The following is a 57671-nucleotide window of genomic DNA, read 5'->3' as shown; positions in this document are numbered from 1 at the left end:
GTAGCACGGATCCATCACGGAGAACTTAGGCATTACAAGCGGAACTTCAAAGCCGAGCTTTTCCTTGGTTTTAAAGTTAGTAATAACGGCTCCGCAATTCATTTCGGAACCCGTCGCTGCAAGGGTTAAGACAGTACCGAGCGGGAGGACGTTCTCCGCTGATGCCTTCCGGGTAACAATGTCCCACGGGTCGCCGTTATAGTGCGCACCGGCAGCGATTGTCTTAGCACAATCGATGGAACTTCCGCCGCCGACAGGAAGGATAAAATCAAGCTTATGTTCCCGTACCAGCGCGATTCCTTTTTCAACTTCTTCTATCCGCGGGTTGGGAGAAATGCCGGATAGTTCCGCATAAAAAATACCTTTTGATTTTAACTGTGCGGTTATCGTATCGTAAAGGCCGATTTTCTTGATACTCCCGCCGCCGTAACAGAGCAGCACTCTATTGCCGTATTTTACTATCTCATCGGCAAGCCCTTCGACACTGCCTTTTCCGAACAGTATCTTTACCGGTACATCAAAAACAAAATTAAACATTATAGCCTCCCTCTGGCAATCTTTTAGTTAGTATAGTGAGATAAAGTTTATCATAGATTAGATGATTATGCTATCCTGCGGTATTTTCCGTGATTTTCTGCTGTTTTTAAAAGTTAATGCTGTTCTATCAGCTCCGTTATCACCTCACCGATATCTCCGTTGATGCAAATTGAACGCTGCTCGATTTCTTGCGGTGAAAACGCCTCTCCGTAATTGATGCACACGTAGACCGACTGCGGATTATGTGCCGCCATGTGTTGGAACGGATATTTGATAATCCCGGGTGTGTTTGCTCCAACGCCGAGTTCTAAAAAGAGGATGCGGCTGTTTTTGTATGCCGTAAGAAAATCGGCATAGCGTTGAGCAGCAACCTGCCAACCGGCATCTTCTACAAACGTGTCATCAGCCCGCAGATTCATACTCATCGGTTTGCCGCACACCGGACAGTACGGAATCAATTCTTTCGGAATCTTCATATCGTGCTGTTGCTCATACATTGTTCGCACCTGCGCTTCGTTGTCATACGTATTCTGATGACACGGCACGCTGCACTGAAACAAACCGTAATCACCCTGCGTATAAAACAGCCGCGCCTTATCAAAGCCCGCTTTCTGAAAGCAGTGATCGACATTCGTAGTCAGCACAAAATAATTCTTACCGTCTATCAACTTACGCAGGTTTTCGTAGACCGGTTTCGGTGCATCGGCATAGCGGTTTATCATAATATACCGGCTCCAGTACGCCCAGTGTTCCTCCAATGTCGTGTACGGATAAAACCCGCCCGTATACATATCCGAAAAACCGTACTTCGCGCGGAAATCCGCAAAATGTTTTTCAAAGCGTTCCCCTGAATAGGTAAAACCTGCCGAAGTCGAAAGCCCCGCGCCCGCTCCGATGAGTACCGTATCCGCTTCCGTAAGGGCTGCTTTCAGCCGCTCAAGGAGCGGCAAAAATTCATTTGCAAATTCCATAATCCTTTCCTGAATCTTTTTCTATAAAAATTTAACGAGCCGACCTGCTGTTTTTTTACCTTTTCTTTTTTTTATGTTGCCGTACCTATGTCTTTATACATATATACTATTCCGATGTTCCTGCCGAATTTCCGCCAACAGTTCTTCAATCTTCCGTATTCAATAAACTCATGCTTCTTATGAAATGCAATACTTTTTTCATTTTCATCGGATATATCAACGACAAGCTTTTTCATTCCGTGCAGTTTTGCGTCATTTTCCAGCAATGATACGATTTTCCGTCCCACGCCTTTTCCGGTCATTTCCGGTTTAATGAAATACATGCAATCGCCGAGTTCGTTAAATGTTCGAATGTTTTTATATTTTTCCAGCATACAAAATCCGATAACCTCGTTTGCATTATTCATTATCGCGTATGCGCTGACAACGTCGTCATCAACGAGGGTGTTAAAGAAGTCATACCCAACTTTTTCGGAACGGTATGCTGCTGTTGTATGTTCGATATAATAATTGAAAATATCAATTGTTTCTTTTTTATATTTTGCAGTCAGCCTGTTAAAATGAATATCCATCAGAACCTCTATACTTCTTATACAATCAATTATAAAATTGCACTTCTGTACTATTGGGCATCAAGCAGTCTCCAGTGCATCAAGATTACGGAATGCCGTGATAGACTGATAAATCTGCTTGAGATAATTTTTAAAATATTCATTTTTTTCTCTATCAAAATTAGAATGGATTATTTCTCCTCCGTTTGTAAGCAAGATAGCTTCGGCTGTTTTAGAGTCTTCAAAATATACATCGTTATCGGTATAGGTAATTACAACTCCATCTTTTTCACAAAAAACTTTACGACTCATAATAGGCTCCTATACCTAATTATACAATAAATAACTGACTGATACTATGCATGTGTGGTTTGTATCGTGTGTCTCATATTCTTTTTTGTGTTTTGCCGTCGGCCTGTTAAAATGAATATCCATCAGAACCTCGTATGTGAAAAGCTCGCCTTTCTAACGTTTGTTCTAAATCATATTTGTATTTTTGACAGGTTTTTTCATAATACTTGACATATAGTATATGCAATGTTAGCATTCAACCGTAGCGTCATTCGATGAATACACAGGAGGAAATAGTCATGAAATTAAAAAATTCATTTTGTTCTTTTACAAAGTTTGCAACGATGACTTATGTCGCAAAAAAGCGTGCAGCGCTTGCATTTTTATTATTTATTGGTATTTCCCTTTCTGCAGCAGAAATTACTTTCTCTCCCGGTGTAGGGGGTACCGTACATACGGTACGGAGTTTTTTTGAAGTAGAAAATATCGGAGAATCGGATGCGTTTTCTCAAAAAGCAGTTACGTACATTATACCGGTTCCGTCAACCGGCATCGATATGCACTTTACGCACGAAACAAGCGGCTTTACTTTTAGCATTATCAATAATATAGGGCGTCCTATTACCCTATTCAAACAGGGCGGTTTCGGTAACGAAAAACAGTACACCATAGGCTCTATTGTTGATGGGCAGATACTGTTCGGCTACACGTACGGAGTTAAACAGCCGTTTAGTATTCACTGCGGAATCGGGCCGGGAGTTGCCGCAGGATCTTTTAGACCATGGAAAAACAAAACAATTGGAACAACTTTTTATTATGCAGTGTCACCGGTTGCATTGCATATAGGACTGCAGTATTTGTTTACACAGCATATCGGTATTACAGCCAGCATACATGATATGCTCAGCTTTTCCGGCATTTTTATTACTCATAAAAGCTCAAATCCTAGTGAAAAAGATAAAATAACCGGAACATTCGGATTGGGAAACACCTTTACACTCCGGCTCGCTGTTTCTTTCAGACTTTAAGGAAATCACAGCCATTTCATCAATGCTATCCACGGATGAATCTCTGTCGGGGGTGTTGATTACGACACGGTATATGAGAATCTAAAACTTTCCACAGAATCTGCATACATAGCGGTTCCAAACAAGTATCAACTTATGTATCTACTAATGCAAGACACGTTTCATAGCGGTTTTTCTATGTTAAAAGGATGGGGCGGGCAATTCATGGGGATGTCCCAAAAGTTGGTTACTTTCGGGACATCCCCGTCGAGTTTAAAATTAAGTCTTTATAATGACTTAATTTTAAACGTCGCATCTAAATCTAAGGAAACTGTCCAAAAACTGAAGTTTTTGGACAGCCCCATGAATTGCTTATGCGGCAGGTCAATTATGTAATCGAAGCGTCGTAGATACTCTTAATCGCAGTGGAAAGGGTTTTATCAAATTCTTCTTGCGACTGCTGTGCGCGCAGATCCTCAGCAAGGGCGCGGGAGAAGCTTGCAATCATCCCGTGGTTCTTTGCCAGCAGGGCATTGGCTTCTTCTCTGCTGTAGCCGCCCGAAAGCGCAACGACACGCACAACCTGCGGATGGTCGATAAACTCTTTATACAGGTCTGCCTGCGTCGGGATACTCAGCTTGAGCATAATCAATACATCCTTCGGCAATTTTGCAATGTGGTCGTGAATTTCTTGTTTTAGAATATCTTCGCACTTTGCTTTATCAGAGCTGTGAATGTCTACTTCCGGCTCGATAATCGGTACTAATCCATGCTTTGCAATCTGTAGCCCGATTTCGAACTGCTGGTCGATAACTTTTTTGATACCGGCCGGATTTGCTTCCTTTATCACAGAGCGCATTTTTGTACCGAAGATATGCTTCTGTACAGCGCGCTGCAGCAATGCTTCCAAATCGGGCATCGGCTTCATCATCTGAACACCTTCAGCTAAGTCTGCAAGTCCCTTATCGACCTTTAGGAACGGAAGAACGCCGCGTTTATCCCACAGGTAATCTGCCGTAGGAATGCCTTCGATATCGCGATCCATCGTTTGTTCAAAAAGAATAGCGCCGAGAATGTGTTTTTTATCGAATTCTTTGCTGGTGATAATCCGCGTGCGCATGGCATGCACCATATCAAACATCTCTTTTTCATTGGAGTAGGCATCTTTCCCGACACCGTAGGCAGCTAAGGCCTTAGGCGTACTACCGCCGCTCTGATCAAGGGCTGCGATAAATCCTTTACCGGTGTGCATCCGTTCTATTTTTTGCTTGTCCATCATAAAACCTCCTGCAAAATAGCATTCTTTAAAATTGAGTATAATTTAGCATTTAAAACTAAACTCTATCTATTAGTATATCTTATGAATGTGAAAAACGCTAGCCTAGCTTCACATATTCGGATTTTCAGCATATAATTAGCACATACGAGGATAATATATGCAAAAAGTTTATGTGGATAGTTTTTTTCAAACTATGGAATTTCATATCCATCGTGATATACGTGAAAAATGCCGTTTTTCAAAAACGCTCTTTTCATCGACGGGGAATGTAATTATACGGAATATCAACGATGTTTATGCCTTTACTTTTCAGTATAACGAGGTTGTCGAGTCGGGCGCATTCGGGATGCCGGTGCATCCAGAACAGTATTTAAAAGCAGGACAACTGAATGCGATGGGACTCATCGACGAAATATTCCATTATATGTGCCGCCTCTACCGGCGGGATGTACGCGCCGATTTTTTTAGCAGCGGGTATGACTTTGTGCAAGCGGAACTTGCAAAGGAACAGTTGCCCGACCTCGACAATTTATTACTCGAATTTTGTACCGAATTTCCTCCTGCTGAGGTTTACGGCGGGACGATGACGGTTGAAGATTGGTTCTGTAATACCGATCCGGTATCGGGTATCGAAAATAAATACCGTGCGTTTGAAGAACTCATTTTGTGTAAACTGGCAAATGAAAATCCCGCATTTCAGCCCTTTTACCCTCTTTTTACTGATGAACAGCTTGCAGCGAATCCTTCGTATAATTGTTTTTGGGACAGCCTTTGTGAATGGGCGTCTCAAAACGAAGTATTCGGTCCTGAAAAAATCGATCTGATTTCGTTGCTTAAAGCCCCCGTTTCTTATGCACCGTTTAGCTTGAAGGGGCAGCTTGAATATATCAAAATGCACTGGCTTGATTTGCTCGGCGAATTTATCGGTAGGCTCTTAACAAGTCAGGATATCCTTTCAGAAGAGGAGAAAGCTGCTTGGCAGGGCGGTGGCGGCGCTGGCGGACACGATGCCTATCATTTTGAAGATCTGACGCAGGAATATGAACGGTTCAGTGCTGACCGGGAATGGATGCCGAATGTTGTGATGATTGCCAAAAGTACACTGGTATGGTTGGATCAACTCAGCAAAAAGTATCAGCGCTCTATCACTCGCCTCGATCAAATTCCCGATGAGGAGCTTGTATTCCTTGCAGAAGCAGGCTTTAATGCGCTGTGGCTTATCGGAGTGTGGGAACGTTCCCCTGCAAGTGCGCGGATTAAACAGATATGCGGAAATTTGGAAGCGGCAGCGAGTGCGTACAGTTTGACGGATTATGAGATAGCCGGAGATATCGGCGGATGGGAAGCGCTTGAAAATCTGCGCAGACGTGCGGGTGCGTGCGGTATTCGGCTTGCCGCGGATATGGTGCCGAATCATACCGGCATAGATTCAAAATGGGTCATTGAGCGGCCTGATCTTTTTATACAAACCCGCGAAAGTCCTTTCCCGGGCTATAATTTTGACGGAGAAAATCTTTCTCACGATTCCCGTGTCGGGATTTACCTCGAGAACCATTACTATTCAAAAACGGATTGTGCGGTGGTGTTTAAACGGGTCGATCACTATACCGGCGATACACGGTATATTTATCACGGGAACGACGGAACGGGTCTGCCGTGGAACGATACCGCTCAAATTGACTTTCTCAATCCTGAAGCCCGTGAAGAAGTTATCAGGAAGATTTTGCACGTTGCGCGGAATTTTCCGATTATCCGCTTCGATGCGGCAATGGTGCTGGCAAAAAAGCATATCCGGCGGCTGTGGTATCCTGAGCCGGGTCGGGGAGGAGATATCGCAAGCCGTTCCCGCTTTGCGCTTTCCACAGAGGAGTTCCAAAAGCGGCTGCCCGAAGAGTTTTGGCGTGAGGTAGTAGACCGCTGTGCAGTTGAAGCTCCCGATACCTTGCTGTTAGCCGAAGCCTTTTGGATGATGGAGGGGTATTTTGTCCGCACGCTTGGAATGCACCGTGTGTATAATTCTGCATTTATGAATATGCTGAAGAAAGAAGATAACGCAAAATACCGGATGACGATCAAAAATACCCTCGAGTTCGATCCGCAAATATTGAAGCGCTATGTCAATTTTATGAACAATCCCGATGAAGAAACCGCCGTGGCGCAGTTCGGGCGGGATGATAAATACTTCGGCGTCTGTACCATGCTGGTTGCGATGCCGGGGTTGCCGATGTTCGGGCACGGGCAAATTGAAGGCTTTGAAGAAAAATACGGTATGGAATACCGCCGTGCCTATTACGATGAACAGGTAAACATCGGTCTTGTGGAGCGGCACCGCAGGGAAATTTTCCCGCTGATGAAGCAGCGTCGTTTGTTCTCCGGCGTAGAGAATTTCCTACTCTATGATTTCTGGACGGATGGGCAGGTAAACGAGAATGTCTTTGCGTGGTCGAACGTGCACGGCGACTCTGGCTCTCTCATCCTCTATAACAACAAATATGAACGGGCTATAGGTTGGATCAATATGTCTGCCGCTTATGCCGTTAAAGGCGCGGATGACGAAAAACGGCTGGTACAGCGGACTCTTGCGCAAGGTTTACAGCTGACGGTTACCTCCAATCGGTTTGTGATTTTTCAAGAGCAGCATTCAAAATTGTGGTTTATCAGAAAAAGCACTGAAATTGCGGAGCGCGGTTTGTTTGCCGCTCTAAACGGCTTTGAAACGCAAGTATTTTTGAACATCCATGAGGTAACCGACACTCCGGATGAACTGTATCGAAAATTGTACGAAAAGCTCAATGGCAGCGGTGTTGCTGATGTTGCAATGGGTATCAACGAGATCAAGTTTAAGAAACTTTACGATTCGCTTGACGTGTGTGTGTCTAAGGAGATATTGCAGGATTGTATCCAACTGGTAAAGGATTGTAAGCATACTGAGAACCGACACGAAACGGAATTAAAGATACAGTCGTTTATCAACAAGCTTGAACCGTTAGCCGTTGTTTTCTTGACTGCTTTAGATGAAACATATCGCAGTAATCAGGTCGAGCATTTCCTTGAGGAAAAAGTTCCGTCGGTTAAAACATCCGTTAAACAGCTGTTGACACTGTATAAGGCGCGCATATACCGATTGCTCTTCTGCGCCTCCGGTTTGCTGGTACAGGAAATGCCGTTGACCGAGATGACTTCTGCCGTTACCGTATTTATCCATAAAATGTGCGGAACATATTCACAGCTTGCCGTATCGTTCGGTTCGTTATTCCTGATGGCTGTGGAAGATATTGCGGTCTATTATAAGATGGAAGAAAATATCAGCAGGCTCTTCGCCTTTCTGCATCTTGATGAAAAACTTACGGCGCTTATTCGTTCGACCGGTTTTGATATTGATCCTATTGAAAATAAAGCCGATACGGTGAAGTACCTCTATTATGTGCACAATGCGCGCGGAAAAAAATCTATCCGCAGAACCGGTATTGTTCATCGGATGGCGCAGGATCCTAATATCATTATTCGTATCGGCATTCATGAATGGGATGGAATTAAATGGTTTAACCGTGAAGCCGCAGAATTGCTTGCCGACGATATGGCTGCAATGCTCTTTCTTTCTGCTGCACGGCCGGTTAAACAGGCAGAGTGCGTTAAGAAAACTTCCGCTTCGGTAGAAAAGTACTGTCGAATTGATGAGGAATTTTCTGCGGCGATCCATAAGTCGGGATATCAAGTGGATCGGTACCTCAAGATCTTTGCCGGTACGTTAAAATAGTGCGGTTTATCCGTGCAAGGTTGTGAAATCGGAATGAAAAAGTATTGTTTTTTTCTCATGCTGGTGCTGACGCTCGCTTCTTGTAAGCCTGCTGTCAGAAAAGAGGGCCGCACCGTGTTTGCGCTCGGTACGGTGTGCAGTATCCAACTGTTTACGGAAAAACCGCAGGCGGAAGCAGACGCCGTACTCCAGACCTGTACTCGTCGGCTTGAAGAGCTGGAGCGGCATTTAAATGCAAATGCCGAATCCTCTACGCTTATCGATATCAATAAGGCATCCGGCGTATCCGCGGTTAATGTACCGGCAGATATATACCCACTGTTTAAACGGGCTGTATTTTTTGCTGAAAAAACGAATGGGGCGTTTAATCCCGTCATCGGCAGCGTGGTCAAGCTCTGGAACATCGGTTTTGAGAACGCGCGGAAGCCTGATGATCAGGATATTCAAACGGCGCTTTCGCACACCGATTATGGGGATGTGCAACTGACCGGTACGGCGGTCTTTCTTAAAAAAGAAAGGATGAAGCTTGATCTGGGGGCGATTGCAAAAGGGTTTGCTGCCGACGAGCTTACTCGTATCGTAAAGCAGGCAGGAATTGCGCATGCCGTAATCGACATCGGTGGTACGATTTCCACTGTGGGGAAACGCCCCGACGGTAACTTATGGAATATCGGTATCCGCGATCCGCGTGTTCAGCAGGGGCAGCCGATTATTTCCGCTCCGATTGAAGACTGCTGTATTTCCACATCCGGCAGCTATGAGCGCTATTTTGAGCAGGACGGTATCCGTTATCATCATATTATCGACCCTTCAACGGGGTATCCGGTACGGAACAATTTGATAGCGGTATCCGTTTTTTCTAACTCTGCAACCGATGCGGACGCTTTGTCAACGGCATCCTTTGTGCTTGGGTATGAGAAGGCCACCACAGCGCTTGCCGAACTCCCCGGTACGGAAGCGCTTTTTATCTTTGACGATAACAGTATTCGTGTTACAAGCGGCCTTCAACAGCATATTACGATGTTAAATCCTGCCTTCCGATTTGCAGATACGAATGAGGACGTTGCGGGTAAATAAGGTGTCGGTTAAGCGGATTACGAATCAATTTTTAGAGGTTCCCAAAAGATAGTTATGGAGCTGCTGTGAAAATTATAAAACAAAACACCCGCCTTCAAAATATGTTGCAGGCGGTAACCCTTTTCGGCTTTACGCTGTATTTTATCGGTGTAGTCGTTTCCGGTTCGGTATACCGCTATGTACATGAGCGGCACGTACCCATGCTGTTATTTTCTGCGGCAGTGTTTTTTATTATCGGTGTGCTCAAACTTAAAGGAATGATGCAGGAATCGCAGCGGCATACCTCATTATTTAATAATGGGTATTCCGCAGCTGTTTTTGACCGTCCTACAGGAGATAGCCGCAGCGGGCGCGTAGGCGTCTTCGGTATTGCTGTCTTTGCAGTTGCTTTGGTTGGTATGGTAACGGTATCAGGAACAGAGGTGCGCTTTTCGCAATTTGCATATACCGACTTACTCGGCGGGCAATCGCCAGTTTCGCCTGTTGCGGCTTCGCCTTCCGCAGCTGCCGACGCTCAGGAACCTTCCTCTTCCGGTTCTGTTGTATCCTCTGCAGCAGCTTCCCCTATGGAAAACACTTCCGTTGCTCCCGCCTTCGCGGAATCAAGAATACAGACTGCGGACGGCGGTATTGTTATGAATGACGATACGTTTGCGCAATGGCTTACCGAGCTGTATACAAAGCCTGATGCATGGATTGGAAAAAAAATTACTGCAACCGGCTCAGTTTGGAAAGATGGGGAATTGTTTGAAAAGGATGAATTCGCCTTAGCCCGTATGATGATGATATGTTGTGCCGCCGATATGCAGCCGGTTGGCGTCCTTGCACAGTGGAACGATATCCAAGCCATTATAGACGGCGAATGGATTGAAGTTACCGGTACACTGTCAAAAAAGCCGTATAAGGATAGTTTTGATCCGCTTATTATTGTAGAAACGATAAAAAAGATCGACCCGCCGCAGCGGGAGTATATTTACCCGTAGATCGAAGGGTATAGATTGATGGGCATCTCTAAAAAGCCAACCGAGTTTTTGTAGATGCCCTGATATTGAGCAGTGAGGTAAAGACTTTAAAGCTGTACGCGGGCAAGACCTTCCGACGCTTCTTTATAGTCTTTCCGTATATTCAGCGCCCGTTGGAAAGCGTCCCGTGCGCTTTGTTTATACCCTGCCTGTTCGCGGGCAAGACCGAGACGGTACCACCACAGTGAATTGGACGGTTCCAAATGCACTGCTGCGGAATAGGCAATATCAGCCTTTTGATAACGTTTTGTTAAACGGTAAATGTCGCCGACATAAAAGTAGGCGACGCTTGCCCGCTCTCCGGTAGGCGCCATATCGATATACCGTTCCATTTGGCGGAGCGACTCTTTATAATCATTGAGATAAAAGTAAGCTTCGCCTAATGTTTCGATAATTCGCACATCCGATGCGATTTTAAGCGCTTCGTTGCAGACGGTTACCGTTTCACGGTATTTGTGGAGCCGGAACAACGACCACGTATAGACGGTGTAGGAGTCCATATTGCGCGGGTTTTGGCGGAGTTCGGCAAGGCATACATCGACTGCTGCCGTATATGATGCTTTTGCTTCTTCTGCTCTCCCTGCGCTATCCAAACTGCGACCGATACGGTATAATTTCAGCGCATCAGCCTTTTCTTGCGCATAGATTACTCCCGATGCACACGCTAATACCGTAAAAATCAGCATAGCGCGTTTTATAAAACTATACGTTTTCTGTTGTACGTTCATTTTATCAACCTCTCTTTCGTAGGGAATTTCTAACGTCTCTGACGAGCTTTAGAAATTCCCCTGTCGTGAATCGTTGAACCACAGCGGTAACAGAAAGCCTCTAAGGAAAACCTCTGCAAACTTCAGCTTTCAGAGGTTTCCTCTAAAAATCGATCTTTTAATCGATCCTTTTTAGAGGCTTGTAATTATATTCCTAGAATGCCGCGACAACTTCTCCGTTAGGATATTTTTCCATAATATACTTACGTACTTTATCGCTTTGGAGCGCTTTTATCAATGCTTTGATGCGCGGATCGTCCTCATTTCCCTGTTTAACCGAAATAACGTTCGCATAGGGAGAATCTTTTCCTTCAACAAGCAAACCGTCTTTTGCAGCGGAAAGACCTGCCGGAATAGCATAGTTTCCGTTGATGACAGCACCTTCAACATCCGCAAGTACGCGCGGAAGTGTGGCAGCTTCAATTTCTTTAAATTTTAAGTTGTAGGGATTTTTGGTAATGTCTTGCGGAGTAGCTGCTAAGCCTGCGCCCTCGCGCAAAGTGATAATATGTGCGGACTCAAGCAATAACAGTGCACGCGCTTCGTTTGTCGGGTCATTCGGAATGGCAATGGTATCGCCGCTTTTAAATTCGGAGATGTTTCCGTATTTTTTTGAATACAGCGCAAGCGGCTCAATATGAACGGTTCCTACACTGACCAGATGGTAACCATGTTCCTTATTAAAAGTATCCATATAGGGAACGTGCTGGAAGAAGTTTGCGAATTGTTCGCCCGTTTCGACCGCATCGTTGGGGGTTACATAGTCGGTAAACTCGGTAACCTTGAGCGTAACATTTTCCTTTGCAAGATCTTCCGTTACAAGCTCCAAGAGGGCTTTATGGGGTTCCGGACTTGCAGCAACAGTCAAAATATTTTGACTGTTTTCTTTTTTCGCACAGGAAACCGATAAGCTTGCGCAAAGAACTGCGCCAAGCAGTAATGTGAGTAGTTTTTTCATAAACGAGTCTCCTTTCCATTGGAATGAACGCTAGATTACTATATATCTTTAAGTTCTGTCTAGGGCTGTTTATAGAAGGGAATATATTGGGTTAAACCGCCGTTGTTAAAAAGGGATGCACAAAGAGAGAAAAATGTTGCAGAAACCTGATATTTCGATTATCATCTATAATGTATACTAAATGTATACTATAAAATATAAACTATAAACAAATACGTTATATAACGTTATATATTGGAGGAAAAATAATGACGATAGATACGCTCAAACATACGAAGGCTCGTCAATGGGTTGATGAGGTAACGGCGCTGTGTACACCGGATAATGTCTATGTATGTGACGGTTCGACGGCAGAATATGACCGATTGATGAAAAAATTAGTTGATGTAAAACTGGCAACGCCCGTAAAAAAACGAAAGAACAGCTTTTTATTCCGTTCCGATCCTTCCGACGTTGCTCGTGTAGAAAGCCGGACATTTATCGCTTCAAAAAAAGAAGAGGATGCCGGCCCTACAAACCACTGGACAGATCCCGTTGAGCTCAAGCAGACGATGAGCGCTCTATATAAAGGATGCATGAAAGGGCGTACCCTCTATGTTATTCCCTTTTCGATGGGTCCCGTAGGTTCCGATATCGCAAAAATCGGTATCGAAATTACCGACTCCGAATACGTTGTCTGCAATATGCATATTATGACACGGGTGGGCACAAAGGTACTTGAGGCGCTCGGCGCCAACGGCGCATTTGTCCCCTGTCTGCACTCGGTCGGGAAGCCGCTTGAATCGGGTAAAACCGATGACGGCGTATGGCCCTGCGCTCCGCTGGAACATAAATATATCTCTCACTTCCCGGAAGAACGGTTGATATGGTCGTATGGCTCCGGTTATGGCGGAAATGCCTTGCTGGGTAAAAAGTGTTTTGCACTGCGTATCGCTTCCGTGCTTGCACGGGATGAAGGCTGGCTGGCCGAGCACATGCTCATCTTAAAAATTACCAATCCTGAAGGAAAATCAAAGTATATTACCGGAGCATTCCCCTCTGCATGCGGCAAAACGAACCTCGCGATGCTTATTCCCACCATCCCCGGATGGAAGGTTGAAACCGTTGGAGACGATATCGCATGGATGAAGTTCGGAAAGGACGGTCGCTTGTATGCCATTAATCCCGAATCGGGCTTCTTCGGCGTAGCGCCGGGAACTTCCGACCAATCTAACAAAAACGCAATGGAATCGATAAAAGAAAACACTATCTTTACCAACTGCGCTTTAACGGAAGACGGCGATATATGGTGGGAACAGATTGGTCATCCTGCAAAGGGTAAGCTGGTAGACTGGAAGGGTAATACCCGCGATGCGCTACCGACGGATAAAAGTCCGAAAGGCGAAGAATTTGCCCACCCGAACGCTCGCTTTACTGCGCCTGCCAAGCAGTGTCCTGCAATCGCAGATGAATGGGAAGACCCCAAAGGCGTACCGATTTCCGCATTCCTGTTCGGCGGCCGCCGTCCGAGTACCATTCCGCTGGTACATCAATCCCGCGACTGGAATCACGGCGTATTCCTCGGCTCGATTGTCGGCTCGGAGATTACCGCCGCAGCGCTTGACTTAAAAGTCGGCAGTATCCGCCGCGATCCGTTTGCGATGCTCCCCTTCTGCGGGTACAATATGGGTGATTATTTTCAGCATTGGATCAACATCGGTAAAAAATCGACGGCGGACAAATTGCCCAAGATTTTCTACGTCAACTGGTTCCGCAAGGATTCGGACGGTAACTTTATTTGGCCCGGTTACGGAGAAAACAGCCGCGTACTCGCATGGATATTCGACCGCTGCGACGGCAAAGACAACGCCGTAGAAACCGCTATCGGCTGGATGCCTAAAGACGGGGCTATCAATACCGAAGGACTCAATGTGTCGAAGGAACAAATGAAGGAGATCCTTTCGGTAGATGCTGAAGGCTGGAAGAAAGAAATTGCGGATATCCGCGAAAATCACTATCCAAAATTCGGTAACAAGCTGCCTAAAGAGCTTACCGAAGCCTTAAATACGCTGGAAAAACGTCTCGGCTAATCGTACCGAAACATCCGTCGGGCGTTTCTATTTCGAAGACTGCAAAGCAAATTTAAGCGAATTTTTTCAAACGCCCTGTATCTATTTTGTGAAACTGCTGCATAAAGGAGGAGCCGCGATGCAAATTTTTGATACCCATGCTCATATCGGATTGCTATATAACGATCCTCTTGCGCAGCTGCGCGCTATCCAAGAAGCTAAACGCGCTTCCGTAACCAGAATACTCAGTATTTGTAACAGCTTGCATGATTTTTATTCGGTATATGAAACGCTCAAAACCGAACAGTCGGTGTATTATGCTATCGGCGTTTCACCATCGGAGGTGACGGCGCCGGGAAAGGACTGGGCGCTTCAGGTTGAAAAAGGAGTGCAGCTGCCGGGGGTTATTGCCGTCGGGGAAACCGGCCTCGATTACTATAAAAAGTATGGAGATCAGCGCTCGCAGATAGAGTTATTTATCACACAGTTGGAAATAGCGGCAAAAGTGAAAAAGCCGGTCGTTATTCATAACCGGAATGCCGGAAAGGATGTGTTGAACATCCTTTCCGAGCGGATGCCCGAAGCAGGCGGTATTTTGCATTGCTATTCCGAAGATGCCGAATTTGCTCAGCTCGCGCTGAAACTGCCGCTCTATTTCTCGTTTGCGGGGAATCTTACATACCGGAATGCTCGTAATCTGCACGAAACAGTACGCGCGCTGCCGCTTGACCGCATATTGGTTGAGTCCGAAAGTCCGTTTATACCGCCTGCGCCGTACCGGAAAGAGCGTAATATGCCGGCAAATACCGTTGCTACGGTTGAGTTTATGGCGAAGCTTTTAAAGATGGATACGGAAGTATTAGCGGCTCAACTGTGGAAGAATAGCTGTAAAGCGTTTAATCTGCCGGAATGAATAGCGTGAACGCAGCGGAAACGGTCGGCGGATTTTACCGGCCGGTAACAATAGGAAGCTTGACACTTCCTGGAAATATTTTTTTAGCCCCTGTTGCAGGGTATTCCGACAGGAGTTTCCGATCTATCTGTGTTGATTGGGACGCGGATTTTACCTATACTGAAATGGTCTCGTCGGAAGCATATATCCGCAATTCGGCGAAAACGGAAAAACTTATTGCCCGTGCATATAACGAGCCTCGGTACGCAGTGCAGATATTTGGGGCAAATCCCGACTTTATGGCGGAGACGGCGGTGCGTATCATCGAACGGTATCACCCCGAATGTATCGACATTAATGCCGGATGCCCTATGCCGAAAATTACCAAAACGGGAGCTGGTTCCGCACTGATGCGGAAACCTGAAAAACTCTACGCGGTGGTTAAAGCGGTTACGGAAGCAGTCGGCAAAACGGAAGCCGCCGTTCCGGTAACGGTAAAGATACGTTCCGGCTGGTCGCAAAATGAGCTTACGTGGAAAGAAGCTGCCGCGGCAGCCGTTGATGCGGGAGCGGCGGCGTTGACTATTCACCCCCGTACCTGTGTGCAATGCTACAGCGGAACGGCGGATTGGGATATTTTGGCGCAACTTGTGCAGTTGATGCGGGGCAGGGTACCCGTATTTGGTTCGGGTGATTTATTCAGTCCGCAAGCAGCGTACGATATGCTTTCTTCGACTCAATGTGCGGGGGTTATGTTTGCGCGCGGAGCTATGGGCAATCCCTTTATCTTCCGGCAAACACGGGAATTGTTGCAAATCGGCGCCTATTCCGAAATAACGCCCGCGGATAAAATCGGGACGGCAAAAAAAGAACTCGTGCTGCTGTGTGAAGAAGCTGGCGAACAGGTAGCCTGCCGCGAAATGCGCAAACGGTTTGCAGCCTATACCAAGGGGATTGCAGGCGGGGCAAAGCTCCGTGAACAGTTAGTGCAGGCGAGTTCCATACAAGACTATGAAAGGATTTTAGAGAACTTCTCATTACAGGCGGTGTAGCCGCATATCGATAACAATAGGTGAGGATAACTATGTTTGATTTTATCAATACGATTATTACGTCAATAAGGGATTTTTTTGAAGGGCTCTTTTTTTCCTCATCGCCGGAGTATCAAAAGAAACGGCAGCTTAAAGGCTATGCAGCAGAACTCAAAAAACTAAATCCGCCGTTATACCATACCGGCAAAATACTGCTTCCGGCGTTTGGTTCGCTATTGTATCAGCTTTATCATTTTTTGCAGCCGGTTAAAGCTATTCTGGACAAGACGGTTAATTCCCCTGATATACGTGCGTCCGAAAAATATCAAGACCTTTTTTTTGAAGCGATTCTGTCGGAAGAGCAGGTAAAACAACATCGGAGTTTTACTTTTAAAGCGCGGAGCTTTCTCTTATCAAAGTGTAAAACCTATCAGGAAACGGAACATACACTGCAAGAACAAATACACAGCTTTAAAAACTTTATCCGTCTTTTTCATACGCCTGCGTTTAAAACCCGCGAACAGGAATTGATCAAACTCTTTTTTCTTTCTGATCTGTGCGATTTTGACTATGCATCGTTCCTCAGTCACTTTAACAACAACTTGCAGCTAAACACAGCTGCGCCGGCATTGATTTCTCAGGATAATTTTGAAGAAGTATTTGCCGGTGATGTAACAAAAAATTTGCTGGACTTTCAATTTATCGTACGGCATGTTGCTATTACACAGACGACGATCAACGATGTTATTTTTCTGGCACGGAGTTTGGGAAATTTTACCGACGAAACGGGAGCAAAGCTGGAAAAAACGTTGAATACGGTCGAAAACCTTCTTGCAAACCAACTGAAGCGAACAACAATACCGATAATGTTGAAATTGATTAAAGAAGATCCCAATTTTAAAGAAAAAATAACTGTTTCTGAATCAAAGCCTCTGCAGGAATATATTGATCGAAGTAGTGAGAGGTTTCAAGCAGATTCAAAACGCCTTTTAAAAATTACCAAAGAAACCAATATTACCGGCTTAATAGAAAAATGTTTTGGGAGCGGTCAGTTGAAACCGTTGGAAGGATATAATGATGTAGTCAATGATGCGATTCAAAATCTTTCACCTATTTCTTTTGATTGGGTTAAACCGATGCAATTATTAAAGGCGTTTACTGAAATGTATTTTGAAACGCACTACAAAACTTTTTTAAAATCTCTGCTGATTGAAGGTTTTTTTGTGAACAAACAGATTGAAGGGCAATACGCGGTAATCTACCGTTCCTGCGAAATGCTATTAGGTAAAATAAATAGTTTTGAACAGCTTTTTAAACCGAAAGGTCAATGCAATCTCCTTGAAATTCAAGGCTATATTGCAGAGATCGAGAAAGGTAAAGATATGAAAAAACAGCTGCAAAAAATTGTTGATATTGCAAATATGCAGGCAAAGGTGATCGTTCAAACCGGAAGCAAGGCTTATGCCGATCTGTATATTTTTACCGAGCACTTACTGGAGGATATAAAAGCTCCTACTTCCGAATTGATTACAAACATAAAAGCTCTTGTCGTTAGCTCTAAAAATAAAGAATCGTTTACCCGTTTGGAACAGGATCGGCATATCTTTGCTATGTTCCTCGAAATAATGAAAAACTATGCAGTATTCGGTTCTATAGAAAAAGGAAACCCCAGTGCACATATTCCTACTACTATACCAAACGCTGTCCCCACGACAAAATCGGTGTAGAAGTAGTGTTTAAATGCTTAGTACCGGGAAATTATGATATTCAAAACCATGCTATTTCGTAAGATATACTTCTTTTCCTTTTTGCTCTGCGCCGCTTCTTCCTTATATGCCGACAGCTATTCGGGTTCGGGAACAAACGACGCCCTCATTATCCGTGCACCGGTATGGGTTTTTCTTGAAGCTCAGCCGGGAGTTATGGATAACGACACACAGGGTACACGGCTACCTCCTCGGCAAGCGCTTATGGAATTATCAAAAACGATAATGGAAGGAATGGTCTACGGCTGGAAGTTCTCTTATACCCCGTTTGATAAACGGAGAGCGGTTGCGGAAGAGTTTGAACTGGAACCGCTTCAATCCATTCTCCCGAACGACAGCCGTTTATCCGTTACGGAGCTTCGTCCGCAATACCCATACCTGTATTGCTGGGTGGAATACCGCGTTACCGATGCCGTTGCTTTACATAGAACGGAATGGGTTCGCATCAATTATATTACCGGCAAAGGTTCCGGAAGCGCAGAACGCAAGCTTGAGATAGATGGGATACGGCAGGCTTATCGGAATGCGGCGCTTGCCGCCGTTCGCGGATATTTACGAAAAAACATTAAAAATAAGCCCAAGACCGTCAACGGAGAGATGCTGATCAAAAACAATCCGCGGCTCTATGTTTCGGGCGGAAAGTTTACTGCTGAGCTGACTGTTTATCTTCATATTAAGGAAGTTATTCCTTACGAGATCTTTTGAAAATACACGGCGGTTCTGCGTCGCCTTTTGAAAAAAGGCGACGCAGAACCGCAACGGAAGCTGGAGTATATATAAGCAGCGCGAGAGAGATTTTGAGAAAGCTCATCGGAAAGGATACCATCTCTCTTCTTTGTCCAACACGAAAATTATTACCGCTTGACCTTTCATTCTTTTACTTATATCATAAAAGAATACTATTTATAGAGGATTGTAAAACCGTCGATCCTTGAGTTTCAACAAGTAAGGTGATTCGAATGAAAAAGTTAAAGATACCTGCAGTACCGTCAATCAGAAGATTACCGTCCTATTTGCATATAGTAAAGCAAGCCCAAGCCGATGGATATCCGTATATTTCCGGTACCGTTATTGCTGAAGAGTTGCACCTTGAACCGATTCAAGTACGGAAAGATTTAGCTATTACGGGCATTATCGGTAAGCCGAAGAAAGGATATCCGGTTGAAGATCTCATTTCAGCTATCGAACATTTTCTTCGCTGGGATACCTTGCAAAAAGCGATTCTTATCGGAGCAGGCAATCTTGGAACCGCACTCACCGGATATCAGGGATTTAGAGACCACGGATTGGAAATCTGTGCGGCTTTTGACAGTGACAAAAATAAGATCGGAAAAAAAATTCACGGTATTCCGATTTTTGCAATGAATAAATTAACCGAAGAAATTAACACTTTGCATCCTGCCTTAGCGATTTTAACTGCGCCTTCACCCAGTGCACAGGCCATTGCCGATCAATTGGTTGAAGCCGGAATTGACGCAATCTGGAATTTTACGAATGTTAAAATCAAAGTACCCGATAATGTACTTGTCCAGCAGGAAGATCTTACCTCAGGTTATGCACTTTTAGGTGTTATGATGAATACTCGGATTCAGCAAGCAAGCGAATAGCAATCATTTTATTCGTGCGGAGGGTTTAATACCTGCCGTCCTCGGCAACGCTCTGCGTCGTAACAAAGGGTCTTAAAGCCGACTGCAACCACCTTATAGAACACACAGTGCGAAACGTTGAGCACTGTGCCCCGACGCTTGAGTCGGGGTTGTTGATTCTATTTTGTATAATGGAGCTTTAAAAAATGTATATGCTAAAGTTCTATAACCGTACTTTATGAATCTCTCCGAATCTTCGAACCAAACTCAGGCAGCTCTTTTTTATAACCGCCTCATAAAACGATATAAGCATTTAAAAAAATATGCGCGGCGATTAGGTATCTTTGCTTATCGACTTTATGATAAAGATATTCCTGAAATACCCGTTGCCGTTGATATTTATATTGAAGATACAACCGGTGTATTGTTTGCTGTGCTTACCGAATATGAACGGCCAACTTATAGGCAAGAAGATAAAAGTGCCGCTTCTCTCTCGGAGTTGACGGAAGCGTTGTGCGCTGCTTTACAGATTCCTGCGGCGCAGGTATACCAGAAATGCCGAAGACGGCAGCGCGGTGAAGCTCAATACGAAAAAATTGCCGACAGTGGAAAGCGGATTATCGTACGTGAGGGTAAGTGCCGATTTCTTGTCAATGTATCCGATTATCTCGATACCGGTTTGTTTCTTGATCACCGTCCGGCTCGGCTTGCCGTTGCCGAAAGCGCTGCCGGTAAGTCTGTGCTGAATCTTTTTTGCTATACCGCTTCTTTTTCTGTTCACGCGCTGGTAAACGGAGCACGGCGGGTTTGTTCGGTTGACTTATCAAAAAACTATTTACAATGGGCGGCTGAAAATGCTCAGCTGAACGGGGTTGCCGATTTCGAACGCTGTCGGTTTGTGCAAAGTGATGTCCGCCTTTTTTTAGAGCAGGCTGCAAAACGGAAGGAGCGCTGGGATATCATCATCTGCGACCCGCCGACATTTTCCAATTCAAAGCGTGCGCCTCAATTTTTCGATGTGAACCGTCATTGGCAGGATTTAATCCGCAGCTGCTGTCAGGTATTGTCAGCAGAAGGCGTTTTGTACTTTTCTACGAATTCACGGACACTCCGCTTTAGTACGGCGGAGCTTTCGGATAACCACTCCGGCAGCGCAGGAGCAGATAAGTTTGTTTATCACAATACGCTCTTTACCGTGCAGGATATCAGCGCACAGTCGATACCGGAAGATTTTCGGAATAAAAAAATTCACCGGTTGTGGAAGATAAGTCGTAGTGCGACCTTTTGAAAATATACGGTACATCTGCTGTATTACACGGCTAAACTGGTGTCCGTTAGTATAAGCACCGCCGATAATCAACAGTCTGACCGGAGAATGCAAGACGATATATCAAAAAAATTTTATCTTTTTTTGGTGAAACTGACAAGAATTTTTCTCGAACAGACAGGAACTTTCCATTCAGAAAGCAGATACAAGTGGAACCTCTAAAAAGTGAACTTTTTAGAGGTTCTTCAAAGTATTATATGATACTATTTGACTCTTTTCCCAGTTATTGATCCCACTGTCGCTCCCGAGACCTGTTCAACAGCGGAGTTATCGAACAGACCTATTATTAATTTTTAATGACTTACTCAATAAATTTCCCTGCCAACTTGTACACTTGCTTTATTTCTTTGCTTTCTAAGTTCCAATTATTGAGTTCAGCTTCAATTAATTCTGGAAATTTTTTGCTAATATCCCTTAAAGCGTTTCCTACTGATTTCCTAACATAGTCACTCGTATCTTCTTTTAAGGAAGTAATTCGTCTAATAGCTTCATTCGGATTATCTTTGAAATATGCTCTGCTCGTCCATATTCTTAATCTGGAGCGGTAGCGGAACAGCGGACGTAGCGGCCCGAACGCAGTGAGGGGAACCTCCATATAATTATTTATGTACCTTCCAGCTTGCAGCTTCGCGACGCTCGCCGATAAAGTTTCGGTATATGCCGTCCTGCTCCATCAGTTCGGCATGGGTGCCGTGCTGCACAATCTTGCCGTGGTCTACGACGATGATTTGATCGGCTCTCTCTACGGTTTTCAGCCGATGGGCAATCATGATAACGGTCTTTTCGGCGGTGAGTGCTTGGATGGCGTGCATCAGTTCGTTTTCATTTTCGGGATCGACGTTGGCGGTTGCCTCATCCAAAAAGATGACCGGTGCGTTTTTCATCATGGCGCGGGCAATGGAGATGCGCTGCTTTTCTCCGCCGGAAAGACTTGCGCCGCCTTCACCGACTACCGTGTCGTATCCGTGGGGAAGGCTTGAGATAAAGTCATGACAGCAGGCTTTTTTCGCCGCAGCGATCACATCTTCCATCGGAGCGCCGGGCTGACCAAAGCGGATATTGTTGGCGATGGTGTCGTGGAATAAATAAACCGATTGGAACACAAAACTGAAATTTGCCATCAAGGAATCCATATCGTAATCCTTCACATTCCGGCCGCCCAGCATAATGCTTCCCCCGTCTACATCCCAGAACCGTGCAAGCAGATTTACCAAGGTGGTTTTTCCTCCGCCGGAAGGGCCGACAATCGCCGTCGTGGTCTTTTCAGGAATCTTCAATGAAATGCCGTCGATGATCTTTCTTTTTTCATACGAAAATGCTATATCCTGCGCAGTAATATCGCGCACTGCCGGTGTAATATTTTCTCCGGATATATCCATCTGCGGCGTGTTCAGAATTTCCTGCGCCCGGTCAACGCTCATATCAACCACGCGCAGCAGTGATGAGTATTGTCCTGCCGTTTCCAGACTGGTATAGATGATAAAGGCGGAGATTACCATGACAACAGCGTTCAGCGCGTCCATACTTCCGGCACAATAAAATGCGCATGAAAAAGCTACCATTGCCACACCGGTAAGCTTGGCGATAAAACTCTGCAATGCTATGCGGGGCACCAGAGTCATTTCCATATCGGTATTGATCTTACTGTTTTCCGAGATTGCCTCATTTAATTCCTTGCTCTTAACTCCCGTCAACCGGTAAGCCTTAACCTCGGTCATCCCTTGCAGGTATTCCAAAACCTTTTCTACCAGCCTTTCATCTGCGCGTATCTTTTTTCCCGACACCTTTTCGGAAGCAATCCGGAGACGGCTGTTTGCAAAAAGAAACAACGAAAAACCGCAGAGCAGCACACAGGCGATTCTCCAATCGAAGAAAAACAACATGATGACAATAAGCGAGGTTGTAAGCAGGCCGTCGCAGACAAGCATTACCACACGAGCCGCGATATTTTCAAGACTTTCCATTATATTAGTTGTAATAGACGTAATCTGCCCGAGGCTGTTGGCGTTAAAGTATCCCATCTGAAGATACCGCAGATGCTCCGCAATCTCCACCCGTTTTTCCGCACAAGTGTCATAGCCTCCTTCGGTCTGCAACATAACAGCCTTTGATTTTAGCAATCCCGATCCGGCAATGCTGATCAGCATAATCCCTAACGAGAGCAGGATATCTTTTGTGTCTACCGTTCCGTTCATCAGCGCCCGAATCATCACCGCAATCGCCGGAATCTTTAGCGCCTCAAACAGAGCCTGAATAACATTGAGCCGAATGGAAGTGATAAATTTCCGGCGGTTTTCTTCACCGCAGAACGCAAAAAACTTTCTAATAACTTTAAGCATGATCTTTCACCTCAATATGTGCATTCCACATCGTTTCATATAACCCGTGATGAGAAAGAAGCTCATCATGGGTTCCGCTGTCTGCAACGGCACCGTCTTTAATGACATAAATACAATCGGCAGCAGTAATCGTAGAAAGCCGGTGCGCAATCACGATGAGCGTCTTCCCCTCCGTCAGCTTAGAGATAGAGCGCTGAATAACCGCCTCGTTTTCAGGATCGGTGTAGGCGGTTGCCTCATCCAAAATGATAATGGGCGCCGCTTTCAGCATTGCTCTGGCAATGGAGATACGCTGCCGCTCGCCGCCGGAAAGATGCCCGCCGGAAGTGCCTACCACGGTATCGTAACCATTCTCCAGCTCCAAAATGAATTCATGGCAACCGCTGTGTTTTGCCGCTTCCTCCACTTCCGCATCAGTTGCATCCGCCCGCCCGATGCGGATATTTTCCCTGACCGTCATATTGAATAGATAATTGTCCTGCGAGACAAAGGCAATCTTATCCGAATAGGCTTCTTGCGGAATTTCACGAATGTCCGTATCTCCCAGCAAAATTGAGCCGCTGCTCACATCCCAAAGCGAAGCGATGAGACGAGCAATGGTACTCTTTCCGCTGCCGGAAGGACCGACCAGCGCAATAAAGCTGCCCTCCGGGATTTCCATAGAAATGCCGTGAAGCACTTCCTGTTCTTTATACGAGAAATGAACATCCTGCAACTTCAACATGTTTTTCTTTGGAACGGTTCCGTCTAACGGGCGCTCCATTTCGGGAGCATACAAAATACTTTGAACTTCACCGAAAATGGTTCCCATCGTTCGAAAGTCGTCCGAATAACTCATCAAGGTTATAAGCGGTGTGATGATGCCGACAGACAAAATAATGATTGTTACCAGATTCTGCGGAGAAAGATATCCTCCCTTTACCAACAGACCGCCGATGGGGAGCACGGAAACCATTGTGGCGGGCATGATTACCGTGGCGAATGTAAAGGTGAGAATGCAGGAGCGCATCCAATCGATATAGCTGTGAGCGGCTTCATACGCGTCATGCACGAAGCGGTCGTAGGAACTTTTTGTATTTCCGAAAACCTTGATGACTTGAATACCGCCGATATATTCAACCGCCGTATCATTGAGTGCTTTTGTAGCAGTAACCGTGCGTTGGTAGAATTGAGGACTGCCCTTCATCATAAGACCGTAACAGAAAAAGCCCACCGGTATCGTTGCAAGCGAAGCCAGCCCCATACGCCAATCGATAGTAAAAATATAGATCAAAATGATGACGGGGATCAGTAAATTTGCGGTGAACTCCGGAACGATATGCGCCAGTGTTGTTTCAATGCTGTCGATACGTTCGATGAGCGTATTTTTGAGCGCCCCGGAACTTTGCTCCAGCACCGCCCCCAGCGGCATTCTTGTCAGTTTTTCCGTGCAGCGTTTTCGGAGTTCAGCGAGTACTGCAAATGTTGCCCTATGGCTCGTCGATGTGCTAAGCGCATGAAACAGTACACGGCAAAACCAGAACGCTGCGATAATCAGACAACGTATCATATAATATGATAGGTCTTTGTTTCCGCTCATCAAACCGTGTACGATGCCGGCAACAACAAAATACGGTGCGATGGAAAAGGCCACACCGATGACTGCAAGGATAACACTCAGCACATATTGTCCTTTGTGTTCCCCTGTTTGTCCCAACGCCCACGCGATAGGCGAAGGACTTTTTTCTTTTTCCTTCATAAGCAAACTTCCTTTTGTTAGCTAACAAACAATAGTTAGTTTTAGCCAACATTCACTTAAACTCATCACCTATTCTTATAAACAAAGACAGGCGGTGCGCCTTTATCCTAATTCAATTATGCAAGCTATCAGAACCCTAACAACTGCTTCCAGCCCGGAACAAAGAATGCCTCTACCGTTGTTAAGCAGCGGAGCGCTTCTTCCACGCTGTAATTATGGATAACCGGTTCAAAAAGAGCGGTCGTATATGCTGAAAGCAGGAGATGCAGCTCCTTTGGAGTAATATCCCTCACCGCGTAGCCTTGCGCTTTAAGCATCGGCATATATTGTAAAAGCTGCGCTTGCTGCCCCTCTGTAAGATCGTGGAGGAAATGCTCGTACTTACTCCCCCGCGATTTTGCCAGCAATAGGTGATATTCTTCCATGTTCGGATAGATTATCTCACGCATCATATCGATTTCAGAATCCCGCCACTGTATACGTTCTTCGTGATGGACTGCATCCACATAGCGCGCAACGTGCGCATCCAACCAAACATTTATACGATCCACTGCAGGAGCGACGATTTGATCAAAGAGATCTGCTTTATCTACACAATGCCGATATATTCCCGCAGCCGTCATACCGCAGCGCTTGCTGATACTCCGCATGGAAGACTTATCAAAGCCCATCGCCATAAATTCGGCTTTTGCTGCGGCTATAATTTTTATATGATTGGCAGTTTTGTCTCTCGGCATGGATTCCCTCTTTTGCGTACGGTGTTAGCTAACACGTATAAACATACAACCGATTGGGGTAGGTGTCAAGGGGATGAGGGCAGGGGGACAAAAATTTGCAGTTTTTAATGTAATAAGATACAATAGAGTCTATGCTTGAAAGTGTAAGTCCGATAATAATGCATCAGATAAACGGAGCGGCGTATTGCTGTCTTGCTTCGGGGATGGAGCCGCGTGCTTTTGCGCATTCGGCTGTTACCGATTATCTTCACGATGCCTGTTTGCGTATTGCGCCTGACGGGACGGTGCAGGAGTTTTATCTTAACGAAACCATTACGTTTTTTAATGCGGAAAAAGGACGGGAAGAGGTTGGGATTGTGCTGCCGCTGCGGGAAGCGCAACCGCTTATCGGTTTGGCTTGTCTCGATACAGGTGATGCTGCTGCCGGTGCATTCCGCGATTCGCAGGCGCTTCTCCGTGCAGAGGCTGTATTACGAAAGCTGTACCGGCTTTTTTCTTGCCTTATCGCAGCGTATAAACAAGGTACGATAAGTGAAGCTTTTTTCCGAGCAGCTATGTCTGCCCCCTTGTGTTTGCTGGCGGAGGGAGGAACAGACGGTGGCGCTCAAGACTTTATCGTGCTTCCGCCTCGATTAGTACTCCGCTGCGTTACTGCCGAAACCGCGGCGGCGCTCCGCTTCCATTATCCGTGGGTACATCCTGATGCGGAACGAGTACCGCTTGACGATGCTGCGTCCTTTTTCTTAGCAACGCTCAGCTATGCCTGTATAACCGGAGCGCCGCCTTTTAACAGCGCCGCCGTCCCATTCGCAGCGGTAGACGGGGATGCCTTTTGCGCCAACGGTGCGGTGGAACGGCTGGTGCAGAATATACGGGACGGCATTTATGTGCCGGTTGAATTCCGCTGTCAGGCGCTGCGTTCGCAGTTTGCGCGGCTTATCAATGGCGGGTTAGCCATAGCCGCGGGGCAGGGGAGTGCTAAAACTGCAGGACAGCACGGTAGTGTCAAAGCTGCCGGACATAAGAGCATCGGCCTTGAAAAAGCTGCGGGCGGCGATATAATGCCTAACTGCCGCGCCGCGCCGCTCCTGCCGCTTGTAGAACAGCTCTGCAGCTATTCGTGCGGAGGGTTTAATACCCCGACGCTCTGCGTCGTAACAAAGGGTATTAAAGCCGACTGCAACCACCTTATGAGAACAACATACCCCGACGCTCGCGTCGGGGTTGTTGATTGCGATGAATCGTTGTCGCTCTTCGCCGGTATGCAGGCAGCTGAGGATTCAGCGCAGCGGGCGGCGCTTGAGGCTTTTATTCAAACAGCGCGGAAGCGTATCACCCGCAAGCGTTTTTTTGTTCGGAACCGCGTAAAAATTGCGGCAGCGGCGGTAGTATGTGCCGCGCTTATTGCCGTAACGGCGGCTATTGTGCAATATATTCGAAAGCCGCCTGAAACGGCAGGTATGTCAGCGGAAGCGGTAATACGCGGTTTTTATACCGCCGTCGGAACACTCGATCAAACGATAACCGGCGCTTATACCAAAAATAAAGCCGCTGCCTTATACGACGGTCTGATGGTGCATTTGTACGTAACCGGCAAAACACGCGAGGCCTACGAGCGCAAAAAGATTTATTACACGCCTCAGGAGTTCTTCAACCTCTGTGAATCTGCGTGGAGTGTCGATGTCGTACCAGCTGCCGATGCAGCAACGGGGATGAATGCCGCCGGAAGTCAGGCTGCGAGTGCGCCGCAGGAGCAGGAACGGGAGCGCAATATGGAAGCGCGCCTCATTCGCTATAAAAAAGCGGTTATCAAATCGCTCAATGGAGGTTCCGTCTACGGTATTTCCGGCTTGGAGATTGTTCCCGCTGCACAGGCAGGGTGGTTTGACGTGACGTTTTATCACTGGATGCCGATTTTTTCATCGGAAGAGGCTGAAGCGGCGGCAAAGGCTATGGAAAAAGCGCTTGAAGCTTCTGGAAGCGCGTCCAATGCGGAGCTTTCGGAGCGGAGCGCCTTTCCCATACAGGTACTCTATAAGCATGACAGGGTACAGGTCATATCGATTAAGGGCAGCTTTTTTATCGGGGCAATCGAATCGGCGGAAAGTACGGTTGCCGCCGATTCAAGCAATGCACTGCTTGAAGATTGTGCGTTACCGCCTGCGGACAGACCGGCCTATTTAAAAGGATTGTAATATGAGAGAACGGAAAAATATCTATACGCTTTTACATCAGGATGCGGGGTCATCTGCCCGCACGGGAGTAATACGCCTGCCTCACGGTACGGTGCAAACCCCCGCTTTTATGCCGGTGGGAACGGCCGCGACGGTAAAAGGCATCACCAAGGATGATTTACATGAAATAGGTTTTGAAATCATCTTAGCGAATACCTACCACCTCTTTTTGCGTCCGGGTATGGACGTTATCAAGCAGGCGGGCGGGCTGCACGGGTTTTCCGGCTGGAATAAAAACTTTTTGACGGATTCGGGCGGATTTCAGGTATTTTCGCTGTCTCAGTTGCGAAAAATTAAGGAAGAAGGCGTAACATTTCAGAGCCATATCGACGGCAGCAGGCAGTTTTTAAGCCCCGAAATCGCGGTGCAGGTGCAGGCCGCCTTTAATAGCGACATTCAAATGCAGCTCGATATCTGTTCCCCCTACGGCATTTCCAAAAAGGAAACCGAAAAAGCGCTGACGCTCACAACCGCGTGGATGCATCGGGCGGTGCGGGAATGGGATCAAACGGAAGGGTACGAAGGAAGCCTTTTCCCGATTATACAAGGCGGCTTTTTTGAAGATCTCCGTATCAGAAGTATCGAATCGATTATGGAATGCGATCCGCACGGTATCGCAATCGGCGGTCTTTCCGTCGGCGAGCCTGAGGATGTATACAAGGAATTTTTAGCCTTTACCGCCGCGCATGTTCCCAAACAAAAACCGCTCTATGTGATGGGCATTGGCACCCCCGATTATATTTTAGAGGCGGTAAAGAACGGCGTCGATATTTTTGACTGCGTACTCCCGTCACGGAATGCGCGGAACGGAAACTTGTTTACCCGTATCGGTCCCATCTCAATTAAAAAGAAAGAATATGAATACGATTTCGGCCCAATCGATCCGAGCTGCTCCTGCAAGGTATGCCGGAATTACAGCCGTGCGTATCTGCGGCACTTGTTCCGCTGCAAGGAGATTCTGTATTCAATGCTTGCAACCTACCACAACTTAGCATTCCTCCATCGAATGGTTGCCGAAATCAGGGAGTCAATTACCGAAGATCGCTTTTCGGAATACTACCGCCGCTTCCTGAAAGATTATTATGGACGGGCTTAGAGCTTGTGAATAAGGCATTACGAAAGACTTGCGCACTCCATATAACCCGAAAGCACGCAGAGCTTGTTTCGCTTTACGAGGTTGTTGATTCAAGAATTGAGTTCGTCTTGTGATTTTAATAAGGGTATGGTATATTTAAAAGGGAATGAAATATGACAGCCTTTGAAAAACTTTCAAACAATGGCATCTATTTGACTCATAAAAATTTGGAATATATAATTTCTAAGTATAATATTAAAGAAATATCTGTATTTGGCTCTTCAATACGAAATGATTTTACAAATGAAAGCGATGTCGATTTCCTTATAGAGTTTAGAAATTCTGAGAAAATATCACTTTTTGATATACTGGATATACAAGACTATCTTCAAAATATTACAAAAAGGAATGTTGATATAGTGGAACCTGGCGCTTTAGTAAATCCATATAGAAGAGAAGCAATAATGAATTCTCGGGAGCCGCTCTATGTTTCATAATGAGCGTGATAAAAGTTACATTTACGATATATTAAAGTATTCACAAGAAGTGATTGATATTTTAAAAGACGAAACTCATAACAGTTTTGTAAATAATCGTATAAAAAGATTAGCAGTTGAAAGATTGATACAAATAATCGGAGAAGCCGCAAATCATCTTTCCAAAGATTTTATGAAAGAGAACCAAGATATTCCTTGGACAAAAATTATTGGATTAAGAAACAAAATTGTTCATGATTATGGGGAAATCTTAACAGATCGAATCTGGCTTATTGCGTCGGAATCAATTCCTGAGTTAATGTATCAAATAAAATCAAAAAATTTTATCTAACATCTGCTTTAATCTGATATTTGGGCACCTCTAAAAACGGAAGTTTTTAGAAGTTCCCATTTATTTTTTCATGAAAGTTGCTTATGATATAATAACATGGAAAGAAAACAACTTAATCACTTTAACTCCTCCGGTAAAGCCGTGATGGTGGATGTCGCCGGTAAGGATGAGACAAAAAGAATAGCGGTTACGCACGGCTTTATCAGTATGAATGCGGAGGCCTTTCTTGCGGTGCGCGAAGGCAGCGTCAAAAAAGGCGATGTGCTGGGAATTGCGCGGGTTGCCGGAATTATGGCGGTAAAAAAGACGCCGGAGCTTATCCCTCTCTGTCATACGCTGCAGGTTACGAGCGCCGGTATTGACTTTACCCTGTATGAAGCGGAATGTAAAATCGAGGTTGTATGTACGGTCGGGGCTACCGGACGGACGGGCGTTGAGATGGAAGCGCTGACGGGTGTTTCCGCCGCGTTGCTGACGATATACGATATGTGCAAGGCGCTTGATCGTTCGATGTGTATCTCGGGAATAGAGCTTTTGAAGAAAGACGGTGGAAAGAGCGGCCTCTATGAAAGATAGGTTCCTGCGGGAAATCGATTATATCAGAATATCCGTAACAGACCGGTGTAATTTCAGGTGCCGTTACTGTATGCCCGCTCAAGGAGTCGGATTTATTCCGCATGATCAAATTCTCAGGTTTGAGGAGATTATCAGGATAGGCCGGTTACTTCCTCGGATCGGTATCAAACATATCAAAATTACCGGCGGCGAACCGCTGGTTAGAAAGGGCGTGTGCTCTCTTATCAAGGATTTAAAAGCGCTTGAAGGTATTGAGCAGGTTACACTGACGACAAACGGGTACTTGCTTGAACAGGCGGCCGAGAAGCTAAAAGCAGCGGGCATAGACGCGGTCAATGTCAGTGTCGATACGGTCAATAGAGAAAACTTTACGAAGATATGCCGCAAAGACGGGCTTGCAGAGGTGCTACGCGGAATAGACACGGCGCAGGAACTGGGTATCGCCCTCAAGGTGAATACCGTCGTCAGCGGGAACAGCGCTCCGGCAGAATTGCTCGATGTGCTCGATTTTTTTTCAAGCAAAGATATCACGGTGCGGTTTATAGAGCTGATGCCCATCGGTATCGCGGAACGGACGAGGGTAACAAATGCGGACTTATTCAATTTGATTAAGCGGCATCATCCCGATATTACAAAGGACGATTTTAGAAGCAATGGCCCCGCGCGATATTATCAATTCGGAGACGGTAAACGGGTCGGTTTTATCTCGGCGATACACGATATGTTTTGTTCCTCGTGTAATCGGGTACGGCTGACTGCTGAGGGGGTCATCAAGCCCTGTCTTGCAAGTACAGTTTCATATAATATAAAGCGCTTACTCAGAAGCGGAGCCGGAGATGCCGAGCTGGAGAGGGCTTTAAAACAAGCGGTGTTCCATAAGCCGGTAAGTCATCATTTTAGCAACAAACAAAAAAAAGAAACGCGCGTGATGAACACGATAGGAGGGTGAGCCTGTGGGAACAGTGATGGGAATATGTATCAGCGAAAAAAAAGGAACTGCAAAACATGCGGTCGAGCAAGCTATTTTAATTGAAGATTTCGGACTGGAAAACGATGCCCATGCGGGTAAGTGGCACCGGCAAGTCAGCTTGCTCTCCTTTGAAACAAGAGAACGGTTTAAGGCGAAAGGCGCAGACGTGACAGACGGTGCGTTCGGTGAAAATCTCTTAGTGAGCGGTATCGACCTCGTACACCTTCCGGTCGGCGCCATTCTTAAATCGGGAAGTATCACGCTTGAAGTAACGCAGATCGGGAAGGAATGTCACAGCCATTGCGCAATCTATCACACCATGGGCGAATGTATTATGCCGACAAACGGAATATTCGCGAAGGTGCTTACCGGCGGGCTTTTAAAAAAAGGAGACGAGATAACGGTAGCGGATAAATGATGTCGGTTGCCGATTGTTATATTTTACCGCTTATGTTAAAATGCGCAGATTTATGAATACTTTCTTAAAATAAAATATCAAGGTGCTGTAATGAGGAAAGCTTTTCACGGTTTATTACAAAAAAATGCGTTTGTGTTGTTTATACTGTTAGCAGTGTTTTGCACAGGGTGTATGAATAATAAGACTACTGATGTCGCTGCGGAAATTGAATTTTGGTCGTTTCCTAATTTTACCTCCGATACCGGTGTCGAAGGCGATTTTGAAAAGAGTTTAATCGCGGCGTTTGAAAAAGAAAATCCTTCAATTAAAGTACATTTTACATTGATAAGTTTTACCGATGGAGCGGAAAAGATTGAAAAAGCCATAGCGGAAGGCAAGACTCCCGATATTATTTATGATGCCCCCGGTCGAATTATCGGATGGGCGGGAAAGGGCTTACTTGAACCGCTGGATGATGTTCTCGCAACCGAAAAGCCGTATATCACAACGGAGCTTTTGACTGTTTCCGCCGGTAAAGATAGACGCACCTATATGTACCCGATGCATGAAGGGGCTTTCTCAATGGCGTTTAATAAAGAAATGCTCGAAGACCTGCATCTGATTGATTTGCTGCCGTATAAGCGGAAAGATCGCCAGTGGACGGTTGAAGAGTATGAAGCGCTTTTAACTGCACTTAAAGAAAAGCTACCGGCAGGAACCGTCCCGGGCGTTTTCTATTATAAAAATATGGGCGGCGACCAAGGTACCAGAGCCTTTTTGGTGAATCTTTACGGGAACGCAAATCTTTTGAACGGGGATTATTCCAGTTATATCTATAATTCTACGCAAGCGGTACGGAATGTGGATTGGACGGTACGTGCAATGAAACGGGGCATTTTGCTCGACGGAAAGGATCTTACCTCAAATGATGCGATTGCAATGTTTGTTTCCGCTAAGGCCGCTCATACTATCTTGTATTCTCCTCAGCTCAATAAAATGAATGACGGTAAACGGCGATATAAAGGAAAAAATTTTACACCGATCTATATGCCGTTTCCCAATAATGCCGGCGCTCCGCTTCTTGAATTTTTGGCGGGCGGTGCTTGTGTCTTTAACAACGGCAATGCGAATAAAGTAAAGGCAGCCAAGAAATTTCTCCATTTTGCCGCAACCGACGAAGTGTGGGCTCCTAAGTTGATAAATGCAACCGGAGGCTTCCCTGCAAGCTCTAAGATTCAAATAGAAACTGAAGATGCCGAAATACTGTATAATTCGGTGCTTCAACGGTTCTTCGGTCAGTATTATAACAACATAACCGGTTTTGCACAGATGCGGGAATATTGGAATACACTTTTAAAAGAGGCAACATCGGGGAATGATATTCAAGCTGCACTCAACCGCTTTGTGCGGAATTCCAATGCGACACTGAAAGAATAGGGCAGTTCTAAAAACTTTACGGGAGAATATGATGGCACCAACAGGTTCAAATACACAAAGCGGAATTTCATTTTTTTCAATTCGGAATAAGATGATAACTGCTTTTGCATTTTTTTCGGTTTTTATTTTATTGATAGTCTATATTATCGCGGTATATCTTGCATCCGTTTCCCTCAGAAATAATACGGAATATTTTTTAAAAGAATTGGTTAAAAGTTCATCAAAGGTTTTAGACGAACGCTCTCAGTCGTTATTCGGAAAGCTGGAAGCTTTTTCGAACTTTCCTACTATTCAGGATGAGACGGTATCATATCAAGAAAAAATAGAATTATTTAAGAATGAGATACAAATGCAAAAACAGCGCGGCTGGCTCAGCTTCGGTATTAGCGGACTAGACGGTATGCTCTATCGGACGGATAACACGGTTGAAAAAGTTGCAGCTACTGACTGGTTCCAATCGGCACGTAAGGGAAAGTATGTTATTACCGAACCTGCGTTGTCTTCTGCCTCCCGGAAATATATTTTCATTGTTGCGATTCCCATGCGGGACTTACAAGGAAAGATTACCGGTGTGATTAATGCGACGATTCTGGGTGATGCACTTTCAAATTTGATAAGCGATATTATTGTCGGCGAAACAGGTACTGCATATTTGGTGAGTTCGTCCGGTACTATTTTGGGCAACCGCCGTCCCGAGATTCTTTATAAGAGTATTTACAGCGAAATAATCGGAAGTGAGACAAATGCCTATGCACAGTTTCTTAAACAATCGCTTGCTTCGCATAAGTCTTCGGTTAACGTATCCGAAATAAAAGGCGTTAAGTATATATCCGCCGTTGCTTCGATGCGGTATGCGGATTGGACGCTCCTCTTAACGGCTCCCGTGTCGGAGTTTATGGCGGAGAACGTGACAAATCTTATTAAAACATTTATCATCATTGCGTTAATTCAGTTGGCGGTTGCAATAGCGCTCGGATTCTATATTGCGCGGAATATTACCCATCCCATCAAACACGTTATTGCGGCGCTTCGGAATATTGCACAGGGTGAAGGAGACCTTACTATAGAGTTGCCGGCGAGCGGTAAAGATGAAACAAGTATACTGTCGGCATACTTTAATCAGACTATTGCGAAATTGAAAAACTCAATTCAAAAAATCGGTATGGATTCTCGTGAGATGGAATCGGTCGGTTCCGATCTCGAAAGTAATATGATGTCGGTCAGTGAAGTGGTCTCAAATATTACCGCCGGTATTGATGACTTAAAAAAACGGTTTGTCGAACAGGAAGAAAGCGTATCCGGCACGGCTGCCGCTATTGAGCACATCATAACAACGCTGAGGGATTTGAATGAAAGTATCGGACAGCAAGCCGCAATGATTACCGAATCCTCATCTTCATTTGATAAGATGTCTCACAGTATCGATACCGTAGGCGAAAACGTCGTGGAGACAAGAGAGGTTATCCGTAATCTTTCTACCGCTACCAACGACGGTCGCGAAACGCTGGTAAAAGCAAATGAGGTTTCACAGCGGATATCGGAAGCATCGGGCGATTTGATTGAGGCAGGTGCTGTAATAGAAAATATTGCAAGTCAAACAAACCTGCTCGCAATGAATGCTGCTATCGAGGCTGCCCATGCAGGAGAAGCCGGTAAGGGATTTGCTGTTGTTGCCTCCGAGATTAGAAAGCTTGCAGAAGAATCCAGTACGCAGGGTAAAAAAATTTCCATCACTTTGAAAAATCTTTCTGTTGAAATCGATACGCTTGCGAGTGCTGCTGCCGGCGCCGTTGAAAAGTTTAATATCATTTCCAGCTATTCTAAAGGATTAAGTACCTCTATTGAAGGAGTAGTGCAGGCAATGGATGAGCAGGAAGAAAATGGAAAAATTATCTGGGGCATCATCAACGATGTTACCGGCGTAACAAATGAAGTAAAGAGCGGTTCCGGCGATATGCTTGCCGATGGCGAAAAGGTTGTTTCGGCAACGAAACGGTTGGATGACTTAACACGCATTTTACGGGAAAATATAGAGGATATCGCCTCGCAGACTGAACTGATCAACGAGGCTGCCCAAGAGTCTCTTGAAATTGCTGTCAAAAATAAGCAAAGTATAGATGGTCTTGTCTTGGAAGTAGGTAAGTTTAAAACCGAGAAATAGTCAAAGAAGGTTTGCGTTGCAAACTCGATTATTTATGGGTGCGCCGTTCTGAACTTCGGAGTAAAGCTCCTTGTTCCGGAATGTAATGTGCACGAATATCAGGAGAAAGTATGAAAACAGTAAGAGTAACTTTCGGTTTGTTGTGTATGCTGGCATTGGTTGCAATGACGACAATCGGCTGCGAAAAGAAAGAAGGAGGAGAAAAATCCGAGCATCAGCTTGATAGGACAAAAGAGTTCGTCACGGTTGCTACGGGACCTACAAGCGGTATTTATTTCCCGATCGGCGGGGCATTCGCCGAAGCCTTAAAATCGGCTGGGTATAATACCAGTTCACAAGCGACCGGCGCATCAGCTGAAAACATTTCGATGATCTCGAAGGGTGAAGCGGAGCTTGCAATCGCAATGCAGGATTCCGTTATGCAGGCATATAAGGGCTTCGGCGCCTATGAAGGCAAAGCAAATCCTAAGCTGACTGCTTGTATGCGTTTGTGGCCGAATTACGTACAGCTCGTAACACTGCGCAAATCCGGTATCAAAACCGTTGCAGATTTGAAAGGGAAGCGGGTTGGCGTCGGCGCTGCAAACTCCGGTGTTGAATTAAATGCCCGTATGATTTATGAAGCCTACGGTATGACATACTCCGATAGCAAGGTTGACTATCTGTCTTACGGCGAAGCAATCGATCAAATGAAAAATGGTCAGTGCGATGCAGCCTTTGTTACCTCCGGTCTTCCGAACGGAACGATTATGGAACTTGCTACCAGCTATGATATGGAAATTGTTCCCATTGATGGAGCAGGTAGAGACGCGTTGATTGAAAAGTATCCGTTCTTCTCGCGGACGATTATCCCGGCGAATACCTATAACAATACTGAGGATGTTAATACCGTTTTTGTATATAACATCATGTTGGTAAATAGCGAGCTTTCCGAAGATGTTGTGTATGATATGCTGACTGTTATTTTCGATAATATCTCGACGATTAAAGCATCACACAATGCGGCAAATAAGCATATCGATTTATCCTTCGGTGTAGAGGATGTAAGAATTCCGCTGCATCCGGGCGCTGTAAAATTCTGGCAGGAAAAAGGTTTTAAGACTCCGCAGAATTAACGGCTACGTCTAAATGCGTCGTTTGAGTTTTTGAAAAGTTGTTGCCGGTTGAATGTATATGTATTTACACAGACCGGCTGCATATAAGAATATATCGGATGGAATGGCTTTTTACTGCATTGCGACTAATGCATATACGAACATACTTGTATAAAGTGTGGTTGCTCGTTTTTGCTGTACTACTGGCAGGCTGTTCCTCCGGTGAGACTGTCGAAATTTCCAATCAGGTAACGAAAGAACGGTATTGTATTCAAACTGTACAAACAGGCGATGTTCTTTCGTTTGAGTGGGAACATTCGTTTGAACATGTCTTATGGAAAGAATTTTATCGGGTAACCGATGAACATACGTTTAAACTTTTTACCATTGCCGTTCAAGGTTTTGGCGCCGGTATTCCGGCAGAAATGGACTGCACCTATCGATACGAGGATGGTCTGATCTATATGGAAAATATAGAAGGTAGTGTGTTCAAAGAGTTTAATTGGATCCATTCGCAAAAACATCTCAAAAACATTACGATAAATGATACCGTGCTCATACGGGGAGAGGAGCTTCCTCAGCGAGCAAAAATACGGTTAGGCTTACAGAGGAAGCACTGATACTGCCGAAAGGCTGTACCGCTTCTTCATTATTATCGGGCAATCGCTAAAAACTTGGCTAGATTTGCTTCGTATCCTTCGGAATAGCGATGCCCCATTAAGGAGTACATCTTGGCTACAGAAAAAACTATAGACCAAAAGGCGCTCTTGGAAGAATTTGAACGGGAAAGCAGAACTCGAAACTTTGTTAACCCGATCTTTACAAAGATTCTCAAGTGGACTGCACTGCTGGTTACCTTTTACCATTTAGCTTATGCGTCCGGCTATATCCGGCCGGAGACATTGCGCCATCGTTCCATTCACGTCGGCATGATTTTGTTGATGACGTTTGCAATCTATCCTGCATTTAAAACATCGAGTAGAAAAGTTATCGCATGGTATGATTACATACTGATGATTTTGTCCGTTATCATTCCCGTCTATATGTGGGTGAATTATCAAGCGATTATCGACAGGGTAGGGGATGCAAACCTGACGGACGTTATCATGGGTACCATATTGGTTGTATTGGTAATAGAAGCGGCGCGGCGGATTACGGGTTGGGCCTTACCGGTTATCGGCATCATCTTTATGATCTATGCGCTGATGGGCGCCCGTCAGGGACTTATCCCGATAAACGTGCCGGGACTGTTTTTGCATAGAGGGTTTAAATGGCCGAAATTGATCGGGCACCTCTTTTCAAATACTGAAGGCATTTACGGCACGTCGGTCAACGTTTCTTCGACATATATTTTCTTATTCATCGTATTCGGCGAAATTATGAATAAATGCGGAATGGGAAAATTCTTTAACGATATTGCCATCGGTTTGGCAGGGCATACGAAAGGCGGTCCTGCAAAGGTCGCGGTTATTGCGGCAGGCTTGCTCGGGAGTATCAACGGGTCGGCAATTGCGAATGTTGTTACAACCGGTTCGTTTACAATCCCGCTTATGAAAAAAATCGGGTACAGCAAAGAATTCTCCGGCGATGTTTCATCGACTGCTTCCGTAGGTGGTCAACTTTTACCGCCGATTATGGGCGCTGCCGCATTTATTATGGCGGAAACACTCGGTATTAAGTACAAGGAGATTGTCGTTGCGGCGGCCATCCCTGCGCTGATTTACTATTTGGGTATTATCTTCCAGATTCAGCTGCGCGCATCGAAGGATAAACTCGACGGTATGCCGAAAGATCAGCTGCCCAAGGTGAAAGAAACGCTGAAGATGTATTGGCACCTGACCATCCCGATTTTATTTTTGGTGTATATGCTGTTCTTTAGCGGTTATACCGTTATCAAAGGCGCTTTTTTAACCATCATTTTGACAATCATTATTGCGCAGCTTAAAAAAGAAACGCGCATGAGCCTAAAAGATATAGAATCTGCCTTTGTCGCTTCCGCAAAATCGACGGTATCGGTTGCGATTGCGTGTGCCTGTGTCGGTATTGTTATCGGTGTGTCGAGCTTAACCGGCTTTACCATCAATATGGCAAGCGCGATTATCTCGCTCGGCGGAAAGAGCTTGTTGCTGACGCTGGTCTTTACGATGGTTACCTGTATGCTGCTTGGTATGGGCTTACCGAGTATTCCTGCGTACATCATTACCGTAACGATTGCGGCTCCTGCGTTGATAGAGCTCGGCATTGCGCCGTTGGCTGCTCACTTGTTCTGTTTCTACTTTGCGATGTTTGCCAATATTACGCCGCCGGTTGCGCTTGCCTCATTTGCAGCGGCAGGTATATCGGGCGGTAATCCGATGAAGACGGGAATTGTATCCATTAAGCTGGCGCTCGCCGGTTTTATCATCCCGTATATGTTCGTCTACAATAATCAGCTGTTATTGATGAATACGAATATTTTGCAGGGTATTCAGGTTGCGATTACCGCATGTGTCGGCGTCTTTTTAATCAGCGCCGCCGTAGAAGGGTATTTCCACACCAAAGTGAATATTGTGATGCGGCTTTTAATGCTTGCAGGAGCTTTCTTGCTCATCGACAGCGCCTTATTAACCGACCTTGCCGGTGTCGGCATCTTTGTTGCGTCTATCTTTATTCAGCGCATACTTGCGCGGAGAGAAGCACGGCACGCAGCCGTCTAGGGATTTGGTATACGGTATGGGGATGTCTCAAAAGTTGGTTACTTTTTGGACATCGCCATCAGCACAGCTGATAGCGAGTTTAAAATTAAGTCTTTATACAATAATGACTTAATTTTAAACGTCGTATCTAAATCTAAGGAAACTGTCCAAAAACTGTTACGCAATCCGCTTTAGCGGATATGACAAATCATTTCCTTACAGGAAAAGCCGATAGGCTTTCAGTTTTTGGACAGCCCCGGATGAATTTTTGAGTTGCCGCTGAGATGGCAACTCAAAAAGATTCAAATTATAACGAAGTTTGGTTATAAGGCAAAGGGAAATTTCAGATGAGAGTATTTTACGTTAATTGTCGTCTGGAAGTTCCTGTTGTTTTGTGTGATATAAAACTGTATGGGGGAAAAAATGGAATTAATTCCAAACCGATCATTGAGCAGTTTGTACGTATTTTTGGATTGTGCTTTTTTAGTATTACTCGCATTTTATTTTCTAAAGAGTAAGCGATATATTCCTCTTCTGGTTGGAATACTCGGGGGCTTACTCTATTTTGTAGTAGATTACGGCGGATTTTATTGGTTGCTTGAAACACGAAAAGTGGTTGGTGCAAATCCTTTTTGGTTTTTGCTGTGGCTCAGTATGAGTTATGGGTTTACAAATATGGCGTGGATGTGGCTGTGGTTTGCCGAACCGAAAAATCGTTTGGAGTTTTCACTTTTGATTATCGTGTGGTGGTTTTCTGCGGCGGTTATCAGTAACGGGGCTGGGGCGTCATTCCCGATAATTACAATTCAGCGCGGAACTGGCGGATATCATTGGATTATGGCGGTGTTTTTATTTGTCGGTTATGCGTGGTTGCTCATGAAAAATTTATCTGCTACGCGCGACGATGAGCGAGTACCTCTTTGGAGCATTATATCAATCGGGCTTTTGGTGCAGTTTGCATGGGAATTTATTTTATTTATAACGGGTATCCGTAATGCAGGGCTTCGTACTTTGGTTGTTAATTCGCTGATGGAAACCAATTTGGGTGCGCCATATATGTATTTGATTTACACAACAGTCTCAAAACGGATGCGGAAATAAAGGTGTGTTACGCTGCGGCAGAGGTAAAAGTAACATTCGCGGGTTCGATAGTACCTACTCGATAGACGATATCAGCTTTATGATGAAGCCCATTGATATTCTTTGCAAATACAATGCAAAAAGTAAAAGATATGATGCACGTGACAAAGTGCTTTTTGGAGAGGTGCTTTAACTGAGTTATGATTTTAACAGCAGTCTGACTTTGTTACCGCAGGCGCACTGAAATGGCGCGGCTGAAGATAAATTTTTATTTTACCCAGCCGGTTTTCCAATGCCAGAGCGGTTTTGACAGCGCGGAAGAAAAGGTTTGTACGCGGTTAAAGTCCGGGAGCCAGTCTAAGTCGCTTACCAATTCTTGATAAAAACCGTCGTCGATGGCTAATTCTTCAAGAAAGGTACGCAGTGTGATGTCTTCCGATTCATCGAGCAGGCGATTAGAAAACGCATCGATTCGCCGCGCTTTCGGATTTGCGGTAATGGGGGTGTACTGCGTCATCAGCGAAAGGAGCGCCTTGCCTTTAAGGTTTTGAGCGAACCAACGGAGTACCGCTTGCGAGTCCTCTAATTTTCCCGGAAGTGCAAGATGCCGGACAATAACGCCCGACAGCATTTTGCCGAACGGATACTGCTCATCGGGCGGCGTAAGGTTGAGCGGAGAATGCCGTGCCATCGCTTCGATTGCGGCGCAGGCGCGGTCGGGATAATCCGGAGCGGCAAAAACCCTGCGGGATGTTTCGGTATTAAGCGTTTTGAGGTCGGGGAGCCAGCCGTCGACGGTATCCGCAATCGATTCGAGTGCTTCTACCGTTTCATAAGCGGATGAGTTCCAGACGACGGGAATAGTTAAGCCGTGCTGTTTTGCGGCTCGGAGCCCTGCCCCCAAAGCCGGTACCGCATGGCTGCCCGTAACAATGTTGATATTTTCCGCGCCTGCGTTCTGAAGTGTGAGGCATATTTCGGTAAATTCCTGTTCCGTTACAGCGCGCCCCATACCTTCTTGCGAAATTTGAAAGTTCTGACAAAAAACGCAGCGGAGATTGCAACCGGTCAGGAAAATCGTTCCCGAACCGCCTGCGCCGCTTACCGGAGGCTCTTCTCCAAAGTGTAATCCTGCCCATGCAATGCGCAGCTCCGCCGTTTCTCCACAAAAGCCGCGTTCTCCGGCGTTCCTATTTATCCCGCATCGTTTGGGACAGGCGGTACAGTGCTCATATTCTACGCAACAAAAATCCCGTATCACAAATACTGTTCCTATTAAAGTTTATTCCGTTCAACCATAACGCTCATAATGGCGCTTACGGTGCGCATATCGAGTGTTTCCGCCGCTGCCGAAACAATTACGTGCAGTTCTTCCCAGTCATCATCAGAAAAATTCATATCGCTACTGAAGCTGCCGTCAAAGAGAGAAAAGACGGTGTAGAACCAGTTGACGGCATCTTCTTTTGTATCATTCAGATGCGTACGTAACCAGTATTCAGCCGAATCTTCTGCTAACGGGAGGAGGCTTTTATCGTAACTGCGGATTGTTTTGACAAAAAATTCACACAATTCTTGCCGGAATGCAGGATCAGGTAATTTTTCCATTCGCCGCCGTGCATCGCTATAAAATTTTTCGAGGATATTCATAAGGATGTTACTATAAGAAAAAGAGACCTAAAAAGCAAGCCGCATTTGCAGAAGTGAGTAATCAATGTCTCTGCTATAGCAGGGTTCGATTCCGTGTAAGTATAGACGCAATGCGCAGTGCAAAGCATTTTTTACCCAGCAAGGCATTTTCGTCATAACTGTACGAACATACCAGCTGTTCTTCCGGACAATGAGAAATATACTTAATTGTAAAAATAAGGACAGAGCGTTTTTATACTCTCCAACTATTTCTCAAAAAATTTGCGGTGGTAGGATTCCAAATCCTTGTCTTCGATATGGGTGTAAATTTGTGTAGTGGCGATACTCGCATGACCGAGGAGACATTGTACAGAGCGGAGGTCGGCGCCGCCTGCCAGCAGATGGGTTGCATACGAATGGCGGAGTGTGTGGATTTTTGTGGTAACGCCGCTGAGTTGTTCGATTTCCTGCAAGCGTTTCCAAATACCCTTACGGGTCAGCCGTTCGCCGTGGTGATTTAGGAATACCGCTCCTGTCGTTTCGGTGTTTTCGCGATGCGCCGGTTTTAAAAGAAGCGGACGGGCTGTTTTTAGGTAATCACTAAGTCGCGCTTCTGCTTGCGCCCCAAAGGGGATGATACGCTCCTTTCCGCCCTTGCCGTGAACTTTCAGCAGCTGCTCATTAAAGAAAACATCCTCCAGCGAAAGCATTACCGCTTCGCTTACGCGCAGCCCCGCCGAGTAGATAAGCTCAAACAAGGCGCGGTCGCGGATACCGTTCGGCGTATCCAGCGGGATGGCTGCCAAAAGTTTGTCTACTTCATCAGGGGCGAGCGCCCGCGGCAAGTTTTTTTCGCGGCGGGGGCTTTCCAGCTGCTCTGCAGGATTATCGGCGCGGACGTTTTCCAGCTGCAAAAAGCGATAAAAGGAGCGGAGCGCCGCCTGATCTTTTGCAAGCGTTCTCCCCGTTACCCCTTCTTTCGCCCGCACAAGGAGAAAGCCGATGCAATCGTCTTGAGACGCATCTTCGATAAGGCGCTCATCCCCAAGCTGCTGCTGAAAGAGCCGTAGCGTATTGAGATATGTTTTTGCAGTAAGCTGCGCCCGCGCCTCTGCCGAGATTAAATATCCATAAAATGCCCGTAATTGTATTTCTGTCATCGTAATTTACTCAGGATAAGCACACCAGACGTTGTTTGAATCTTCCCGCAGAATAATTGAGGTCGTTCAACCAGAGTTGAACCTCTTCGCGGTTCAAATGGTCTCACGGCCTCAATTATTCTGCGCTTGTGATTAATTCATCTGGTGTGCTTATTCTTCTTTTAAAATAAATTGTGCGAAATTTTATCCAAAATTTCGCACAAAAAGACTGTAACCGACAACTCCGACGCAGAGCACCGAGATATTAAGCTCTTATATGACTAAAGGTGGTCATAACTTTTGCACCTAGCCTTTCCGTTAGCCTTTTAAAAATAGACTGTTAAAAAGCGTACATCCGTGTACGCTTTTTAACGACAAGTTTGCAGTGCAAACTCGCTACTGCTTATAAGCACGAACATCCCTGTTCGTTCTGATACGTTGAATACTAGTTTCAGAAGCGGCACGGATGCCGCTGGTTCCATCAGAAGCGATGTTTCGCGCTTACGCGAAACTCGCCATGAAAAGTGTACAAGGATGTACACTTTTCATGATGCGACAACGCAGATGCCCGCATATTTTCAAAAGGAGTTACCTTTTGTTGCGTATATACGCCGGCACATCCAAATCGGTATTGGCGCCGGGGAGCTGTACACGGATAGGCTGTCGCGGGGTTTCGGTCATTGCCGGTTGTTGAGGCGGCGGAGCAGCCGGTATTCCTGCATTTCGCGGGCCGAGACCGGGTAGGCTCGGCTGTTGCGGTGTTTGCAGCTTTGCCCATTCGCTTGCCGAAATAAAATCATTTTGTAAAAACGACGTATGAAGCGGTTCAGGCTGAGCTGCTGTCCCCGCCGGCTGCCCCGGCTTCTGTATTATACTCTGAATCGGATCCTCGTCGGTAGGGAAGCCCGTCGCAATGACCGTTACAGTAATCTTATCCTTCATAGCTTCATCGGTTTCATCAACGGTAATGCCGTGGATGGTATCTACATCGGGATGGGCGTTTGCCGTAACAATTTCCATAATATCATTGATTTCCACGGTAGAAGGCATCTCCGCTGCATAGATATTAACCAGTATCCGCGTTGCACCTTCGATGTGGGAATCTTCCAAAAGCGGATTGTTGATAGCATTCGTTGCCGCGTCAACCGCGCGGTTTTCTCCCGATCCGGTACCGACACCCATTAACGCATCGCCCTGACCTGCCATCGTGGAACGGACATCTGCAAAATCGATATTGACCAAGCCATTTTTTGTAATAATATCCGCAATACCCTGTACTGCACGGCGCAGCACATCGTCTGCCATAACAAAAGCATCCTTTATCGTCTGTTTGCTATCTACCATGTTTAACAAATGCTGATTGGGGATGACGACCAGCGTGTCGACGTTTTGGCGAAGTTTTTCAATTCCCGCTTCGGCAGTACGCATCTTTGCGCGTCCTTCAAAAGCGAAAGGCTTTGTAACGACACCGACCGTTAAGGCTCCCTGATCGCGGGCTATCTTTGCGATAACCGGCGCGGAACCGGTACCGGTGCCGCCACCCATACCGGCGGTGATAAAGACCATGTGCGCACCGCGGACGGCATTCGCAATAATTTCGGTGTCTTCCATAGCAGCTTTTTCGCCGACTTCAGGCTTTCCTCCCGCGCCGAGCCCTCCGGTCAACTTTGAACCGATCGCTAATTTCATCGGCGCCTTTGAATAATTAAGTGCCTGCACATCGGTGTTTGCAACGATAAAATCAACGTACTGTATGTTGCACTCCAACATCCTATTAACTGCATTCGAACCGCCTCCGCCCGCGCCGATTACTTTAATAACGGTGGGATTAACCGGTAACAGTTCGTTTTGCTGCATCACTTGGTAATCCATATATATTCCCTCCCCCTCTGGTTTAGAATAGATTTTTCCAAAAGTCTTTGAGTTTGCCGACAATTTTACCCGGTTCTGCTTCTATTTTTTTTGTTTCTTCACCGGAAGCTGCCCGCTGTTTGTACTGCGATAAAATCAGTCCGAGTACGGCGGCAAATTCTGGACTGCGGTATTCTCCGGTTAAACCGCCGAAAGTTCCCGGAATACCTAACCGGACAGCCGGCGTATCGAAGATTTCGGAGGCAAGTTCCGTAGCGCCCGGCATAAGCGAACCGCCGCCGCAGAGAATCACATTGCCTGCAAACCGGTTTGAAGCGGTTACAGGAGCTATTTTATCCTTTACCATCGTAAAAATTTCTGCCATTCGAGCTTGCAGAATATCGCATATATCCGCTTTTTCAATCTGTATGGGCGCCCGTCCGCCCGGCGCGGAAATCAGTACGGATTTATTATCTTCCAAAAGCGGCTGCCAACAGCATCCGTCGGTTATCTTGACCTTCTCGGCGGTTTCAGTCGAAAGCCCTTTGACGATTGCCAAATCGTTTGTCGCATGACCTCCGCCTACGGGCAGCACGGTCGTAAGTATCGGCGCTCCGCCGGACATCACCACAATATCAGTAGTGCCGCCCCCGATATCGATGAGTACCGAACCGAGATCCTGTTCTTCCTGTGTCATAACGGATTCTACGGCAGCCAAACCGTGATACATCGGCGCATCAACTTGTAAATTGGCACGCTTCACGCAATCGACGATATTTTTGATGCAGGTAACCGATCCGGTAATAATATGTACTTCCGCTTCGATGCGGACACCGATAACATTATGTGGATCCACAATACCGCGTTGGTCGTCAACGATATATGATTGAGGGATAACATGCATGACGCGCCTATCCATCGGGATAACGACTGCTCTTGCAGCTTCTATAACGCGGTCGATGTCCTGCTGGTCTATTTCACGGTTTCCTTTACCTTTATCGGTAACGGCGACAATACCGCGGGAATTAATCCCTTCAATGTGGGTGCCGCCGATTCCCGTGATGCAGTGGGTAATCTCTACGCCGGACATCATCTCTGCGGCTTCCACCGCTTCATGGATTCCCTGTACGGTCTTTTCGATATTAACGACGGTTCCTTTCCGTAAGCCTTCAGAAATGCCGGTACCCACGCCGATAATTTGCAGAACGCCTGTTTCCAGTTTTTCAGCGACAACAGCTCTGATTGCGCTGGTACCTATATCCAATCCGACTATGATATCACTCATTGGCTTCACCTCTTAAACGGTAGGAAGCGGTTCCTGCCCGTACATCCAACTCCTCAATCTGTGCACTCAGATCAAGATCCCGTATGACATCCAACGTCAACATCATATACTGCAATCGCTCTTCATTCAATGTACTGTCGGTACGTACCTTAACCGGCGTTTGTACCGGATAGAGGATGAGGTCAAAACCGCCGTATTTTTTCTGTTCAATCTTCATTTCGGAGATTTCGCTGAGTAATGCCGGATTTTTTTTCTGCAAAAGATCCAGTTGTTTAAATAATGGTACAAGCTTTTTGTGCACCTTCATTCCCGCTCGTATAGTCTGAAAGGAAAGGCCGCTGATAACAGGCAACGCTTGCGCTTCTTTTTTTGAGGCCGCTTTAAATACTGTTCCCGTTTTATCTATTTCCATCTGGATAGTGCGGCCGCCAACTGTTGCAAGCAATACGCCAACCGGTTTCCGTTCGATTATTTCAATCAATACCTTGTCCGGATATTTTTTTACCACCCGTGCTTCTGCAACGAGTGGATAGCTTGCAACCCGACGCAATAACACATCTTTATCGATCTTTCCCCATTTTTCCGTTCCGGTCAGACCGGCTGCTTTTTTCAGATCCGTTTCGAGAATGGTGTCGATGCCGAAAAACTGTATCTTTGCTGTTGAATTAAAAGGCAAAATAAAAAGATGATAAACGGAGTCGCCTGCCAAAAAAAGCAGCATCGCTAAAATAATGATTTTAAGGAGCTGCTTCCCTTTTGTTTTTTTTACGGTTTGAGGTAATTGACGCGATTCGGTATATGCATGGTTTTGTAAACCGATAATATCAGACATGTGAAGCGCTCCTTTTTGAATAACTTGAAACATTGATAATCAGTCCGCATAGGCAAAGACTGGTAATGAGCGAAGATCCTCCGAATGAGAAAAAGGGGAGGGGAATACCGGTTGCGGGTAACAGGCGGACTACAACTCCTAAGTTTAAAAAAGATTGAAGGACGATTGAGGAGGCAGCGCCGAACGCAACATAACAACCGAATCGGTTTTTACAGGAAAACGCAATCAGATAGGCTACTGCAGTAAATGCAAGCAAGAGTACAAGATAACCGCACACTCCTAAAAAGCCCATTTCTTCCGCCCATGCGACAAAAATAAAATCGGAGTATATTTCCGGAACACTCGAAATTTTATGCACACCGTTCCCTATTCCCGTACCGTAAAGACCGCTGCCGGCAAGCGCTTCAAGGGCTGCATTGATTTGATAACCTGTATCAAGCGGATCGCTGTCGGGGGATATAAAAGAGAGTACACGCTTCATCCGGTAGGTTGAGGTAACGACCATAAGTACTGCACAGGGAATGGTAACAATCAATCCCTTTAAGAACCAGAGCAATGGCCCTCCTGCAGCAAAAAACATGACCATAAAAATGAGCATTAAAAAGAACGCACTCGAAAAATCGTTTTCAAGGTATATCAGTAATACGAACACCGATGTGATAAAAAAAGGAGGTAATATGGAAATTAAGGGCGCATCCAGTTGATCCGCTTTTTTATCGAAGAAGTTCGCGAGAAAGATAATGAGTAGAAGCTTGATAAATTCCGATGGCTGTAAACTGAAACCTCCGATAGAAATCCAGCGGTTGGCGCCGTTTCGAGGAGATGCAATGCCCGGAATAAAGGGGAGCAACAGAAGGATAAAACCTGCAATCAAAAGATAAGGAAGCAGTTTCCGTAAATGATCGAAACTTAAGAACGAAAAGAAAATGAGACCGATGCTGCCTAAAAGGAGATTGCGGAATTGTCTGACAACAAAATAAGAAGAATCATCAAAAAAACGTTCGGCGTAATGCAGTGATCCCGAATAGAGTACTGCAATTCCAAGTCCGACCATAATGAGAACGAGCAGGATAAACGTGAAGCTGTATCGGTCGCGGTTGATGTTCTTTTCAACGGTGATAGTGTGCTGCATCATACCCGCTCCTTTTGCAGAATAGGTTCAAACTGCTCCAGCGCAAGGCTGCGGGATCCTTTCAGAAATACAAAATCGTTTCGGTTTAATAAGCCGTCTAACGTGTCGCGAAGTTTATCGGCAAATGCTTCCGTAAAGCAGAAAAAAGGTTTGTTTGAAGTTTTCTTTTGCTTCACGACTGCCTCACACATCTCTTTGCCGAAAAAAAACAACACGTCGGCATCGGAAGCAAAAGCTGCTGCACATACGGCACGGTGTGCTTCCGCGGACTCTGCGCCCAGTTCCTTCATCGAGGCGAGCAGATAAATCTTTTTGCCGCTTACCGCGATATTCGCACACAGTGCAAGTCCCGCATTCATCGAATCGGGATTGGCGTTATAGCAGTCGAGTAGATAGGTTACCGGCCCGCGGATAATTTGCGATCTACCGAATAAGGCATGCATCTGTTCGATGCCCGCTTTTATCGACTGCAACCGGATATGACAATATTCCGCAACAGCGATCGCGGCAAAGGTGTTTTGTACGTTATGAATTCCCGGAAGCGGTAAGTGGATAGTTTCTCCCCGATACCGTATCTCCGCGCCGGAAAGTCCTTCGAGAGTATAGGAGGCGGGATCTGCGTCGTAGGTAAAAATTTTTCCATGCGGTACTTCTTGTAAGAACGCCGTGTACTCATTCTTATCAGGGACGAAGCCGACGGAGTTTTCATCAAAACAGGAAAAAATTTGTTTTTTCTCGTGGGCGATAGCGTCTTTAGAACCGAGTATTCCAATATGCGCGGTGCCGATATTGGTGATAACGGCAATGTTCGGTTTCAGGACTGCGGCAAGTTCCGCAATTTCTCCTTTCCGATTCATACCGAGTTCAAAAATTCCTAGTTCATGTTCTTTCGTTACGGTAAAGACCGAGAGCGGCAAGCCTGTTTCGGAATTGAGGTTGCCCTCATTTTTTATAATTCGGTATTTCTGTGCAAAGATGGATGCAAGCAGTTCTTTTGTCGTCGTTTTACCGTTTGAACCGGTTACCCCGATTTTAATGAGCTGCGGGAATTGTTCCAGATAGGCAGCAGCGGCGTCTTGCAGTGCTTTCAACGTATGTTCAACGCGGATACAGGCTGCCTGATGTTTTTCACAGAGGGTGAGGATGAGTTGCGTATTTTTTTGAACGCCGAGATACGCCGCATCGGCAAGTACGCAAGCAGCCCCGTGCTGTAACGCTTGTTCGATATAGCGGTGTCCGTCCTGCTGTGTACCCCGCAGCGGAATAAAGAGCGCATGAGGCTTTATACTTCTGCTGTCTGTTGTAACGGAATCGAATCCCTGATAAGGAGAATAATTGCAAATAAATGTTCCTGCAACTGCCGTGCAGAGAGCCTCCCAACCCAACAACATGGCGCTATCCCTTCTTTTCCTTATCCAAGGAGATGCGGATAATTTGAGAGGAGTCCGCTTTATGCATATCCAATTCTTCGACAGCGATTTTTTCTATCCGCTGCGGTTTGGAGAGGATGGAAATAGCCGAAATCTTTCGTTTGTTTTCTGCAATCAGACGATTTTGCTCGTCATTATATGCGTTTACTTCACGTTCAAGTGTATTATAAACTTGCGACTGTTTAACAGTGAAGAAAAACAGGCATGGTATACTGAGGGTAAGAATCAAAGCTAAAAGGTGTTTCATATCGGTTATGACCTCCTCAAAGAGAGCTTTTTGATGACACGGAGCCGTGCGCTGCGAGATGGCGCATTAGCGGCTGTCTCTTCGGCAGAGGGGCCGACCGGTTTTTTAGTAAGTAATGCTGCACGGGGGACGCCTCCACAAGTACATATCGGCATTTCAGGCGGGCAAATACAGCTTTTTGCAAGGTCTCTAAAAAAAAGTTTGACAATGCGGTCTTCCAGCGAATGAAAGGAGATAACACCCATTTTGCCCTCTGCCGCAAGACACGCAAAGGCTTTTTCCAGTAGATGCGGCAGCCGGTCAAGTTCGCTGTTGACGGCAATTCGTAAGGCTTGGAATGTCTTGGTTGCCGGATGTATGGGGCCGTGTCTGAAACGAGCAGGTACGGCATGGAACACGGTTTCACTTAACTGTCGCGCTTCCGTAAAAGGGCGCTTTTCTCGTTCTGCAACAATAGCACGGGCAATCGGCCGCGAAAAGCGTTCTTCCGCATAGAGGTATAGTAAATCCGCGAGTTTTTTTTCGCTGTAGGTGTTTACGATATCAGCGGCTGTCAGCGATTCATTCGGATTGATACGCATATCGAGCGGTTCGTCGCCGCTGAATGAAAAGCCGCGTTTTGATTCCATATAATGGAAAAGAGAAATGCCAAGATCAAATAAGATGAGTGAAGGCGCCGCTCTATCTTGAGGATATTGATCAAAGAACACATCCGACCAGCCTAAAAAAAACTGCATACGCTCGCCGAATGGAGCAAGCCGTATCTTTGCCTTTGCTTGAATGGCAGGGTCGGCATCGATACCGATAACTTTTAACTGCGGAAAGCGGGTTAAAAATGCCTCGCTATGACCGCCTTCGCCTAATGTTCCATCGATAAGAAGCGGGTCGGATGTTTCCGGGGCAAGCAATTGCAGGCATTCTTGTAATAAAACCGGTGTGTGTACAAAGTTCATACATGTTAAAAACGGATAAGCCCCAAGTCTTCGCTCGCTTGATGGAAATCCGCCTCGCTTCCCTCCAGATAAGCCCGATATTCATCCGCATTCCACAATTCGAGATAACGGTTGATGCCCAATAGCACGCAGTCTTTTTCGAGCTGCGCGTATTCACGTAAACTTTGGGGTATTGAAACACGTCCCGCCTTATCAATGTCTATTTCCTGCGCCGGAGCGATAAGTCTGCGCAGTACAAGACGGGAGTTTGCCTGAAACAACGATGCGGATTGCATAACTTTTTCGGATAGCAATGCCCATTCTTCAGGAGGAAATATCCAGATACAGCGGTCAATTCCTCGGGTAATCACTACTTGTGAGCCCGGAAGTAAACAGCGTAATTTTGCAGGAAACATAATACGTCCCTTTTCGTCAAGCGTATTATTATACTCTCCTGAAAACACACTTTTTTCCACTTTTACCTACTTTCCTCCACTTTTCCCCATTTACTTTTATTTTACCGGTAAAATGATAAATGTCAATGCTTTTTTTGCCGATATTATTGGGCAATCGAATTAGACGGTTTTATCCCTCTCTTCGGATATAAGTCCTCTAGTAGAAAATGCAAAAAACTATTATTGTTTTGATAGGAGGATTGTATGAAGATTCATAAATATTTAAAAAAGATAGTCCCACTTCTCATGCTGGGCATTTTGCTTACTGCCTGTACGACTACGGAACAGGCTAAACGTCATGCTGAATTATCGAAACCGGTACTGATAGAACACCCCGAACGTTTTTTTTGGGAGATAAAGGGTAATAAAGGTTCCGTCTATGTGCTGGGAACCGTTCATGTTGCTGATAAAAGTTTTTATCCGCTTGAAAAGAACGTGCTCCGTGCATTCGATAAAGCTGACCGCTTAGTAAGTGAAATCGGCGGTAAGGCAGAACTGGATGCATTCACCGGAAAGTTGCAAACCGTTATCATGAAGAATATAAATGCCGATCCCAAAAAGAGTTTGCTTAAAGTCTTATCAGAGGAAGATCTTGCTTTCCTCTATGAAACGATTGGTGATGATACGGTGCATCAGCTTGCCTTATTTAATCCGTGGATTTTGAACACGGTCTTAGCGCAGCTTTTAATGAATAAAGCAGGGTTAAATGCCGGAGACGGTATTGATATGTATTTGATGCAGCGGGCTGAAAATAAAAAAATTGCAGCGCTCGATACGGCAGAGCAGCAGCTTGCAGTGTTATCGTACGGTACTTTTGAAGAGCAACTTGCTCTATTAAAGGATTCCATACAAGCATTGCGAGATATTGATAAGAGTATTGAAGAAATGCATAGGATTCGGGATTTTTATCTGAGTAATAATCGGAAAGAGCTTTCAGCGTTGCTGGTCGAATTACTTTTGAATGTACCGTCTTCTTTCTCTGAAAAAAAGGCGCAAGCTTATATCGATACACTGTTGACCGATCGGAACCGGATATGGGCGCAGAAATTCGATGAATACCTGCGCGAAGGCGGCAATACGTTCGTTTTTGCCGGTACTGCACACTTCCTTGGAAAGTCAAACGTTTTTGAAATTATGCGGAAGAAGAATATGCTTGAGTAAAAAACAAGGTTTATTCGTGCGGAGGGTTTAATACCCGCCCTTCATCTACCGCCACGGACGGCGGTGGTTCCATGCAGCAGCGATGTTTTTTGCTTGAGCAAAAAACTCGCGTTCAAAAATTGACAAGGACGTCAATTTTTGAACTTGCCACGGATGGCATCGTTCAGGAATGTTTTTCATCCCCGTATAGTTACTTTGTGGGGATGATTATTCCTTCTTCTTACCGAAGCCGTACTCGTCCCGTTCAGGGGGAACGTACCAATCAACGGCGAACCAGAGGCGGGAATCGGCAAGGTCTTGTGCGATTTGTCCGAGCGCGACCTTTGCTGTCGTTTCCGCAATCAGATAGCGTTTGCCATTGTGCGTAAAGCGTGCTCCTTCGCCGGTGCAATCAACGGCTGCAACTGCGTGTTTTTGTTCCGGCGCAATCATCAAGATTGAATCGATATTGAAATGCTGTAATAGTACGGACATCAACAGTGCGCGGCTGTCGCAATCGCCGCTCCGGTCGCTGCACACGGCCGGGATATTGAGAAAGTCTGCTCCGCTTTCATCCCTTGTGTAGGTAAAGTTCTGCATCCACTCAAGCAGGGAAGCAGCGATAGTTTCCGCAGCAGGCATTTTTCCTTCTTTGTCCACTTCGATTAATTCTTTTTCCAGCATCAATGCAAGGTGGCGGCAGCGGGCAATACTGTCGCGGTAAATCATCCGGTAATAGCGCTGCCATGCTTTTTGCTGCAGCGGGGAATTGAGGTAGCGGGTCAACAGGGCAAACTCACGATCTATTACTGCTTGATTCGCTTCGGAATCGGAGCGATCAAAATGGACGGAAAGTTTTTTTCCGTTAAAGAGTACTTCTTTTTTTACCGTCCCTTCTTTGGGATATACCGCTTGAATCATCGGCCCGGGTTCAAAAAAGGACTGACGACTGATGAACACCGCATCCAAACAGGAAATCATCATCGGCTCATATTCCTGCGCTTTTTCTGCCTGCGTCGTCGTTAGGACAACCAGCCACCCCTTTTGTTCGGCGAGCGGCTGCACCAAAAGCCAGCCAGCTTGTTTTTGGTTTTGCTGTGTAAATTGAAGGTTTGCAACGAGTGCGGGGTTGCCCTGCATCAAAAATTGTATCGCCTTTTTCTGCGCTTTCAGTTGAGAAAAAATATGTTCCGCCGCAGCGGTTACCGTACCGAACTGTTGATATGGGTAGAGCGCAACCTGTAATCCGACAGGGATAATCGTATTTTGATAAAGGTAGCGGGAATTATCCCGAGAATTCACCTGCCTGAATCCCTCCGGTAAATCCAATGTATAGCCTAACGAAGGATTGCTGACCAGCTCCGCCCGAAGCGGATAGCCGATACAAAACGATAAAAGAATGAAACATAACAAGTGCTGAATTTTTTTCCGATTCATCATATACTCCCCACTATGCACAATAATCAACAAAATATTGTAAAGAAATCCATTCCGATTGTATACGAGGACGAGGCGATTTGTATCGTTAATAAGCCTTACGGCATTCCGGTACAGGGTGGAGCGCACATTTCTGTGTGCCTTACCGAGATTTTAAGCAAGCAGCTTGGAATTGAAATATTCCCCGTACATCGGCTTGATAAAGAGACCTCCGGCTTATTGGTAACGGCGAAAAGCGCCGCCGCCGCCCGTTCGTGCCGCACCTTGTTTGAGTCGCGAGTGGTCGAAAAGGAATATCTTGCATTATGCTTCGGCAGTTTTGAACATTCTGTAAATAAGAAAACACTGAAACCCATTCCGAAGGAAGGCCTTATCGATATGCCGGTTATGGAAAACGGCACGCCGAAGCCTGCCTCAAGTGCGTACAAACTGCTTGCAGGTACGGACGCATACAGCTTGTTCTCCGTCCGGTTGCATACCGGCAGAATGCACCAAATCCGTATTCACCTTGCCGGTATCGGCTGCCCGATTATCGGCGATGACAAGCACGGAAACTTTGCATTAAATAAACAGCTTTGGAAAACCGCCCACATTAAAAAGCTTCAGCTTTGCGCATATCGCCTAAGTTTTCCCATCGGCGGCAAACTTCACCTTTTCACTGTGCCGACACCCGAACATATACAGGCGGCGATTGATATGCTGATAGGGGAAGGTATATTGATATGCTAATAGGGGGTTGTCTAAAAACTGATTCGCAATCCGCGGAGTGGTACAGTAACAGTGCAATGGCTAAATTCGCCATCAACTGATGAACAGGGATGTCCATCAGTTGATGAAAGTATCATCGTAGTCATCCCCCTCTTAGCTTTGCTCCTGATGGGTCGATTCATAATTCATAATTCATAATTCATAATCGGTTTCCGCACAGCAGGAAGACAACCGCATCAAAATACTTTTGATGCGGTTGCCGCGGGAGTATTCTCTCTGTAGCAGTAGTATTACTGGGCTTTTTGTTAAACACTACCGCCGTAAGCAGCGCTGTTGTCTTTTATTACTCCCTACGTTCTTGCAGTACCTCAGTTTCAGTTTTTATCAAAAAACGATGAATTATCTCCATTTTGTTAGCCATTTTTGTATCCGTGCTTTATAAGTAGTTATATATGCCTATGGAGGAACATACTATGAAAAAACACAACTGCTCAAGCCGATACATCCGTGTACCGGCTTGGGCTACGAGTTTTTGCCCAGCAAAAACATCGCTTCTGCATGGAACCAGCGGCATCCTTGCCGCTCCTGAAATGCCTTTTGAAAAGAGATGATGCAGATACAAGGAGCTAGGCAAAAAAGTACCGCAGGCGTATTTTAATACGTTGAGGACACTTTTTTGCCGTACGACGCAGTAGATGTGTCGTATATTTTCAAAAGAAGAGCATCAGTCGACTATATCAATCCCAATATGCCAATCAGATGTCTTGAATACATCGCTCGTTTGTATGAGCAGTTCTATAAGTCAAAAGAAAAGTATAGCCGTAAACAGTTAGCTATCCCAACGCCGGAGTTTTATGTCTTTTATAACGGAAAAGAACCATATCGCGGTGATTCGCTCTTAAAATTATCAGATTCATTCACGCAAACACATGATGAGTATGCCCTTGAATTATCCGTAAAAGTGGTTAATATCAATTATGATAAAGCAAGTGAAATACTTAAACGCTGCAAGCCGCTGAAACAATACAGCTTGTTTGTTGATGCCGTACGCCGCAATATTGCTGTCGATAAGGAACATGGGTTTGAAAAAGCAATTAAAGAATGCCTTTCTATCGATGTACGTCCTTGTACATCGATAGATGGCAAGTTTGTATATCAAACTTGCTACTGTTGAGAACCACCGCCATCCGTGGCGGTACTGAAATGACTTTTGCAAATAGGCGGTATAGATGCTAGGAGCGTACAAAAAACACCCGCAGGCGTACTTGTTGTACGCCGAGGACTGTTTTTTGTGAAGCGACAACGCAGATATACCGCCTATTTGCAAAAGAGAGGAGGTAATAAACATTGTTAATAGGTAAATACGATTATGATACCGACATAGCAGTACAACTCGGTCTCTCGCGAGAAAAAATAGCGCAAGCAACCGGTCTAACCACAGCCGAAGTGGAAGCAATTTGTAATGGGTAATGTGTAATTGCCCATTAATAATCGCTTCTTCCTTCCCGAAATCTAACCGCTAAGCCGCGAAGTGCACAAAGACATAGAACAGTCCATTTCAAAATCCTATAATCTATGCTATAATGCAGTCAGTGAGAGGGAATCGCTATGTCTACTGCAAACAGAAAATATAAAGACTCGGTATTTGTTGACCTATTCAGTGAAGATGAAAAGGCAAAAGAAAACTTCTTATCGCTGTATAATGCTTTACACGGAACAAACCTTCAGCTTTCCTGTCCGGTAGAAAACATAAAGCTTGATAATGTCATGTACATGAATATTGTCAACGATGTTTCCTGCCTTGTAGATAATAAGATTATCGTCCTTGCTGAACACCAATCTACCATAAACGAGAACATGCCATTACGCTTTTTGCAATATATAGCAAGATTGTATGAAAAGCTTCAAAAACCAACCGACCGATATTTACGAACGTTATCAAAAATCCCGACACCTGAGTTCTATGTCTTCTATAACGGATTAAACGACTACCCTGAAACTACAGTGTTAAAACTATCCGATGCTTTTATTACAAAACCTGAACGGATACCGTTAGACCTTGAGGTAAAGGTATATAACATAAACAAAAGCAAGGGAGCAGAAGTATTGAGCCGTTGCAAAACCTTAGATGAATACAGTTTGTTTATTGAAGAGGTGAGACTTCAAACACAACTCGACCCTGAAAACGGCTTTACCAATGCGGTAAAGATATGTATAGAAAAAGGAATATTAAAAGAATACTTACAGAGAAAAGCACGGGAGGTGATCAATATGTTAATCGCCGAATATGATTATGACACAGATATTGCAGTACAGAGAGAAGAAGCAGGAAAAATAGCCTTTGCCAAAGGAATATCTCAAGGACTATCTCAAGGTTCCCATCAAGCAAAGCTTGAAACGGCAAAAAATCTTCTGCAATTTGGGCTTTCTCGGGAAAAGATAGCGCAAGCAACCGGTCTTACCCAAGCCGAAGTGGAATCGCTTAACTAATTGCTAAGGGGAGGAAAGACACTTTTTTCGGCCCAATTTCTGATTCGGCAGAGTCTATCCGAAAAATTGTGTAAATGGGTATTTACGTATTAGCAGATTCGAACCCGTTTGTTAAATAGTATGTATGGCAAACTGATTTACTGCTAATGCGAGTCTTTCCTCCCCTTCAACCCTTCCTATCTTCAAAATAACCGCTTAGGGTTATCACCCTAAGAACCCGCCTTTATCCCAAGAGCTTTGCATAAAAGTCCGCCTTGCTTTGTCCCTGCTGGGCTTCTTTAATGTTTGCCCCGATGCTCGTTCCGCTTTTTAAAAGCTGTTTTGACATAACAAACTCACGGTTCGTATCGCAAAGCTTTTTGTACAAGCCGATTACCTTCAACGCAAACGCCTTTGATTTATCAACAATCACATTGTCAGTTTTCATTTTATCAATTTGTAATGTGTAATCAATTTGTAATTGGTAATGTGTAATTCATAATTCATAATTACCCATTACCAATTACCAATTATCCATTGTAATTACCAATTCCATTAAATCTCAACCCATGACCAGCTTCCATTCATCTTATACATCTTCCACTTCTTTACCGTTTTCGCATTATTAAAGGCTGCGGCTAAATCCGGCGGAGCGGTAAAGTCCGTGTGATTGCCTTCGGTAACACCGGTGTATTCGGTGTAAAGAACACACATCGCCGCATCACTATCCTGCCGCGCCGGTAAATCGTCAAAGAGTTTGGTAAAGGCTTGTGCGGTGAG

General features: G+C 45.5%; 56 protein-coding genes and 1 pseudogene (2 of these 57 running past the window's edge). 30 read left to right on the top strand and 27 right to left on the bottom strand.

Annotated elements, in window-relative coordinates; genetic code table 11:
• From DWB79_RS11910 to DWB79_RS11895, 4 genes are all read right to left on the bottom strand, one after another.
• Positions 1-537: the beginning of an iron-containing alcohol dehydrogenase gene (locus tag DWB79_RS11910; protein WP_016524303.1), read on the bottom strand. 639 nt of this gene lie to the left of the window's left edge; only the first 537 of its 1176 coding nucleotides appear in the window; the start codon lies at positions 535-537; the stop codon falls past the left edge of the window.
• Between the two features lie 113 nt (positions 538-650).
• Positions 651-1508: an SIR2 family NAD-dependent protein deacylase gene (locus DWB79_RS11905; protein ID WP_016524302.1), complete on the bottom strand. Its 858-nt coding sequence runs from the start codon at positions 1506-1508 to the stop codon at positions 651-653.
• A gap of 71 nt (positions 1509-1579) precedes the next feature.
• On the bottom strand, positions 1580-2080 hold the full coding sequence (locus tag DWB79_RS11900; protein WP_016524301.1) for a GNAT family N-acetyltransferase: 501 nt from the start codon (positions 2078-2080) through the stop codon (positions 1580-1582).
• 60 nt (positions 2081-2140) lie between these two features.
• On the bottom strand, positions 2141-2371 hold the full coding sequence (locus DWB79_RS11895) for a hypothetical protein (protein WP_016524300.1): 231 nt from the start codon (positions 2369-2371) through the stop codon (positions 2141-2143).
• Between the two features lie 278 nt (positions 2372-2649).
• On the opposite strand from DWB79_RS11895, the gene DWB79_RS11890 reads away from it, so the two are divergent.
• On the top strand, positions 2650-3378 hold the full coding sequence (locus DWB79_RS11890; RefSeq protein ID WP_016524299.1) for a DUF2715 domain-containing protein: 729 nt from the start codon (positions 2650-2652) through the stop codon (positions 3376-3378).
• A 367-nt stretch (positions 3379-3745) separates the two neighbouring features.
• Here the strand turns inward: DWB79_RS11890 and DWB79_RS11885 are convergent, their stop codons facing one another.
• The gene (locus tag DWB79_RS11885) at positions 3746-4633 is read right to left on the bottom strand and encodes a fructose bisphosphate aldolase (RefSeq protein ID WP_016524298.1); all 888 of its coding nucleotides are present in this window, start codon (positions 4631-4633) and stop codon (positions 3746-3748) included.
• A gap of 160 nt (positions 4634-4793) precedes the next feature.
• Here DWB79_RS11885 and DWB79_RS11880 point away from each other — a divergent pair, with 160 nt between their 5' ends.
• The 3 genes from DWB79_RS11880 to DWB79_RS11870 all read left to right on the top strand — a co-directional run bounded on the left by DWB79_RS11880 (position 4794) and on the right by DWB79_RS11870 (position 10453).
• Complete coding sequence (locus DWB79_RS11880; RefSeq protein WP_016524297.1) at positions 4794-8393, top strand: alpha-amylase family glycosyl hydrolase; 3600 nt, start codon at positions 4794-4796, stop codon at positions 8391-8393.
• Between the two features lie 33 nt (positions 8394-8426).
• Positions 8427-9470, top strand: a complete 1044-nt coding sequence (locus tag DWB79_RS11875) for an FAD:protein FMN transferase (RefSeq protein WP_040859279.1) — start codon at positions 8427-8429, stop codon at positions 9468-9470.
• Between the two features lie 65 nt (positions 9471-9535).
• Complete coding sequence (locus DWB79_RS11870; RefSeq protein ID WP_016524295.1) at positions 9536-10453, top strand: TIGR03943 family putative permease subunit; 918 nt, start codon at positions 9536-9538, stop codon at positions 10451-10453.
• An 86-nt stretch (positions 10454-10539) separates the two neighbouring features.
• Here DWB79_RS11870 and DWB79_RS11865 read toward each other — a convergent pair whose 3' ends face one another.
• Complete coding sequence (locus DWB79_RS11865) at positions 10540-11220, bottom strand: tetratricopeptide repeat protein (protein WP_016524294.1); 681 nt, start codon at positions 11218-11220, stop codon at positions 10540-10542.
• A gap of 193 nt (positions 11221-11413) precedes the next feature.
• Positions 11414-12217 (bottom strand): MetQ/NlpA family ABC transporter substrate-binding protein, encoded by an 804-nt coding sequence (locus DWB79_RS11860; protein ID WP_016524293.1) that lies wholly within the window; start codon positions 12215-12217, stop codon positions 11414-11416.
• A gap of 248 nt (positions 12218-12465) precedes the next feature.
• Between DWB79_RS11860 and DWB79_RS11855 the strand changes: the two genes are divergently transcribed.
• The 7 genes from DWB79_RS11855 (at position 12466) to DWB79_RS11825 (ending at position 20828) form a co-directional block, all read left to right on the top strand.
• Complete coding sequence (locus DWB79_RS11855) at positions 12466-14286, top strand: phosphoenolpyruvate carboxykinase (GTP) (RefSeq protein ID WP_016524292.1); 1821 nt, start codon at positions 12466-12468, stop codon at positions 14284-14286.
• Between the two features lie 118 nt (positions 14287-14404).
• Entirely contained in the window at positions 14405-15178 is a 774-nt protein-coding gene (locus DWB79_RS11850) for a TatD family hydrolase (protein ID WP_016524291.1), read from the top strand.
• Positions 15175-16209 carry a tRNA dihydrouridine synthase DusB gene (dusB, locus tag DWB79_RS11845; RefSeq protein ID WP_016524290.1) on the top strand — a complete coding sequence of 345 codons (1035 nt, stop codon included), beginning with the start codon at positions 15175-15177 and terminating at the stop codon, positions 16207-16209. The genes DWB79_RS11850 and dusB overlap by 4 nt, the downstream gene beginning before the upstream one ends.
• Before the next feature lie 32 nt (positions 16210-16241).
• The gene (locus tag DWB79_RS11840) at positions 16242-17915 is read left to right on the top strand and encodes a DUF5312 family protein (RefSeq protein WP_016524289.1); all 1674 of its coding nucleotides are present in this window, start codon (positions 16242-16244) and stop codon (positions 17913-17915) included.
• Between the two features lie 48 nt (positions 17916-17963).
• Positions 17964-18659, top strand: coding sequence for a hypothetical protein (locus DWB79_RS11835; protein ID WP_252722486.1), 696 nt, complete (start codon positions 17964-17966; stop codon positions 18657-18659).
• Positions 18660-18913: 254 nt separating this feature from the next.
• Entirely contained in the window at positions 18914-19561 is a 648-nt protein-coding gene (locus DWB79_RS11830; RefSeq protein WP_016524287.1) for a redox-sensing transcriptional repressor Rex, read from the top strand.
• Between the two features lie 217 nt (positions 19562-19778).
• Positions 19779-20828: a class I SAM-dependent methyltransferase gene (locus tag DWB79_RS11825; protein WP_016524286.1), complete on the top strand. Its 1050-nt coding sequence runs from the start codon at positions 19779-19781 to the stop codon at positions 20826-20828.
• 340 nt (positions 20829-21168) lie between these two features.
• Here the strand turns inward: DWB79_RS11825 and DWB79_RS11820 are convergent, their stop codons facing one another.
• The 4 genes from DWB79_RS11820 to DWB79_RS11805 form a co-directional block, all read right to left on the bottom strand.
• Positions 21169-21462: a hypothetical protein gene (locus tag DWB79_RS11820; protein WP_016524285.1), complete on the bottom strand. Its 294-nt coding sequence runs from the start codon at positions 21460-21462 to the stop codon at positions 21169-21171.
• 4 nt (positions 21463-21466) lie between these two features.
• Positions 21467-23206 (bottom strand): ABC transporter ATP-binding protein, encoded by a 1740-nt coding sequence (locus DWB79_RS11815; RefSeq protein ID WP_016524284.1) that lies wholly within the window; start codon positions 23204-23206, stop codon positions 21467-21469.
• Positions 23199-24944: an ABC transporter ATP-binding protein gene (locus tag DWB79_RS11810; RefSeq protein WP_016524283.1), complete on the bottom strand. Its 1746-nt coding sequence runs from the start codon at positions 24942-24944 to the stop codon at positions 23199-23201. Before DWB79_RS11810 ends, DWB79_RS11815 begins: the two co-directional genes overlap by 8 nt.
• Positions 24945-25072: 128 nt before the next feature.
• A complete protein-coding gene (locus DWB79_RS11805; protein WP_016524282.1) occupies positions 25073-25681 on the bottom strand; it encodes a TetR/AcrR family transcriptional regulator in 609 nt (202 codons plus the stop codon).
• Positions 25682-25812: 131 nt separating this feature from the next.
• Between DWB79_RS11805 and DWB79_RS11800 the strand changes: the two genes are divergently transcribed.
• The 13 genes from DWB79_RS11800 (at position 25813) to DWB79_RS11740 (ending at position 40229) form a co-directional block, all read left to right on the top strand.
• Entirely contained in the window at positions 25813-27876 is a 2064-nt protein-coding gene (locus DWB79_RS11800) for a hypothetical protein (protein WP_016524281.1), read from the top strand.
• A 1-nt stretch (position 27877) separates the two neighbouring features.
• Positions 27878-29011 carry a tRNA guanosine(34) transglycosylase Tgt gene (gene tgt / locus DWB79_RS11795; RefSeq protein WP_016524280.1) on the top strand — a complete coding sequence of 378 codons (1134 nt, stop codon included), beginning with the start codon at positions 27878-27880 and terminating at the stop codon, positions 29009-29011.
• 152 nt (positions 29012-29163) lie between these two features.
• Positions 29164-29487 carry a nucleotidyltransferase family protein gene (locus DWB79_RS11790; protein ID WP_016524279.1) on the top strand — a complete coding sequence of 108 codons (324 nt, stop codon included), beginning with the start codon at positions 29164-29166 and terminating at the stop codon, positions 29485-29487.
• Positions 29477-29818 (top strand): HepT-like ribonuclease domain-containing protein, encoded by a 342-nt coding sequence (locus DWB79_RS11785; RefSeq protein WP_016524278.1) that lies wholly within the window; start codon positions 29477-29479, stop codon positions 29816-29818. Before DWB79_RS11790 ends, DWB79_RS11785 begins: the two co-directional genes overlap by 11 nt.
• Positions 29819-29914: 96 nt before the next feature.
• On the top strand, positions 29915-30394 hold the full coding sequence (gene moaC / locus DWB79_RS11780; protein WP_016524277.1) for a cyclic pyranopterin monophosphate synthase MoaC: 480 nt from the start codon (positions 29915-29917) through the stop codon (positions 30392-30394).
• Positions 30384-31343: a GTP 3',8-cyclase MoaA gene (gene moaA / locus DWB79_RS11775; RefSeq protein WP_016524276.1), complete on the top strand. Its 960-nt coding sequence runs from the start codon at positions 30384-30386 to the stop codon at positions 31341-31343. The genes moaC and moaA overlap by 11 nt, the downstream gene beginning before the upstream one ends.
• A 4-nt stretch (positions 31344-31347) precedes the next feature.
• A complete protein-coding gene (locus DWB79_RS11770) occupies positions 31348-31782 on the top strand; it encodes an MOSC domain-containing protein (protein ID WP_016524275.1) in 435 nt (144 codons plus the stop codon).
• Positions 31783-31872: 90 nt separating this feature from the next.
• Positions 31873-33198 (top strand): ABC transporter substrate-binding protein, encoded by a 1326-nt coding sequence (locus DWB79_RS11765; protein ID WP_016524274.1) that lies wholly within the window; start codon positions 31873-31875, stop codon positions 33196-33198.
• 28 nt (positions 33199-33226) lie between these two features.
• A complete protein-coding gene (locus DWB79_RS11760; RefSeq protein WP_051125832.1) occupies positions 33227-35359 on the top strand; it encodes a methyl-accepting chemotaxis protein in 2133 nt (710 codons plus the stop codon).
• Between the two features lie 110 nt (positions 35360-35469).
• On the top strand, positions 35470-36474 hold the full coding sequence (locus DWB79_RS11755; RefSeq protein ID WP_016524272.1) for a TAXI family TRAP transporter solute-binding subunit: 1005 nt from the start codon (positions 35470-35472) through the stop codon (positions 36472-36474).
• Positions 36475-36629: 155 nt separating this feature from the next.
• Positions 36630-37073 carry a DUF1850 domain-containing protein gene (locus DWB79_RS11750; RefSeq protein WP_252722484.1) on the top strand — a complete coding sequence of 148 codons (444 nt, stop codon included), beginning with the start codon at positions 36630-36632 and terminating at the stop codon, positions 37071-37073.
• Between the two features lie 111 nt (positions 37074-37184).
• On the top strand, positions 37185-39149 hold the full coding sequence (locus DWB79_RS11745) for a TRAP transporter permease (RefSeq protein WP_016524270.1): 1965 nt from the start codon (positions 37185-37187) through the stop codon (positions 39147-39149).
• Positions 39150-39551: 402 nt separating this feature from the next.
• Positions 39552-40229: a hypothetical protein gene (locus tag DWB79_RS11740; protein WP_016524269.1), complete on the top strand. Its 678-nt coding sequence runs from the start codon at positions 39552-39554 to the stop codon at positions 40227-40229.
• A 247-nt stretch (positions 40230-40476) separates the two neighbouring features.
• Here DWB79_RS11740 and DWB79_RS11735 read toward each other — a convergent pair whose 3' ends face one another.
• The 12 genes and pseudogenes from DWB79_RS11735 to mraZ form a co-directional block, all read right to left on the bottom strand.
• Entirely contained in the window at positions 40477-41469 is a 993-nt protein-coding gene (locus DWB79_RS11735) for a radical SAM protein (protein ID WP_016524268.1), read from the bottom strand.
• A gap of 14 nt (positions 41470-41483) precedes the next feature.
• A complete protein-coding gene (locus tag DWB79_RS11730; protein WP_016524267.1) occupies positions 41484-41855 on the bottom strand; it encodes a hypothetical protein in 372 nt (123 codons plus the stop codon).
• A gap of 88 nt (positions 41856-41943) precedes the next feature.
• Positions 41944-42060: pseudogene (locus tag DWB79_RS11725) on the bottom strand (hypothetical protein); the annotation flags it as partial.
• A gap of 40 nt (positions 42061-42100) precedes the next feature.
• Positions 42101-42994 (bottom strand): tyrosine-type recombinase/integrase, encoded by an 894-nt coding sequence (locus DWB79_RS11720; protein WP_016524266.1) that lies wholly within the window; start codon positions 42992-42994, stop codon positions 42101-42103.
• Positions 42995-43561: 567 nt separating this feature from the next.
• Positions 43562-44845 (bottom strand): cell division protein FtsZ, encoded by a 1284-nt coding sequence (ftsZ, locus tag DWB79_RS11715; protein WP_016524265.1) that lies wholly within the window; start codon positions 44843-44845, stop codon positions 43562-43564.
• 22 nt (positions 44846-44867) lie between these two features.
• On the bottom strand, positions 44868-46109 hold the full coding sequence (ftsA, locus tag DWB79_RS11710) for a cell division protein FtsA (protein ID WP_016524264.1): 1242 nt from the start codon (positions 46107-46109) through the stop codon (positions 44868-44870).
• Complete coding sequence (locus tag DWB79_RS11705; protein ID WP_016524263.1) at positions 46102-46941, bottom strand: cell division protein FtsQ/DivIB; 840 nt, start codon at positions 46939-46941, stop codon at positions 46102-46104. Before DWB79_RS11705 ends, ftsA begins: the two co-directional genes overlap by 8 nt.
• Positions 46934-48076 carry a putative lipid II flippase FtsW gene (gene ftsW, locus DWB79_RS11700; protein WP_016524262.1) on the bottom strand — a complete coding sequence of 381 codons (1143 nt, stop codon included), beginning with the start codon at positions 48074-48076 and terminating at the stop codon, positions 46934-46936. The genes DWB79_RS11705 and ftsW overlap by 8 nt, the downstream gene beginning before the upstream one ends.
• Entirely contained in the window at positions 48073-49464 is a 1392-nt protein-coding gene (locus tag DWB79_RS11695; protein ID WP_016524261.1) for a UDP-N-acetylmuramoyl-tripeptide--D-alanyl-D-alanine ligase, read from the bottom strand. The genes ftsW and DWB79_RS11695 overlap by 4 nt, the downstream gene beginning before the upstream one ends.
• A gap of 4 nt (positions 49465-49468) precedes the next feature.
• Positions 49469-49750, bottom strand: a complete 282-nt coding sequence (locus DWB79_RS11690) for an FtsB/FtsL family cell division protein (RefSeq protein WP_016524260.1) — start codon at positions 49748-49750, stop codon at positions 49469-49471.
• 5 nt (positions 49751-49755) lie between these two features.
• Entirely contained in the window at positions 49756-50703 is a 948-nt protein-coding gene (rsmH, locus tag DWB79_RS11685) for a 16S rRNA (cytosine(1402)-N(4))-methyltransferase RsmH (RefSeq protein ID WP_016524259.1), read from the bottom strand.
• Positions 50704-50708: 5 nt separating this feature from the next.
• The gene (mraZ, locus tag DWB79_RS11680) at positions 50709-51158 is read right to left on the bottom strand and encodes a division/cell wall cluster transcriptional repressor MraZ (RefSeq protein ID WP_016524258.1); all 450 of its coding nucleotides are present in this window, start codon (positions 51156-51158) and stop codon (positions 50709-50711) included.
• A 183-nt stretch (positions 51159-51341) separates the two neighbouring features.
• Here mraZ and DWB79_RS11675 point away from each other — a divergent pair, with 183 nt between their 5' ends.
• Positions 51342-52298 carry a TraB/GumN family protein gene (locus DWB79_RS11675; RefSeq protein ID WP_016524257.1) on the top strand — a complete coding sequence of 319 codons (957 nt, stop codon included), beginning with the start codon at positions 51342-51344 and terminating at the stop codon, positions 52296-52298.
• Positions 52299-52343: 45 nt separating this feature from the next.
• Here DWB79_RS11675 and DWB79_RS12225 read toward each other — a convergent pair whose 3' ends face one another.
• Together DWB79_RS12225 and DWB79_RS11670 are read right to left on the bottom strand one after the other, a co-directional pair.
• Entirely contained in the window at positions 52344-52478 is a 135-nt protein-coding gene (locus DWB79_RS12225; protein WP_276588726.1) for a hypothetical protein, read from the bottom strand.
• A gap of 27 nt (positions 52479-52505) precedes the next feature.
• Positions 52506-53717 carry a hypothetical protein gene (locus DWB79_RS11670; RefSeq protein WP_252722483.1) on the bottom strand — a complete coding sequence of 404 codons (1212 nt, stop codon included), beginning with the start codon at positions 53715-53717 and terminating at the stop codon, positions 52506-52508.
• Between the two features lie 12 nt (positions 53718-53729).
• Between DWB79_RS11670 and DWB79_RS11665 the strand changes: the two genes are divergently transcribed.
• From DWB79_RS11665 to DWB79_RS11650, 5 genes are all read left to right on the top strand, one after another.
• Entirely contained in the window at positions 53730-54443 is a 714-nt protein-coding gene (locus DWB79_RS11665) for an RluA family pseudouridine synthase (protein ID WP_016524255.1), read from the top strand.
• A gap of 452 nt (positions 54444-54895) precedes the next feature.
• The gene (locus tag DWB79_RS11660) at positions 54896-55033 is read left to right on the top strand and encodes a hypothetical protein (protein WP_156831523.1); all 138 of its coding nucleotides are present in this window, start codon (positions 54896-54898) and stop codon (positions 55031-55033) included.
• 137 nt (positions 55034-55170) lie between these two features.
• On the top strand, positions 55171-55596 hold the full coding sequence (locus tag DWB79_RS11655) for a hypothetical protein (protein ID WP_420825626.1): 426 nt from the start codon (positions 55171-55173) through the stop codon (positions 55594-55596).
• 173 nt (positions 55597-55769) lie between these two features.
• The gene (locus DWB79_RS12220) at positions 55770-55892 is read left to right on the top strand and encodes a hypothetical protein (protein WP_276324598.1); all 123 of its coding nucleotides are present in this window, start codon (positions 55770-55772) and stop codon (positions 55890-55892) included.
• A gap of 138 nt (positions 55893-56030) precedes the next feature.
• A complete protein-coding gene (locus DWB79_RS11650; protein WP_016524253.1) occupies positions 56031-56912 on the top strand; it encodes an Rpn family recombination-promoting nuclease/putative transposase in 882 nt (293 codons plus the stop codon).
• A 223-nt stretch (positions 56913-57135) separates the two neighbouring features.
• Here DWB79_RS11650 and DWB79_RS11645 read toward each other — a convergent pair whose 3' ends face one another.
• Positions 57136-57339: a four helix bundle protein gene (locus DWB79_RS11645; RefSeq protein ID WP_016524252.1), complete on the bottom strand. Its 204-nt coding sequence runs from the start codon at positions 57337-57339 to the stop codon at positions 57136-57138.
• Positions 57340-57446: 107 nt separating this feature from the next.
• A protein-coding gene (locus DWB79_RS11640) for an InlB B-repeat-containing protein (protein WP_252722482.1) crosses the window boundary here: on the bottom strand, positions 57447-57671 show its end. It continues 1992 nt past the right edge of the window; only the last 225 of its 2217 coding nucleotides appear in the window; the start codon falls outside the window, past its right edge; its stop codon occupies positions 57447-57449.

It is taken from the genome of Treponema medium (assembly GCF_017161265.1).
GTDB lineage: Bacteria > Spirochaetota > Spirochaetia > Treponematales > Treponemataceae > Treponema > Treponema medium.
This window is presented reverse-complemented; position numbering and strand designations above follow the sequence as displayed.

What these genes read in the sequence shown, in the direction of transcription:
- DWB79_RS11905 (WP_016524302.1), bottom strand. Translation starts at nt 1,508, where the DNA reads ATGGAATTTGCAAATGAATTTTTGCCGCTCCTTGAGCGGCTGAAAGCA.
- DWB79_RS11900 (WP_016524301.1), bottom strand. Translation starts at nt 2,080, where the DNA reads ATGGATATTCATTTTAACAGGCTGACTGCAAAATATAAAAAAGAAACA.
- DWB79_RS11895 (WP_016524300.1), bottom strand. Translation starts at nt 2,371, where the DNA reads ATGAGTCGTAAAGTTTTTTGTGAAAAAGATGGAGTTGTAATTACCTAT.
- DWB79_RS11890 (WP_016524299.1), top strand. Translation starts at nt 2,650, where the DNA reads ATGAAATTAAAAAATTCATTTTGTTCTTTTACAAAGTTTGCAACGATG.
- DWB79_RS11885 (WP_016524298.1), bottom strand. Translation starts at nt 4,633, where the DNA reads ATGGACAAGCAAAAAATAGAACGGATGCACACCGGTAAAGGATTTATC.
- DWB79_RS11880 (WP_016524297.1), top strand. Translation starts at nt 4,794, where the DNA reads ATGCAAAAAGTTTATGTGGATAGTTTTTTTCAAACTATGGAATTTCAT.
- DWB79_RS11875 (WP_040859279.1), top strand. Translation starts at nt 8,427, where the DNA reads ATGAAAAAGTATTGTTTTTTTCTCATGCTGGTGCTGACGCTCGCTTCT.
- DWB79_RS11865 (WP_016524294.1), bottom strand. Translation starts at nt 11,220, where the DNA reads ATGAACGTACAACAGAAAACGTATAGTTTTATAAAACGCGCTATGCTG.
- DWB79_RS11860 (WP_016524293.1), bottom strand. Translation starts at nt 12,217, where the DNA reads ATGAAAAAACTACTCACATTACTGCTTGGCGCAGTTCTTTGCGCAAGC.
- DWB79_RS11855 (WP_016524292.1), top strand. Translation starts at nt 12,466, where the DNA reads ATGACGATAGATACGCTCAAACATACGAAGGCTCGTCAATGGGTTGAT.
- DWB79_RS11850 (WP_016524291.1), top strand. Translation starts at nt 14,405, where the DNA reads ATGCAAATTTTTGATACCCATGCTCATATCGGATTGCTATATAACGAT.
- dusB (WP_016524290.1), top strand. Translation starts at nt 15,175, where the DNA reads ATGAATAGCGTGAACGCAGCGGAAACGGTCGGCGGATTTTACCGGCCG.
- DWB79_RS11840 (WP_016524289.1), top strand. Translation starts at nt 16,242, where the DNA reads ATGTTTGATTTTATCAATACGATTATTACGTCAATAAGGGATTTTTTT.
- DWB79_RS11835 (WP_252722486.1), top strand. Translation starts at nt 17,964, where the DNA reads ATGCTATTTCGTAAGATATACTTCTTTTCCTTTTTGCTCTGCGCCGCT.
- DWB79_RS11830 (WP_016524287.1), top strand. Translation starts at nt 18,914, where the DNA reads ATGAAAAAGTTAAAGATACCTGCAGTACCGTCAATCAGAAGATTACCG.
- DWB79_RS11825 (WP_016524286.1), top strand. Translation starts at nt 19,779, where the DNA reads ATGAATCTCTCCGAATCTTCGAACCAAACTCAGGCAGCTCTTTTTTAT.
- DWB79_RS11820 (WP_016524285.1), bottom strand. Translation starts at nt 21,462, where the DNA reads ATGGAGGTTCCCCTCACTGCGTTCGGGCCGCTACGTCCGCTGTTCCGC.
- DWB79_RS11815 (WP_016524284.1), bottom strand. Translation starts at nt 23,206, where the DNA reads ATGCTTAAAGTTATTAGAAAGTTTTTTGCGTTCTGCGGTGAAGAAAAC.
- DWB79_RS11810 (WP_016524283.1), bottom strand. Translation starts at nt 24,944, where the DNA reads ATGAAGGAAAAAGAAAAAAGTCCTTCGCCTATCGCGTGGGCGTTGGGA.
- DWB79_RS11805 (WP_016524282.1), bottom strand. Translation starts at nt 25,681, where the DNA reads ATGCCGAGAGACAAAACTGCCAATCATATAAAAATTATAGCCGCAGCA.
- DWB79_RS11800 (WP_016524281.1), top strand. Translation starts at nt 25,813, where the DNA reads ATGCTTGAAAGTGTAAGTCCGATAATAATGCATCAGATAAACGGAGCG.
- tgt (WP_016524280.1), top strand. Translation starts at nt 27,878, where the DNA reads ATGAGAGAACGGAAAAATATCTATACGCTTTTACATCAGGATGCGGGG.
- DWB79_RS11790 (WP_016524279.1), top strand. Translation starts at nt 29,164, where the DNA reads ATGACAGCCTTTGAAAAACTTTCAAACAATGGCATCTATTTGACTCAT.
- DWB79_RS11785 (WP_016524278.1), top strand. Translation starts at nt 29,477, where the DNA reads ATGTTTCATAATGAGCGTGATAAAAGTTACATTTACGATATATTAAAG.
- moaC (WP_016524277.1), top strand. Translation starts at nt 29,915, where the DNA reads ATGGAAAGAAAACAACTTAATCACTTTAACTCCTCCGGTAAAGCCGTG.
- moaA (WP_016524276.1), top strand. Translation starts at nt 30,384, where the DNA reads ATGAAAGATAGGTTCCTGCGGGAAATCGATTATATCAGAATATCCGTA.
- DWB79_RS11765 (WP_016524274.1), top strand. Translation starts at nt 31,873, where the DNA reads ATGAGGAAAGCTTTTCACGGTTTATTACAAAAAAATGCGTTTGTGTTG.
- DWB79_RS11760 (WP_051125832.1), top strand. Translation starts at nt 33,227, where the DNA reads ATGATGGCACCAACAGGTTCAAATACACAAAGCGGAATTTCATTTTTT.
- DWB79_RS11755 (WP_016524272.1), top strand. Translation starts at nt 35,470, where the DNA reads ATGAAAACAGTAAGAGTAACTTTCGGTTTGTTGTGTATGCTGGCATTG.
- DWB79_RS11740 (WP_016524269.1), top strand. Translation starts at nt 39,552, where the DNA reads ATGGAATTAATTCCAAACCGATCATTGAGCAGTTTGTACGTATTTTTG.
- DWB79_RS11730 (WP_016524267.1), bottom strand. Translation starts at nt 41,855, where the DNA reads ATGAATATCCTCGAAAAATTTTATAGCGATGCACGGCGGCGAATGGAA.
- DWB79_RS11720 (WP_016524266.1), bottom strand. Translation starts at nt 42,994, where the DNA reads ATGACAGAAATACAATTACGGGCATTTTATGGATATTTAATCTCGGCA.
- ftsZ (WP_016524265.1), bottom strand. Translation starts at nt 44,845, where the DNA reads ATGGATTACCAAGTGATGCAGCAAAACGAACTGTTACCGGTTAATCCC.
- ftsA (WP_016524264.1), bottom strand. Translation starts at nt 46,109, where the DNA reads ATGAGTGATATCATAGTCGGATTGGATATAGGTACCAGCGCAATCAGA.
- DWB79_RS11705 (WP_016524263.1), bottom strand. Translation starts at nt 46,941, where the DNA reads ATGTCTGATATTATCGGTTTACAAAACCATGCATATACCGAATCGCGT.
- ftsW (WP_016524262.1), bottom strand. Translation starts at nt 48,076, where the DNA reads ATGATGCAGCACACTATCACCGTTGAAAAGAACATCAACCGCGACCGA.
- DWB79_RS11695 (WP_016524261.1), bottom strand. Translation starts at nt 49,464, where the DNA reads ATGTTGTTGGGTTGGGAGGCTCTCTGCACGGCAGTTGCAGGAACATTT.
- DWB79_RS11690 (WP_016524260.1), bottom strand. Translation starts at nt 49,750, where the DNA reads ATGAAACACCTTTTAGCTTTGATTCTTACCCTCAGTATACCATGCCTG.
- rsmH (WP_016524259.1), bottom strand. Translation starts at nt 50,703, where the DNA reads ATGAACTTTGTACACACACCGGTTTTATTACAAGAATGCCTGCAATTG.
- DWB79_RS11675 (WP_016524257.1), top strand. Translation starts at nt 51,342, where the DNA reads ATGAAGATTCATAAATATTTAAAAAAGATAGTCCCACTTCTCATGCTG.
- DWB79_RS12225 (WP_276588726.1), bottom strand. Translation starts at nt 52,478, where the DNA reads ATGAAAAACATTCCTGAACGATGCCATCCGTGGCAAGTTCAAAAATTG.
- DWB79_RS11670 (WP_252722483.1), bottom strand. Translation starts at nt 53,717, where the DNA reads ATGATGAATCGGAAAAAAATTCAGCACTTGTTATGTTTCATTCTTTTA.
- DWB79_RS11665 (WP_016524255.1), top strand. Translation starts at nt 53,730, where the DNA reads ATGCACAATAATCAACAAAATATTGTAAAGAAATCCATTCCGATTGTA.
- DWB79_RS11660 (WP_156831523.1), top strand. Translation starts at nt 54,896, where the DNA reads ATGAAAAAACACAACTGCTCAAGCCGATACATCCGTGTACCGGCTTGG.
- DWB79_RS11655 (WP_420825626.1), top strand. Translation starts at nt 55,171, where the DNA reads ATGCCAATCAGATGTCTTGAATACATCGCTCGTTTGTATGAGCAGTTC.
- DWB79_RS11650 (WP_016524253.1), top strand. Translation starts at nt 56,031, where the DNA reads ATGTCTACTGCAAACAGAAAATATAAAGACTCGGTATTTGTTGACCTA.
- DWB79_RS11645 (WP_016524252.1), bottom strand. Translation starts at nt 57,339, where the DNA reads ATGAAAACTGACAATGTGATTGTTGATAAATCAAAGGCGTTTGCGTTG.